The organism is Acidovorax bellezanensis, assembly GCF_025421555.1.
Taxonomy (GTDB): Bacteria; Pseudomonadota; Gammaproteobacteria; order Burkholderiales; family Burkholderiaceae_C; genus Comamonas; species Comamonas bellezanensis.
The window spans coordinates 170609-226574 of record NZ_JAODYH010000017.1 but is presented as its reverse complement, the minus strand read 5'-3'; the positions used below and the strand labels follow the sequence as shown (position 1 = coordinate 226574).

Genomic DNA, 55966 nt, shown 5'->3' with positions numbered 1-55966 from the left:
ACGACGATCCACACCGGCGCGGCAAAGTCGGGAATGGCGAAGAACAGCGTCACGATGAACACGCCCAGGCCGACCAGCAGTCCGCGCAGCACCGACGAGCCCACGTAGGCCCAGAACCAGGCCCAGTGCGACAGCGGTGTCAGCAGGATGAACACCATCGAGCCCATGATCTTGCTCTGCACGATGCTCGAGGAACTGTTGGCGAACGCGTTCTGCAGCACGCTCATCATGACCAGGCCGGGAATCAGGAACGCGGTGTAGCTGATGCGGTCATAGACCAGCACCCGGCCTTCGAGCACATGGCCGAAAATCAGCAGGTACAGCACGGCTGTGAGCACCGGCGCGGCCACGGTCTGGAAGCTGACCTTCCAGAAGCGCAGCACTTCCTTGTAAAACAGGGTTTGCCAACCTCTCATGCCACGCTCCCAGCGGGTGCCCGGGCTTCGCCCATGACGTTCAAAAACACATCTTCCAGATCGGCACGGCGGATTTCCATGTCTTCGATCACCACGCCTGCTTCACGCAGCGCGGACAGGTAGCGCTCGATGTCGCCGGCGTCCTGCGCGGGCATCTGCACAATGCGTCCCGTGACGCGCGCCGCCGTGCGCAGGTGCTCGGGCAGAAGACTGTTGGTCTTGAACTGCAGCACGTTGGCAGAAGCCGACTTGAGCAGGTCGGACATGCTCGAAAGCTTGACGACTTCGCCCTGCTTGAGCATGGCCACGCGGCTGCACAAGGCTTCGGCTTCTTCGAGGTAATGGGTGGTCAGCAGTACCGTATGGCCCTGCTTGTTGAGCTTGGCGATGAAATGCCACAGCGTCTGGCGCAGTTCCACGTCCACGCCCGCCGTCGGCTCGTCGAGCACGATGATGGGTGGCTTGTGCACCAGCGCCTGTGCCACCAGCACGCGGCGCTTCATGCCGCCGGACAGCTGGCGCATATTGGATTCGGCCTTGTCGGCCAGGCCCAGGCTGTCGAGCAGCTCGTCGATCCAGGCGTCGTTGTGCTTGACGCCAAAATAGCCCGACTGGAAGCGCAGGGCTTCGCGCACGTTGAAGAACGGGTCGAACACCAGTTCCTGCGGCACGATGCCCAGCTTGCGCCGTGCCTGGGCGTAATCCGCCTGGACATCGCTGCCCTGCACCAGCACCTTGCCGCTGTCGGCCCGGGCCAGTCCGGCCAGGATGCTGATCAGCGTCGTCTTGCCCGCCCCGTTGGGCCCCAGCAAGCCAAAGAACTCGCCTTCCGCGATATCCAGACTGACGTCATTGAGGGCCCGGAACGCGCCCTTGGGCGTGTGGTAGGTCTTGGAGATGGATTGGAATGAGACAGCGGGCATGGAGCTTGGCATTTTAAGCCCGGCCCTGCCATGCATGCAGCCTAGGGCCTTGGAGAAAGACCGAAAGCCTGGCGTGGGGTGTCAGACAGACGGTTCGAGCAGCAGCGCCTGCACACCGTACAGCGCGGCCATGGACGTCAGACCTGCGGGCAGGCCCAGCACCACCAGCGACTTGCCGGCAGCCAAAGCCGTGCGCCGGCAGGCCAGCAGCACGGCCAGGGCCGACGAATCGAATTGCGTCAAGGCCGAAGCATCGATGGCGACGCGGGCCTGGTCGCTGGCGCCGACCTGGGTTTCCAACGCCAGCCAGCAGGCCCGCGCCTGGGCGTGGGTCAGCTCGGCGGGCAGGCGCAAAGTGGCAGCTTGCATGGCGCCGCGCCTCAGCCCTTGTTGCGCGTGGCCAGCGCCTGGATCAGGCTGTCGATGCCGCGGGCATTGATTTCCTGGGCGAACTGGCTGCGGTAGGTCTCGACCAGCCACACGCCCAGCACGTTCAGGTTGTAGATCTTCCAGTCGCCATCGGCGGTTTTTTCCAGGCGGTAGTCGAGCTGGATGGGATCGCCCTTGCCCCGCACTTCGGTGCGCACCAGCACGTCCTTGTCACCCGCAGCGGCACGCATGGGCTTGACCACCACGGTCTGGTCGCTGACCTGGGACAGCGCACCCGCATAGGTACGGATCAGCAAGGCCTTGAACTCGGCCTGCAGGCGCTGCTTTTGCTCAGGCGTGGCCTGGCGCCACTGCGGGCCCACGGCGGCCGACGTCATGCGCTGGAAATTCACATGCGGCATGACGGTCTTGTCGACCAGGGTGCCAATTCTTGCCACATCGCCGGTCTTGTACGACTTGTCGTTGCGGATCGTGTCCAGCACATCGGCCGACAGGCGCTTGACCAGTGCGTCGGGCGTTTCCTCAGCGGCCATGGCCGCCATCGGCAGGCCGGCCGACAGCGCCAGCCAAGCAGCGGCAGTGGCCGCCCAGATACGTCGATTCATCATCGTGTTTTCCTTTGTGAAGCGGACAAGGCCTTGCAGGCCTTGCTGCCATCGATTGTCATTGCGCGCTCCGTGCCGTTGATGGCGCGCGCGTCAAGTCTTGCAAGCAAATGCAAGCGGCTTAATCTTCCGGCGGCAGCATGCCGGCGCCGTCATCGCCTTCGAAATCCTCGGAGCCCATGCCGTCACCCTGGGCACGCTGGCTGCGCAGCTGCAGGAACACGTCACGTGTGAGGCTGTACTTGTCCAGCGCCACGGCGTCCAGCATGTCGCCGGCCTGCAGCAGGCGCGCACGCTTGTCCACCAGGCCCAGCGCCGTCAGGCTGTTGCGCGCGGCCACGTCGGACATCTGGCCCAGTAAAACGCCTTCCCAGTCCACCGGCAGGGCCACGGTATCGCGCACCGTCGAGGGGCCGAGCAGGGGCAGCACCAGGTAAGGGCCTGTGGGCACGCCCCAGCGTCCCAGCGTCAGGCCGAAATCCTGCGGGCTGCGCGGCAGGCCCATTTCGCTGGCCACATCGAACAGGCCGCCAATCCCGAACACCGTATTGACGCTGAAGCGCACGGCGCTGTAGTAAGCGCCTTCGCCACGGGCCTGGGCCAGGTTGTTGACGAAGGACCACATGTCGCTCAGGTTGGAGAAGAAATTGCCGACGCCGTCGCGCGCCAGGGCCGGTGTGATGTCGCGGTACAGCGTGGCCACGGGCTTGAGCACCGCATCGTCGAGCGCCGTATTGAAGGCGTACATGCTGCGGTTGTAGGACTCGAACGGGTCCGGAGTGCCGGCCACCGCCGTGCCGGATACCGTACCGGGTGCCGCGCTCTCAGCCTGCGCGCTGTCGCTGCCCGTCGTGGCACAGCCGGCCAGTGCCAGCGGAAGCGCCATGGCGACGGCCCAGAAGCCGCGCTGCCAGCGCGAGGAGAGACTGCGGGACGCACCCGCCTGATTGAAAGTGGTCATTGCTTTTTCGGAGCAGGTGCGCTGGAGCCGCCATCTTCCGCCTTGTTGTAGAGGAACTGTCCGATCAGGTTTTCCAATACTACGGCTGATTGTGTCGAAATAATTCGGTCACCTGCAACCAGATGTGCTTCATCCGCACCGGCTTCAATGCCAATGTACTGATCGCCCAGCAGGCCGCTGGTCAGGATCTTCAGGGAGCTGTCCTTGGGGAAGGTGTATTGCTTTTCCAGGGCCAGATTGACGCTGGCCTGAAAGGTCTTGTCGTCAAAGGTGATGGATTCCACGCGGCCCACGACCACGCCGGCACTGCGCACGGCGGCCTTGGGCTTGAGCCCGCCAATATTGTCAAAGCGTGCGCTCACTTGATAGGTCTGCTGAAAACTCAGGCTCAGCAAATTGGCCGACTGCAAGGCCAGGAACACCAGGGCCGCTGCGCCGATCAGCACAAACAGGCCTACCCACACGTCACTTTTCGATTGCTGCATGACTTTTCCTCGCGCCCACTTCGGTGGGAGCATCAAATACTGAACATCGTGGCCGTGAGCAGGAAATCCAGCCCCAGAACGGCCAGCGAGGCCATCACCACGGTGCGCGTTGTCGCGCGGGAAACACCTTCCGGCGTCGGTTTGGCCAGGTAGCCTTGCAGCAGCGCCACAAAGGTGACGGCCACACCAAAGGCCAGGCTCTTGATCACGCCATTGCCCAGATCGGCCCACCAGTCGACGCCCTGCTGCATCTGGCCCCAGAAGGCACCACCATCGACACCAATCATGAGCACGCCGACGATCCAGCCGCCAATCACACCGACGGCGCTGAACACCGCGGCCAGCAGCGGCAGCACCAGCACGCCGGCCCAGAAGCGCGGCGCCAGAATGCGGCGCACCGGGTCCACGGCCATCATTTCCATGGCGCTGAGCTGTTCTCCGGCCTTCATCAGACCGATTTCCGCCGTCAGGGCCGTGCCCGCGCGCCCGGCAAACAGCAAGGCCGTCACCACCGGGCCCAGCTCACGCACCAGGGACAGGGCCACCAGCAGGCCCAGGGCCTCGGCCGAGCCGTAGCGCTGCAAGGTGTAATAGCCCTGCAAGCCCAGCACAAAACCCACGAACAGGCCGGACACGCCAATGATGGCCAGCGAATAATTGCCCAGAAAATGGATTTGATCGCCCATCAGGCGCGGGCGACGCAGCGTTGCACCCAGCAGACCGATGAGCTGGAACAGCAGGCGCGCGCCGCGCCCGATGGCAACGCATTGCGCGCGTACGGCGGCACCCAGGCGCGCAGGATGCAGGCGGTTCATGCGCGCTCCCTGGGACCAAAGTCCAGGGCCACATCCGGGCCCGGGTAATGAAACGGCACCGGCCCCGTGGCCCTGGCATGCACGAACTGGTCGACCAGCGGATCGGTGCTGGCCATGACTTCGGCCGGCGTACCCTGGGCCGCGACGCAGCCCGGGCCCAGAATGATCACATGGTCGGCGACGTGGAAGGTCTCCGCCACATCGTGCGAGACCAGCACCGTGGTCAGGCCCATGGCGTCATTGAGGTCGCGAATCAGCTTGGCGGCCGTGCCCAGCGCAATCGGGTCCAGGCCCGCAAAAGGCTCGTCGTACATGATGAGTTCGGGATCCAGCGCGATCGCGCGGGCCAGTGCCACGCGCCGCGCCATGCCGCCGGAAATCTCGCTGGGCATCAGCGCGCGCGCACCGCGCAGGCCCACGGCCTGCAGCTTCATCAGCACGATGTCGCGCACCAGCGCTTCAGGCAGGTCGGTGTGCTCGCGCAACGCAAACGCCACATTGTCGAACACGCTCATGTCGGTGAATAGCGCGCCGAACTGGAACAGCATGCCCATGCGCCGGCGCGCGGCATAGAGCTGCGCCTGGTTCATTGCACCGATATCCTGGCCGTCGAACAGCACCTGGCCCTGCTGGGCTTTCTGCTGGCCGCCGATCAAACGCAGCACCGTGGTCTTGCCGCCGCCGGACGCACCCATCAGAGCCGTCACCTTGCCGCGTGGCACCTGCAAGCTGAGATCGCGCAGGATCAACCGGTCACCGTAACCAAAGGTCACGTTGCGCAGTTCCACCAAAGGCGCCGGTTCTGTCATGTACGTACGGCTCCTAGAAAAAATAGCTTAAAAGGCATTGAGCAGCCATGTTAGCGGAATACATACATTCATGTATGTTTGCTTACTAAAAACCTGGCCGCCGCCCGTGCCAAGCCCCCTCGGAGCTGGCATCGAGGTCAAAGCATATTGTGCAGAAAGGCCTGCGTGCGCGCATGGCGCGGGTGCGCAAAAAATTCCGCGGAGGGCCCGATCTCTATCAGTTCGCCCCGATCCATGAACGCCACGCGGTGCGCCACTTCGCGCGCAAAACCCATTTCATGGGTCACCACCAGCATGGTCATATGCTCCAGCGCGAGTTCGCGCATGGTGCGCAGCACTTCGCCCGTGAGTTCGGGGTCGAGCGCCGAGGTGGGCTCGTCAAACAGCAGGATGTCCGGCTCCATGGCCAGGGCGCGGGCAATGGCCACGCGCTGCTTTTGCCCACCCGACAAACGGGCCGGATAGCTGTCTCGTTTTTCCAACAGACCGACCTTGGCCAGCAGGGCTTCGGCCTTGGGCACGATGTCCGCGCGGGCCATGCCTTTGACCACCATGGGTGCCTCGATCACGTTTTCCAGCACGGTGAGGTGGGGGAAAAGGTTGAACGACTGGAACACCATGCCCATCTTGCGGCCGATGCGCCGGATCTGCGCTTCGGGCACGTAGCTGCACAAGCCGGCGGCATTGGTCGTGGCCAGGGTCTCCCCTTCAATGACCACGTGGCCGCTGTCAATGGTTTCCAGGTGGTTGAGGCAGCGCAGGAAAGTGCTTTTTCCCGAGCCCGAAGGGCCGATCACCGCCACCACTTCGCCGCGCAGCAGGTCCAGCGACACATTGCGCAGCACCGGCAGGCCGTTGAAACCCTTGCAGATATCGCGGGCGGCAATCATCACGTCCCTGGCCGCAGCCGACGGGGCCGGCGCTGCGCGCGCAGTCGTCGTCTCAAGCGTCGTATTTGGCATAGCGTTTCTCCAGGTACTGGAAGCCCCAGGTCAGCACCAGGGTCATGACAAGATAAAAACACGCCGCCACGATGAAGGGCGTGGTGGTGAAGTCGCGCTGCACGATGCCGCGCGCCGCGCGCAGCAAGTCGTTGAGCGCCAGCACGTAGATCAGCGAAGTGTCCTTGACCAGGGTGATGGTCTCGTTGCTCAGCGGCGGCAGAATGCGCGGCCAGATCTGCGGCAGCACGATGCGGCGCATGGTCTGGCCATAGGTCAGGCCCAGCACCTTGGCACCTTCGTACTGTCCACGGTCGATCGACTGGATGCCGGCGCGGAAGATTTCCGCGAAGTACGCCGCGTAATTCAGCGCGAAGGCGACGACAGCGGCCGGAAAGTCGTCAAAGCGAACGCCAACCACCGGCACAAAAGGCAGGGCGAAATAGATGAACAGCATCTGCAACATCAGCGGCGTACCGCGCATCAGCCAGATGTAGCCACCGACCAGCCGCGCGAGCGTGCGAAACCGCGACACGCGCAGCAGTGCCAATGTCAGCCCCAGCGGTACCGCCAGGGCCAGGGTGATCACGAACAGCTTGATCGTGACCAGCGCCCCCTGGGACAGGGGCCCCAGGAGGGAGAAAACGTATTCCATGCAATTGCCTTGGGCCGACGACGCGCTGCGCCCTCCGCCAACCGCTTCAGTCCAGAAACGCAAAACACCGGCAGGCCTGTGACGGCGCAGCCGGTGTGGCGGTCTGGACAGTCAGCTTACTTGATGATGTCCTTGCCAAACCACTTGGTGGCAATCTCTGCGGCCTTGCCGTCCTTCTTCATGCTGTCCATGGCTGTATTCAGCTTGGCCAGCATTTCCGGGTCGTCCTTGCGCAGGCCGACACCGTATTCCTCGACGCCAAAGTTCTCCTCGAGCACGTTGTACTCGTCGGCCTTCTTGGCGACGTGGAAGCGACCCACGACTTCGTCGACCACCACCGCATCCAGGCGGCCGGCGGACAAGTCCATCAGCGCCGTGACGTTGTCACCGAAAGTCTTCAATTGCTTGAAGCTCTTGGCCACGGCTTCGTCCTTCTTGATCGCGTCCACGGCCGAGCTGCCGTCTTGCGCGCCCACGACCTTGCCCGCCAGATCGGCCTTGGTCTTGATGCCGGACTTGGTCAGCACCACGATGATCTGGTGGTTTTCCATGTAGGGCGAGGAAAAGGCGATCTTTTCCTTGCGCTGGTCGGTGATGGTCAGGCCGTTCCACAGCATGTCCACGCGCTTGCCGGACAGCTCGGCTTCCTTGGCGCTCCAGTCGATGGGCTTGAACTCCATGGTCAGGCCCATGCGCTTGCCGGCTTCGCGGGCCATGTCGATGTCGAAACCGACCAGCTCGTTTTTCTCGTCACGAAAGCCCATGGGCGGGAAGTTGTCATCCAAGCCCACAACGACCTTGGTCACAGCCGCCGGGGCAGCAGGTGCCGCGCCGCTTGCGGACGGTGCTGGCTCATTCTTGCCACAGGCAGCCAAAATGGCGCTCAAGGCCAGCATCGCGACGAGATTACGTTTGTTCATGGCATCAAAAAATGAGGAAACAATGGCAAACCGGCAGGCAGTAAAAAGGGGGCGAACACCCCCATGCGATCCTGCCAGCCAGCAGGGCAAGCGGCTATTGTCGCCCAGACCGCTTGAAAGTGCACGGTTGTGCGCCAAAGCGCCCCAGATTTACCCGCCATTGGAGCCACCATGCCACGGCCAGACCGCCCCCTTGCCGGCCCAGCGCCCAGCGCACTGACACCCACCCTGCTCCAGGCCTACCGCGAGACCGATTACACCGTCTTCGCCCAGCCGGCCTTTGTGCTGCGGGTCGACAAGTACTGCGCGCAACTGGCCGCCTACTGCACGCAACACGGCTTGAATGCGGCCTGCTGGCTCACGGCCTGGAATCCCCGCAGCGAACTGCTGGGCACAGCCGAGAACCAGGCGCGCCAGCAGGCCCTGCAAGCCCAGCTGCAGCAGGCCGGCTGGCACTGGCTGCCGGCCACGGCCGCGCACCCGCGCAACGGCTGGCCGCCCGAGCCGGGCTGCTTCATCGCCGGCATGGACACCGACACCGCCAGCGACTGGGGGCGACGGCACGGCCAGAATGCCGTCATCTGCTGCGGGCCGGATGCGGTGCCGCGCCTGGTGCTGCTGCGCTGAAAGTAAAAAAGGCGCCCCTTGCGGAGGCGCCTTTCGCCCGGAGCAGCAAACGCTCAACGTGGCAGGCTGCTCTTGCCCATCAGGAAAGCATCGACGGCACGCGCGGCCTGGCGGCCTTCGCGGATCGCCCAGACCACCAGCGACTGACCGCGGCGCATGTCGCCGGCGGCGAACAGCTTGGGCACGCTGGTGACGTAGCCGGTGGCGGCGTCGGTCGTGGCCTTGACGTTGCCGCGCTGGTCCTTCTCGACGCCAAAGGCTTCGAGGATGGACGCCACGGGGCTCACAAAGCCCATGGCCAGGAACACCAGATCGGCCTTGAGCACCTGTTCGGAGCCGGGCACTTCGACCATCTTGCCGTCCTTCCACTCCAGACGCACGGTCTTGACGCCCGTGAGCTGGCCTTTCTCGCCAAGGAACTCCTTGGTGGCGATGGCGAACTCGCGCTCACAGCCTTCTTCATGGCTGGACGAGGTGCGCAGCTTGTAGGGCCAGTAAGGCCAGACCAGAGGCTTGTTTTCCTGCTCGGGCGGCATGGGCATGAGTTCGAACTGCGTGACGCTCACCGCGCCATGGCGGTTGGAAGTGCCCACGCAGTCGCTACCCGTGTCGCCGCCACCGATGACGATGACGGTCTTGCCGTCGGCACGGATCTGGCCCTTGAGCTTGTCGCCGGCGTTGACCTTGTTCTGCTGGGGCAGGAACTCCATGGCGAAATGCACGCCATTGAGTTCGCGGCCGGGCACAGGCAGATCACGCGACTGCTCGGCACCGCCCGACAGCAGCACGGCGTCGAACTCGGCCATCAGTTGCGCGGGCGAGACGGTTTCCTTGGCCCAGTTGGTGACCTTGGAGTCCTTGCCCAGGCCTTCGGGGCCGGCGACCAGCACGCCCGTGCGGATGGTCACGCCTTCGGCTTCGAGCTGCTTGACGCGCAGGTCGATGTGCGACTTTTCCATCTTGAAGTCGGGAATGCCGTAGCGCAGCAGTCCACCCACGCGGTCGTTCTTCTCGAACAGCGTCACGGCATGGCCGGCGCGCGCCAACTGCTGGGCCGCGGCCATGCCGGCCGGGCCGGCGCCAATGACGGCCACCGTCTTGCCGGTCTTGACCTTGGCGGGCAGGGGCTTGACCCAGCCTTCGGCCCAGGCGCGGTCGATGATGGCGTGCTCGATGCTCTTGATGCCGATGGGCGCGGCATTGATGTTCACCACGCAGGCGGCTTCGCAGGGCGCGGGGCAGATGCGGCCGGTGAACTCGGGGAAGTTGTTGGTGCTGTGCAGCACCTTGATCGCGTTCTCCCAGTCACCGCGGTAAACCAGATCGTTGAAGTCCGGAATGATGTTGTTGACCGGGCAGCCGTTGTTGCAAAACGGCGTGCCGCAGTCCATGCAGCGCGCGCCCTGCACTTTCGCCTGCTCGGGCGTGAGTGCAATGACGAACTCCTTGTAGTTCTTGAGTCGCTCGTTGACGGGCTTGTAACCCTCTTCGATGCGGTCGTACTCCATGAATCCTGTGCTTTTTCCCATGATGAATCTGTCCTTGAATTGATGAGCGAATCGTGAATCAGCGGGGCTTACTTGGCCGCGACTGTTTCTGTTTCAGTAGCTAGTTCTGCTTGCGCAGCAATGGCTGCTTTCGCTTTGCGTTCATGGATTTCAGACAGGGCACGGCGGTATTCCACGGGGAAGACCTTGATGAACTTGGCGCGTGCCACGGCCCAGTTGTCGAGCAGTTCGCGCGCACGCTTGGAGCCGGTCCAGCGGCTGTGGGCTTCGACCAGTGCACGCAGCTGCTGGTCGTCGCTTTCGCCGTTGTGCCAGATGTCATGGTTGACCGTGGCGACAAACTCGTTGTGTGGCAAGACCTGGTCCAGGGCCACCGACGCGGTGTTGCAGCGCTTGGCGAACTGGCCGTCTTCGTCATAGACGTAGGCCACGCCGCCGCTCATGCCGGCCGCGAAATTGCGCCCGGTCTTGCCCAGCACCACCACGGTGCCGCCGGTCATGTATTCACAACCATGGTCACCCGTGCCTTCGACCACGGCCGTCGCACCCGACAGGCGCACGGCAAAGCGTTCGCCGGCCACGCCGCTGAAGAAGGCTTCACCCGTGGTCGCACCGAACATCACGGTGTTGCCGACGATGGTGTTGCTCACCGAAGCGCCGCGGAAGGCATGGCTGGGGCGCACGATGATGCGGCCGCCCGACAGGCCCTTGCCGGTGTAGTCGTTGGCGTCACCGGTCAGGTTCAGCGTAATGCCCTTGCACAGGAAAGCACCAAAGGACTGGCCGCCCGTGCCTTCGAAGTGGATGCGAATGGTGTCATCCGGCAGACCTTCGGCATGCTTGCGGGTCACGGCCCCGGACAGCATGGCGCCGACCGAGCGGTTCACGTTGCGCGCCACTTCCATGATGCGCACCGGCTCGCCCAGCTCGATGGCAGGCTTGCAGCGCTCGATGAGCTTGACGTCCAGCGCCTTGTCCAGCAGGTGGTCCTGGCGGTCCACATGGAAGCGCGGCACTTCGGCGGGCACCACGGGCTGGGCAAACAGGCGGCTGAAGTCCAGGCCCTGGGCCTTCCAGTGCTCCAGACCCTTGCGGGTGTCGAGCAGGTCGGAGCGGCCGATCAGCTCATCGAACTTGCGCAGACCCAGCTGGGCCATGATCTGACGCACTTCCTCGGCGACGAAGAAGAAGTAGTTCACCACATGCTCGGGCTTGCCGGTGAACTGCTTGCGCAGCACGGGGTCCTGCGTGGCCACACCCACGGGGCAGGTGTTCAGATGGCACTTGCGCATCATGATGCAGCCTTCGACCACCAGCGGTGCCGTGGCGAAACCGAACTCGTCGGCGCCCAGCAGCGCGCCGATGACCACGTCGCGGCCGGTCTTCATCTGGCCGTCGGCCTGGACACGGATGCGGCCGCGCAGGCGGTTGAGCACCAGGGTCTGCTGGGTTTCGGCCAGGCCGATTTCCCAGGGGCCGCCGGCATGCTTGATCGACGACAGCGGCGAAGCGCCCGTGCCGCCGTCATGGCCGGCGATCACCACGTGGTCGCTCTTGCACTTGGCCACGCCCGCGGCAATCGTGCCGACGCCGATTTCCGACACCAGCTTGACCGAGATGTCAGCATGCGGAGCGACGTTCTTCAGATCGTGGATCAGCTGGGCCAGATCTTCGATCGAATAGATGTCGTGGTGCGGCGGGGGAGAAATCAGGCCCACGCCAGGCACGGAATGGCGCATCTTGCCGATGTACTCGGACACCTTGCCGCCGGGCAGCTGACCGCCTTCGCCGGGCTTGGCGCCCTGGGCCATCTTGATCTGGATCTGGTCCGAGGACGACAGGTACTCGGCCGTGACGCCGAAGCGGCCCGATGCCACCTGCTTGATCTTGGAGCGCAGCGAATCACCGTCGCGCAGCTGGATGTCGGCTTCGACCTGCTCGGCGCCAATGATGGAGCCCAGGGTCTCGCCCTGCTGGATGGGGATGCCCTTGAGTTCGTTGCGATAGCGCTTGGGATCTTCGCCGCCTTCGCCGGTGTTGCTCTTGCCGCCGATGCGGTTCATGGCCACGGCCAGCGTGGCATGGGCTTCGGTGGAGATCGAGCCCAGCGACATGGCGCCGGTCGCAAAGCGCTTGACGATTTCCGCGGCGGGCTCGACTTCGTCGATGGCAATCGCCTGGGCGGGCTCGCACTTGAACTCGAACAGGCCGCGCAGCGTCATGTGGCGCTGGCTCTGGTCGTTGACCAGCTGGGCGTATTCCTTGAAGGTGCTGAAGTTGTTGGAGCGCGTGGCGTGCTGCAACTTGGCAATCACGTCAGGCGTCCACATGTGCTCTTCGCCGCGCGCACGCCAGGCGTATTCGCCACCGGCTTCGAGCATGGTCTCGAGCACCGGGTCGTCACCAAAGGCAGCCAGATGGTTGCGGATGGTTTCCTCGGCGATCTCGAACACGCCAATGCCCTCGATGCGGCTGGCCGTGCCGGTGAAGTACTTGTCCACGGTGTCGGTGCTCAGGCCGATGGCCTCGAACAGCTGCGCGCCGCAGTAGCTCATATAGGTGCTCACGCCCATCTTGGACATGATCTTGGACAGGCCCTTGCCCACGGCCTTGACGTAGTTGTAGACGGCTTTTTCGCCCGTCAGACCTTCCGGCAGCTCGTGGCCCATGGACAGCAGGGTTTCCATCGCCAGGTAGGGATGGACGGCTTCGGCACCGTAACCGGCGAGCACGGCGAAATGGTGGATTTCGCGCGCCGTGCCGGTTTCGACCACCAGGCCGGCCGTGGTGCGCAGACCTTCACGCACCAGGTGCTGGTGGATGGCCGACAGCGCCAGCAGCGCGGGAATCGCGACCTGGGTCGCCGACAGGGCGCGGTCGCTGATGATCAGGATGTTGGCACCGCCACGGATGGCATCGACCGCCTGGGCGCACAGCGAGGCCAGCTTGGCTTCCACGCCCTGCTTGCCCCAGGACAGCGGGTAGGTGATGTCGATGGTGACGCTCTTGAACTTGCCCTGGGTGTGCTGCTCGATATTGCGCAGCTTGTCCATGGCTTCGAAGTCCAGTACCGGCTGCTGCACTTCCAGGCGCATGGGCGGGTTGACCTGGTTGATGTCCAGCAGGTTGGGCTTGGGGCCGATGAACGACACCAGCGACATCACGATCGCTTCGCGGATCGGGTCGATGGGCGGGTTCGTCACCTGGGCGAACATCTGACGGAAGTAGTTGTACAGCGGCTTGTTGCGGTCCGACAGCACGGCCAGCGGGCTGTCGTTGCCCATCGAGCCCACGCCCTCTTCGCCCTTGACGGCCATGGGCAGCAGCAGGAACTTGAGGTCTTCCTGGGTGAAACCGAACGCCTGCTGGCGTTCGAGCAGGGGCAGCGCGGCCACAGGAGCCTGCACGGAGCCTGAGCCGCCGACGTTGTCCAGCTTGATGCGCAGGTTCTCGATCCACTGCTTGTAGGGCTTGGTGTTGACGATGTTGGCCTTGAGCTCGTCGTCTTCGATCAGACGGCCTTGCTCCAGGTCGATCAACAGCATCTTGCCGGGCTGCAGACGCCACTTGCGGATGATCTTGCTGTCGGGCACGGGCAGCACGCCGACTTCCGAGCCCAGGATGACCAGATCGTCATCGGTGATCACATAGCGGGAGGGGCGCAGGCCGTTGCGGTCCAGCGTGGCGCCGATCTGGCGGCCGTCGGTGAAGACGATGGAAGCCGGGCCGTCCCAGGGTTCCATCATTGCAGCGTGGTATTCATAGAAGGCGCGACGGCGCTCGTCCATGGACTCGTGCTGTTCCCAAGGCTCGGGAATCATCATCATCACGGCCTGGCTGATGGGGTAGCCGGCCATGGTCAGCAGTTCCAGGCAGTTGTCGAAGGTCGCGGTGTCGGACTGGTCGGCAAAGCTGATGGGATAGAGCTTCTTCAGGTCTTCGGCCAGCACGGGCGAAGCCATCACGCCTTCGCGGGCGCGCATCCAGTTGTAGTTGCCCTTGACGGTGTTGATTTCACCGTTGTGCGCCACATAGCGGTAAGGGTGGGCCAGCGGCCACTCGGGGAAAGTATTGGTCGAGAAACGCTGGTGCACCAGGCCGATGGCCGAGACGCAGCGCTCGTCTTCGAGGTCGCGGAAGTACACGCCCACCTGGTCGGCCAGCAGCAGGCCCTTGTAGACCACGGTGCGACTGCTCATGCTGGGAACGTAGTATTCCTTGCTGTGCTTGAGCTTGAGGCCCTGGATGGCGGCGCTGGCCGTCTTGCGGATCACATACAGCTTGCGTTCCAGCGCGTCCTGCACGATCACGTCGTTGCCGCGACCGATGAACACCTGGCGCAGCACGGGCTCCTTTTCACGCACCGTGGGCGACATGGGCATGTCGAGGTTCACGGGCACATCGCGCCAGCCCAGCAGCACCTGGCCTTCGGCCTTGATCGCGCGCTCCATCTCCTGCTCGCAGGCCAGGCGCGAAGCGTGTTCCTTGGGCAAGAAGATCATGCCCACGCCGTACTCGCCCGCGGGAGGCAGTGTCACGCCCTGCAGTGCCATCTCTTCGCGGTAGAGCTGGTCGGGAATCTGGATCAGGATGCCGGCGCCGTCGCCCATCAGCTTGTCCGCGCCCACCGCGCCGCGGTGATCGATGTTTTCGAGGATCTTGAGCGCACCCGTCACGATGTCGTGGCGTTTCACGCCCTTGATATGGGCGACGAATCCCAAGCCGCAGGCATCGTGCTCGTTGCTCTTGGAATACAGACCGTGTTCTTGCAGGTGGGCGATCTCGGCAGCCGTGGTCATGGCGGAATCCTCAGTTATTTTCGCAGGGAGCCCGAGATTACGGTAATGCATCAACCTATGCAAGAAAATATAATTAGGGTCGGATTCAATTATTTCCCGACAAAACCGTTCAAGAAATAAATAAGGGACACATTAAAGGCGGCACAAAAAAAACCTCCGCCTGGGGTGCAGGCAGAGGCGGCAGACCCCACGTTCAGGAAGCCGGGGTTGATTTGTTCTTTGGTGGACGTCCCGCGCGCTGGCGCACCACCCGGCGCTGGGTGCGGTTTTGCAAATCCGCCACAAACTCCGGCGAGCCCAGGGCCCAGCCGCGCAGCGCTGCCTGCTCTATGGTTTCCAGTTGCTCGTTCGAAATGCCATCGGCGACCGCCGCCTGGTAGCCGGCTTCGCGCGCAAACGGCGTATTGCCCAGGGCCCAGAAAGCCGCGTGCGGATGGACCAGGGTGCTGTAGCGCAGGCCGGCGTTGTGCTGGTAGCTCGACCAGGCATAGTCCGCGGGCTGGCGCGCGAGCCCGGCACGCACCGGGCTCCAGTCCAGTGCCACCATGCCGGCCAGCAGGAAATGCACGGGATCGACCACCGTGGCCCGGTAGCGCCCATCCCACAGCGTGCCGCTGCGGCCGTGGCGGTTGTTGAAATAGCGCACGTAGCTGCGCCCTACCGACTGCATGAACTGCGGCAGTGCCTCGGCCGTTTCAGGTGTCGCCAGCAGCTGGAACTGGGTGGGCAGCAGCACATAGGCATGGATGTCCACGCCAAAGCGCCGGGCCATTTCGCGCAGCAGCTCCAGCATGCGCTCGTGATCCGCCGCATCGACAAAAATCTCCGCGCCATTGTTGCCGCGCTGGATGATGTGGTGCGGCAGGGCCGCAAGGGACAGGCGGGGCAGACGTGCCATGGGCAAAGCGTGGTGAGGTGGATCAGGCCGGCCCGCGCCATGCACGGGAGGGCCCATTATCCAGGCAAGCGCCTTGCCGGTCGCGCGCGTCAGTCTTGCGTCGTGGGAGCAGCGGCCGGCAAGCGAAAGCGCGTCTCGGCCAGGCGGTCCAGGCCAAACTCCTTGAGCAGCTGCTGCAAACGCTCGGCCGCGCTGCGCTTGCGGTTGCCCGTGAAGCGCGCGACGATCAGTTCGTTCTTCATGCTGTGTTCCCAGCCCACCAGCTCGGTCACCGTGACCTGGTAGCCCGAGGCTTCAAGGTACAGGCAGCGCAGCACATTGGTGATCTGGCTGCCCATTTCACGCGTATGTATGGGATGGCGCCACAGTTCGGCCAGCGGCGTGCGCGTGAGGCTCAGCGCCTTGGTCTCGCGCAGGCAGGCGGCCACTTCGGCCTGGCAGCAGGGCACGATGACCATGGCCCGGGCTTTTTTCTCCAGGCCGAAAGCGATCGCATCGTCCGTGGCCGTATCGCAGGCATGCAAGGCGGTGACGATGTCGAAACGCTCTGGCATGGATTCGACACGCGTCGATTCGGCCACCGACATGTTGAGAAAGTGCATGCGGTCGAAGCCCAGCTGCTTGGCCAGGGCCTGCGAGGCCTCGACCAGCGGCGCGCGGGTTTCAATACCGTAGATCTGGCCCCGGCCCAGGGCCTTGAAGAACAGGTCGTACAGAATGAAGCCGAGATACGACTTGCCCGCGCCATGGTCGGCCAGGGTCACAGCGGGGCCGCCATCGGCATGCTCGTCTGCCGACAGTTCCTTGAGCAGCGGCTCGATGAACTGATAGAGGTGATAGACCTGCTTGAGCTTGCGGCGCGAGTCCTGGTTGATCTTGCCGTCGCGCGTGAGGATGTGCAGCGCCTTGAGCAGCTCGATCGACTGACCGGGGCGCAGGTCCAGCTGCTGGGTCGGGTCCTGCGGCAGCTTTTTTGCGCCCGCCTTGTCCGCCTTGGCCATTTACGCGCCTTCCTTGGGAGCCGGCGCCGCCTGGCCCGTCACGGGGCAACGCGCGCCCACGCCCAGGTCCAGCCAGCCCACGATGCCCAGCTTTTCCAGCGTCTGCATGTTGTTCTCGAAAATCGCTTCGGCTTCGGGGAAGGCTTCCACGGCCTTGTCGATGCTCTCTTCACGCAGCAGGTGCAAGATGGGATAAGGCGCGCGGTTGGTGCAGTTGGTCACGTCGTCCACGTCCGTGCCTTCGAACTGGAACTGCGGGTGAAACGATGCCACCTGCAGAATGCCGCCCAGGTCCATGGCTTCGATCAAATCGTCGGCCAGCTCCAGGAAGTCGTTGAAGTCCAGGAAATCCTGCAGCGCATGCGGCACGATCAACAAGGTCGTGTCGCGCTTTTCGGGCGAAATTTCGGCCAGCGCTTCCAGCTCTTCCTGCAGCTGCTCGGCCACGCCGCGCGCGTCCGTGGCTTCGCTGACCACGTAGTGGATCTGGTTCTTCACATGCACCGCCTTGGCGAACGGGCACAGGTTCAGTCCGATGACCGCCTTTTCGAGCCAGCGCTGGGTGTCTGCGATCACCAGGTCGGCGGGGAAAGCCTGCAGATCAGGCGCGGAAGAAGAATCGGTCATGGGAAAGCCTTGTCGTGCAGGCGCCCGCCAGAACGCGCGCTGATGGGCGGCGCGGCCATGCGGGAGCGGGGTGGGGGTCCTGGATTCTAGCCAGCCGGGCCTGTCGGCGCTGGGCAACGGGCAATCGGGGGCCGGATTCAGGCCAGCAACTGCCGGCCGGTGAGGCGCGCATGCTCGCGTGCCGCATAGCGGTCGGTCATGCCCGCGACGAAATCGCAGACCACCCGCGCCAGCGCCGCGGCGTCGATCGCCGTCTGCGCGCGCTCGGCGAAGCGCGGCTTCATTTCCTGCGGGCGCGCCAGATAGACGGCGAACAATTCGCGCACCACGGTCTGGGCCAGGTCGGTGGTCTGCATCACCTGCGGATGGCGGTAAAGGTTCTGGAACAGAAAGCGCTTGAGAACAATGGACTCGGCGCGCATGGCGGGGCTGAAGCCCACCAGCGGCGGCGCCGCGCGCACGGCGCGCAGATCGGCGGGCTGCACTTCGGCCAACCGCGCCTGCGTGGCCGCGACCACGTCATAGACCTGGTCGCTGAGCATGCGGCGAATGGTTTCGTAGAGCAGCCGGCGCTCGCCATGGGGCTGGGACGCGAGTGCGGGGTATTGGGCCAGGGTCAAGCCGTGGTAGCGCGCGAACAACGGCACGGCCAGCAACTGCTCCATGCTGATCAGGCCCGAGCGCACGCCGTCATCGACATCATGGGCGTTGTAGGCGATCTCGTCGGCCAGGTTGCACAGCTGGGCTTCCAGCGAAGGCTGCTCGCCGCGCAGAAAGCGCTGGGCGATGCCACCGGGCTCGCGCTGCTCTATGCGCTCGGCATTGGCGCGCGAGCAGTGCTTGAGAATGCCTTCGCGTGTCTCGAACGTCAGGTTCAAGCCGTCAAAGCCGGGATAGCGCTCTTCGAGTCGGTCGACGACGCGCAGGCTTTGCAGGTTGTGCTCGAAGCCGCCCCACTCCTGCATGCATTCATTGAGCGCGTCCTGGCCCGCATGGCCGAACGGCGTGTGGCCCAGGTCGTGCGCCAGACAAATGGCTTCGACCAGATCCTCGTTCAGACGCAGCGAGCGCGCGATGGAGCGGCCCAGCTGCGCCACCTCCAGCGAATGCGTGAGCCGCGTGCGAAACAGATCGCCTTCGTGGTTCAGAAACACCTGGGTCTTGTAGACCAGCCGGCGAAACGCCGACGAGTGCACGATGCGATCGCGGTCGCGCTGGTGGTCGGAGCGCGTAGGTGCGGGGGCCTCGGCATGCAGGCGTCCACGCGTCTCGGCGGGCACGCAGGCCCAGGGAGCGAGCGCCTGGCCTGACGCCTCTTGCAGCATCGCGCTCAGCCGCCGGGTGCCTGCAGGCAGCAGGCGTCGATCACTTCGCGCACCAGCGTATCCGGCGCGGACCGCACCATGGCCTTGCCCGGCCCGTCGATCAGCACAAAGCGGATCTCGCCGCCTTCGGCCTTCTTGTCGACCCGCATGTGCTGCAGGTAATGCCCGGCATTGTCCCGGCTGGCGATCACCGCGCCACGCGTGGGCAGGCCGGCACGGGCAATCAGGCGCACCAGGCGCTGCACGAATTCCTCATCGACCAGCCCCAGGCGGCGCGACAGGCGCGCGGCCATGACCATGCCCGCGGCCACGCCTTCGCCGTGCAGCCAGACGCCGTAGCCCATGCCGGCCTCCATCGCATGGCCGAAGGTATGGCCAAAATTCAATACCGCGCGCAACCCGCCTTCACGCTCGTCCTGGCTGACCACCCAGGCCTTGATTTCCACGCTGCGCTTGACCGCGTGGGCCAGCGCCGCCTGGTCGCCGGCCAGCAAGGCGTCGAGGTTGTCTTCGAGCCAGGTCATAAACTCCATGTCGGCAATCGGGCCGTACTTGATCACTTCGGCCAGGCCGGCAGCGAGTTCGCGCGGCGGCAAGGTCGCCAGCGTGTCGAGATCGCAGACCACCAGCTGCGGCTGGTAGAACGCGCCAATCATGTTCTTGCCCAGCGGGTGGTTGATGGCGGTCTTGCCGCCCACCGAGGAGTCCACCTGCGACAGCAGCGTGGTCGGCACCTGCACAAACGGCACGCCGCGCATGTAGCAGGCGGCGGCAAAACCCGTCATGTCGCCCACCACGCCGCCGCCCAGCGCGAACAGCACCGTCTTGCGGTCGCAGCCCTGGCCCAGCAAGGTGTCGAAAATCAGATTCAGCGTCTGCCAGTTCTTGTGCGCTTCGCCATCGGGCAGGGTCACGACATGGACCTGCGGGTAATGGGGTGCCAGCGCGGCCTGGAGCTGGGCGGCATACAGGGGCGCGACCGTCTCATTGGTCACAATCAGTGCGGTGCGCGCGCGCGGCAGGCCGGCGTAGACCGCGGGGTCGGACAGCAGGCCGCTGCCGATGACAATCGGGTAGGAGCGCTCGCCCAAATCTATATCCACCTGGTGCTGGCAAGCTGCCATTGCGCGCAGATCCATTGTGTTCCGTCCGTTCTTTCAGGGAAAAGGCACCGCTTGCGCGGGTGCTGCGGTCAAAGCCGGGATTTTCGGTGCCGGGCCTCGCCAAGTGCTCCATCGTAGCCGCAACGCGCCATGGCGCACAGCCCTTTGTCTATAGAGAGCCCGCATTCCCATCGGGCAGGCTGTACTCGCCGAGTTCGGCCTGCATGGCCAGCTTGCGCACCACCTGGGTGACGGACAGGCGCGCCGTCTTGATCGTGTAATGGGCCGTGGCCTGGTAGAGCGCATGGCGCTGGTGGTGCAGCTCGCGCAGCCGCAGGCCCGGGTCCTGGCCTTGGAGCAGCGGCCGGGTCGTGTCGTTGCGCAGGCGCCGCGCGATGTCCTCGGGCGCCGCCTGCAGGTAAAACACCGTGGAGCGGGAGTGCAAATGGCGGCGATTGGCCTCGCGCAGCACCACGCCCCCGCCCGTGGACAGCAGCAGCGCCTGGCCCGACGCCGTGATCTCATCAATGACCTGCTGCTCCAGATCCCGGAACGCCGCCTCGCCGTGGCTGGCGAAATAGGCTGCAATGCTGCAGCCCAGGCGCTGCTCTATCACCTGGTCACTATCGACAAAGGCCAGACCCCAGAGTTGGGCGAGCTGCTTGCCGATGGTGGTTTTTCCGCTGCCGGGAAGGCCGATCAATGTATACATGGGATGAAAAAATCCGCCCGTAGGCGGATTTGGAGGGAGTCCGTGGAAGTCGCCGCCGCCGAGCTTAGCGCAAGTGGAGGGTGACAACTTCCAGACAGGGTCATCCGGGCTCAGGGAGCCGGCGTGCAGGCCGGGTAGGCAAGCTTGGCCGCGAATTTCCGGATGAAATCGCCGGCTTTCACGGTGAACTGCAGGTTCGCCTCGCCTAGTGCCGTGGCTTTGTTCAACGTGAACGTCAGGTTCACATCAGTAGCGCGACCGCTGTTGTGACTGTCGGGCACTGGCGAACCACTGCTCACGGACGCACTGACCTGGCTGTTGAAAGACTCCACTGTCAACAAAGTACCCGCTGGCGCGGCCAAACCATTGGCCGTGCCCAGAACCCCTGACCAAACCGCCTTGCAGCTCGTATCAAACTTCAAACCAGAAAATACGGTGACCGGCGTGGTACCGTTTACAGCGTACAGGCTGACCCAATCCACGCTGGTGGCATAGAGATGGATAGTGTCGGAGATGGTCTCGCCAGTCCCCGTCTCACCGCTCACCAGGACATCAATGATGCCATTGGGACTGCGTGGATTTTGCACGTTGTAAACAAAGGAGCATTCACCATTGACGAGCGTGCAGGCGCTCCCCGAAGAGTCCCCGACACCACCGTAATTGGCCCTCGCGACCAAGGCAAAGCCATCGGGGACGCGGCCCCCATTGGAATCCAGCAAACGAACGCTGATCGTGCTGGCATCACCGGAGATATCGTTGTTCAGCACATATTTCGACGCGGACAGGTCAAGAGACCTCGACACGGGTGCGCCATTGGCGACGGTCAGAACACTAGAGGGGGTGGGCAGTATCCCCTGGGCACCGGGTATGCTGGCAGTGATCACCACCGTTGCCGTCCGGCTCTTGGACGACACAGTGGCCGAGACCAAGCCGTTGGCATCCGTAGTGCCGGTCACACTGCTGAGTGTCACCACATCGGGTGCCGAGGGTGCGAACTCCACGCGAACGCCTGGAATCCCCGTACTCTGGGCATTCAGCACCTGGAATTGCAAAATCGCCGTTTCGGTGCGACCGATGCCGCCAGTACCGGCGGGCACGATGGATCTGCTGGCAGGCACAACCGAGAGAAAATTCACACTTCTCACCAGCGTCTGCGGATCGACGCCTTCGATCACGGCACTGGTCACTGCCAGGTTCCGTGACACGCTATAGGCCGTTCCGGCCACAGTGGCCGAAGCCGTCACCGTAGTCGCGCCCAGGGAGACAAGATCCTTGGCCTTGGCTTCCACCACGGCCTGGCCGCTGGCATTGGTCAGCGCCGTAGCCGAGGCTGGCGTGAACTGCAGCAGGCCGCTGCCGGATTCGGCAAAGCTCACCACTTCGTTGGCCGCCGGTGCTCCGGCCGCCGTCTTGAGCGTGGCCAGCAGCTTCACAGTGTCCGATGCGGCGAATGAGTTGCTGGTGATATCCGCACCCGCGGCATTCTGCAGCTGCAACGTCATCTGGTAGACCGGTTGGGTCGTGCCGCCACCGGTGCCTCCTGTGCCGCCCGTGCCTCCGGTGCCGCCTCCCGACGTTCCTGCACTCCCACCGCCGCCGCCGCAGGCCACCAGGCCCAGGGCCAGCACGGCCGTCAACCAATACTTATGAATACTCATGCTTGTCTCGCTATGAAAAAAATCAGCGTGCTTCTTTGTTCTGCATCAGCACCTTGGGCGTGATGAAGACCAGCATTTCCCGCTTGGTCGTGGCACGCGTGCGATTCTTGAACAGGTTGCCCATGATCGGCACATCACCCAGGAACGGGATCTTGTTTTCCTGGTTGGTTTCTTCCATCTCGAAGATGCCACCAATGACCACCGTGCCGCCGTTCTCGACCAGCACCTGCGTCTTGATGTGCTTGGTGTCGATGGCCACGCCCTGGCTGGTGGTTTCACCACGGCTGTCCTTGTTGACGTCCAGGTCCAGAATGATGTTGCCTTCGGGCGTGATCTGCGGCGTCACTTCCAGCTTGAGCACGGCCTTCTTGAAAGCGATGGTGGTGGCGCCGTTCGGAGCCGTGACGGAATACGGATACTCCGTGCCCTGCTCGATCAGCGCCTTGGTCTGGTCGGCCGTGATCAGGCGGGGGCTGGAAACGATCTTGCCGTTGCCATCCGCCTCCATCGCCGACAGCTCCAGCGTCAGGAAACGATTGGCGGCCGAGTTGAAGATAGACAAGGCAAAAGAGCCTACGGAGTTGACGCCCGCCACCGATGCCGGCAGGTTCACAAACGTGCCCGAGGTATCGACCGTGCCGCCATTGCCGCCCGTGGCCGTGGCATTGCCGTAATTGGTACCAAAGCCTACGCGGTTACCGCCACCGATCGAGTAGCCGCCCTGGCCGCCGTTTTGCGCCCGCAGATCGCCGCCGCCGAGCTTCACGCCCAGGGAGCGTCCGAAGTTATCCCGGGCTTCGACGATGCGCGCTTCGATCTGCACCTGGCGCACCGGAATGTCCAGCTTGGCCAGCAGGTTCTTGACCTCTTCCAGCTTGGTCGCCGTATCGGTCACGAACAGCTGGTTGGTGCGTGGTTCGGCAATCGCCGAGCCCCGATCCGTCAGAAAGCGCGTAGTCGAGGCGCCAGCGCCACCCGACCTGCTGGCGATCTGCAAGATCATGTCGGACGCCTTGGCGTAGTTGAGCTGGAAGCCCTGGGTTCTCAGCGGTTCGAGTTGCTCTATGGCCCGCGCCGCTTCGAAGTCCTTCTTGGTGCGCGCATCGATTTCATCCTTGGGCGCAATCCACAGCACCGAGCCGGACTTGCGCATGCCCAGTCCCTTGGCATCCATGATGATTTGCAGCGCCTGGTCCCAGGGCACGTCTTTCAGGCGCAGCGTCAGCGAGCCTGTGACCGTGTCGGAAGTGACGATATTGAAGTTGGTGAAATCCGCGATGACCTGCAGCAACGAACGCACTTCAATGCTCTGGAAGTTCAGGGACAGCTTTTCACCGCTATAGCCCGGGCCCTGACTCAGCTTGTTGACGTCGATCTTTTTCGGGCGCACGTCGATCACGAACTGGTTGTCGCTTTGGTAGGCGCTGTGCTCCCATTCGCCGGTGGCCTCGATGCGCATGCGCACGCGCTCGCCGGTTGTGGAGGTGGTGATCTGCTGCACGGGCGTGCCAAAGTCGGTCACGTCCAGCTTGCGGCGCAGGCCTTCAGGCAGCGAGGAGCGCAGGAAATCCACCACCAGCGCCTTGCCTTCGTGGCGCAGATCGACGGCCACCTGGTTGTTGGCCAGACCGACCACGATACGACCGGAATTGTCCGGTCCGCGGCGAAAGTCCACATCCTGTATCGGCTGCAAATCGCTGGACGCTGCCGTGCGACCAGCCAACGCGCGCGGTTCGGGCGCGATCTTCGCCGTCGCCGTCGATGCCACGGGCGCCAGAATGATGAACAGGCTGTTGCCCTGGATGTCCGTCTTGTAGGAAGTGGCGGCCTTGAGATTGAGCACCACGCGTGAGCGCCCTCCGGCTTCCACCACGTTCACCGATTTGAGGTTGCCCTGATTGAGCTCGACCAGCGTGTGGCCGGTCGCGTTTTGCGTGTTCGGAAAATCCAGCGCGATGCGCGCCGGAGACTGGATGGCAAAACCCGTCGGCGGATTCGCCAGGGGCTGTGACAACTCGATGCGCAACACCTCGCTGCCATCTTGCAACGAGCCCGCCACCGACTGGATCGCACCTTGGGCAAATGCCGTGGACGACAGCAGCAGCACCGTCGAAACCACCGCCAGCCGGCACTGCGCCAGAAAGCCCTGTGCCAGAATTCCCTGATTGTTTTGCATCATTTTTGTGTCTCCTGCAGCACCAGCTCGGTGTCGCGCTCAATCCACTCTCCCGTCACGTCCTGGATGATTTCACGCAGTTGGATAGAGTTTTCGGTGATCCGGACGATTTTTCCGTAGTTCTGGCCCAGGTAATTGCCCACCCGCACCTGGTACAGCAAGCGGTCCGCCTTGATCAAGGCAGTGGGCTCGCCTTTCTTGTTCAGGCTGCCGACCATCGTCATCGCATCCAGCGGCATCGATTCCAGAGCTTCCTTGCGGCGGTTGAGTTCTGACTGGATCAGGCCTGTTTTTGCACCCTGCTGTGCAGCATCACGCCGCAAGGCCTGGGTGAGCTTGGCCTGATCGAAAGGATCGACGCCGCTCTCCCCCACATAGGTCTCGGGCTGGAATTTCTTGGGCTCTTCAATCGGGGTGATGCGCGGCTTGGCCTGCGCTTTTTGCTGCGCCATCCACTGGCGCAATTCATCCTGGTCGGAGTCGGCACAGGCGCTGAGCAAGGCCACGCACAGGCCCAGCACCAGGATCAGCGGTCGTTGTTGCATTATTTTTTCTTCCCCGCAGCCGCCTGCTTTTGCGCCTGGATCTCATCCGCATCCAGATAGCGGAAGGTGCGCGCCGTGGCATCCATGGTCAAGGTGCCGCTGCCGTCCTTGGCCACGGGCACGATGGCGATGTTGTTGAGCGTCACGATGCGCGACAAATGGGCGATGTCGGAAGCGAAAGCGCCGATGTCGTGGTAGCGGCCCGTCACCTTGACGGCGATCGGCAGTTCAGCGTAGTAATCCTTGACCACCATCTGGCCCGGACGGAACAGCTCGAACTGCAGGCTGCGCCCCAGGCCCGCCTGGTTGATATCGGACAGCAGCGCCGCCATCTCGGCCTTGCTGGGAAGCTGCTTTTCCAGTTGGGTCACATATTGCTGGACCTGTTCGCGCTGCTGCTTGAGCGCATCCAGGCTTACGGCCTTGGTGAGCTTGGTCTGATAGTCCTGGCGCAGGCTCACTTCCCGGTCCTGCTCCGCCTGCCACTCATCCCTGTAGTCGCTGAGTATGGCGAACCACAGCACGACGGCCACGCCCACGGCAATGGCAACGCACAGCAGCGCCCGGGGAGCGATGGGCCATTGGGAAGGATCGTTGGGGTGCAGGTTGCTGAACTGCTTTTTCAGCTCGGCCTGCAGCTGGGTGAAATCAGGACCCGCGCGTTTTTTCTTGAGCATGTGTTATCTCCCGCCAGCCGTGGCTGCGGCAGGACTGGCTTCCATCGCCTTTTGGGCTTCGCTGGTGCGCATCAGGCGAAAGCGCAGATTGAACGAAGCGACACGGCGCTGGTCCTTGGGCGTCAGAGACAGCGTGGTCGCCACGATTTCCGTCAGCTCGGGCTTGGAGAACCAGGGCGTGTTGTCGGTCAGATTGCGCAGCATCTCCGAGACCCGCTCATTGGACTGGGCCATGCCCTGCATGCTGATCACCTGGCCATCCTGCTTGAGGCTGGTGATGAAGACGCCTTCCGGAAGCTGGGCCGCGAGTTCGTGCAGCAGGTGCACCGGCAGGTTGCGGTCCGATTGCAAATCCTCCACGGCCTTCTGGCGCGCGCGCAAGGCCGCAATTTCGCCTTCCAGACCGGCAATTTCCTTGATCTGCTTTTCCAGCACCTGGATTTCCGACTGCAGGATGCCGTTGATCTCCTGCTGGGCCGTGATGCGGCTTTGCAGCAGCCAGTAGATCAGGCCCGCAATGAGCAAACCTGCCAGGAACGCCACCAGCATCGTGATCTGGAATGCCTGCTTGCGGCGCTTGCGGGCCGCCTCGCGATGGGGGAGTAGATTGATCAGGATCACTGGAGAAACCTTCTCAGGGCCAAACCGCAGGCGGTCAGATACGACGGCGCTTCGCGCGCCATTTTCTTCAAGCGCACGTCGCTGCCGATTTGCATGCCGTCGAAAGGATTCGCCAGGGCGCAGGCAAAGCCTGTGTGCTGGGCAATGGCCTCGACCAGACCGGGCAGCGGCGCCGAGCCGCCCGCCAGCAAAATATGGTCAACGCGGTGGTAGGGCGTGCTGGTGAAGAAGAATTGCAGTGCGCGGGCCACTTCCTGCGTCATGCTGTCCATGAACGGCTTGAGCACCACCGTCGGGTAGTCTTCGGGCAGTTCGGCATTGCGCTTCTTGGCCTCGGCTTCTTCCTGGGAGAAGCCGTACTGCCGGGCAATCAGCTGGGTCAGCTGGGCACCGCCAAACGCCTGGTCACGTTCGTACAGCACCTCTTCATTGCGCATGACCTGCAGACTGGTCGTCAAGGCGCCGACTTCAAACAGTGCCACCAGGCTGTCCTTGCCTTTGTGCGGCAGGTTTTCGATCAGGCGCCGCGCTGCCAGGCGTGCCGAATGGGATTCGATATCGATGATCACGGGAATCAGGCCGGCCGCTTCCGCCAGGCCTTGACGGTCCTGGACTTTCTCGCGGCGCGAAGCCGCGATCAGCACGTCGACATCGCCCGGTGCGTTGGCCGTCGGGCCGATCACGCAGAAGTCCAGGCTGACTTCATCGAGAGAGAACGGGATGTACTGGTTGGCCTCGGACTCCACCTGGACTTCGAGCTCCTGCTCGCTCATGCCGCCAGGCAGGGAAATTTTCTTGGTGATGACGGCCGACGGCGGCAAGGCCATGGCCACATTCTTGCTGCGCGTTCCGCTTTTCTTGACCAGACGGCGCAGGGCTTCCGCCACTTCATCGAATTTTTCGATGTTGCCATCGGCGATCCAGCCTCGCTCCAGGGGCTCTATGGAGCACCGCTCCAGCACCAAGGCACCCGTGCTGTCCCGGCCAAGCTCCACCAGCTTGATGCTGGAAGAACTGATGTCTATGCCCAACAGTGACGCAGGCTGACGACTGAAAAGAGAACCTACAGTGATCAACGTGCCCTCCTGAGCGTGTAAAAAATGCAACAAAACTTCACATTTCGTCCAGATGCTATCAGCAAGCTCCCTTGCCAGCCAATTTACTTTTAGCTACGGTGTTCCGATTGCGTGGCCTAAATAATACGTTTGCATTTGCGCCTGTCATCACTGCGTTGACACTGGGCAGCAGCCAACCCCGGCCTGGACATTCCCCTCATATGGCATTTTGACGCTCCTCAGCGCCATTGCCGAAGGGATTTTTATAATGTCTGTCCTCCTTCTCCTCCAGCTCCATGCCGTCTTCTGAAAATAACGAACCGTCTTCATCGTCCCGCCCCCCGTCTTCCCGCCCCCGTACGCACTGGTTTGCCAAAGCCCTGCTCTGGCTGGCCGGGCTTGCGGTCGCCGGCGTTGCGGGCGTCATGCTGACGGTGGCAGTGGCGCTGGCCATGGCCTATCCCAATCTGCCGGACGTCTCGGAGCTGGCGGACTACCGCCCCAAGCTGCCGCTGCGCATTTATTCGGCAGAAGGCGCGTTGCTGGGCGAATTTGGCGAAGAGCGCCGCACGCTGACGCCCATCCAGGACATCCCCAAGGTCATGACGGATGCGGTGCTGGCCATTGAAGACACGCGTTTCTTCGAGCACGGCGGCGTGGACTACAAAGGCATTGCGCGCGCGGCGCTGGCCAACCTGGGCAGCGGCGGCAAAAGCCAGGGTGCGTCCACCATCACCATGCAAGTGGCACGCAACGTCTATCTTTCATCCGAAAAGACGTTCACGCGCAAGATCTATGAAGTCCTGCTGACGTTCAAACTCGAGCGCCTGCTGAGCAAGAACCAGATCCTCGAGATCTACATGAACCAGATCTATCTGGGCAACCGTGCCTACGGTTTTGCAGCCGCGTCCGAAGCCTATTTCGGCAAGCCGCTGAAGTCCATCTCGATCGCCGAAGCCGCCATGCTGGCCGGCCTGCCCAAGGCCCCGTCGGCTTACAACCCGATCAGCAACCCCAAGCGGGCCCGCATTCGCCAGCTCTACATCATCGAGCGCATGCAGGAAAACGGCTTCATCACGGCCGCCGAGGCCGCGCAGGCCAAGCAGGAAGAGCTCAAGATCAGCTCGGGCAGCAACAACACCCGGGTGCATGCGGAATACGTGGCGGAAATGGCGCGTCAGCTGATTTACGCCCAGTACGGCAACGAAGCCTACACGCGCGGCATCAATGTCTACACCACGCTCAATGCCGGCGAGCAGGACGCGGCCTATACGGCCTTGCGCCAGGGCATCATGGACTATGAGCGCCGCCAGCATTACCGCGGCCCGGAAAAATTCATCGCCCTGCCCAAGGAAGCCGAAGCCCAGGAAGACGCGATCGACGACACCCTGGCCAACCACCCGGACAATGGCAATGTGCTGTCCGCCGTGGTGCTCGAAGCCTCGGCGCGCAAGATCGTGGCCACCCGGGCCGACGGCGACAAGTTCGAGATCACCGGCGACGGCCTCAAGCCTGCCCTGTCCGGCCTGAGCGACAAGGCACCGCCCAATATCAAGCTGCGTCCCGGCGCCGTGATCCGCGTGGTCAAGACGCCCAAGAACACCTGGGAAATCACCCAGCTGCCGGAAGTCGAAGGCGCCTTCGTTGCCTTGAACCCCAAGACGGGTGCGATCCGCGCCCTGGTCGGCGGCTTTGACTTCGGCAAGAACAAGTTCAACCACGTCACGCAAGCCTGGCGCCAGCCGGGTTCGACCTTCAAGCCGTTCATCTACTCGGCCGCGCTGGAAAAAGGCTTCTCGCCGTCGACCATGATCAACGATGCGCCGATCTTCTTCAGCGCCGGAGCCACCGGCGGCCAGCCTTGGGAGCCCAAGAACTACGACAGCCGCTACGACGGTCCCATGAGCATGCGCACGGGCCTGAACAAGTCCAAGAACATGATTTCGATTCGCCTGCTGCAGGCCATCGGGCCCAAGTTTGGACAGGATTGGATCACGCACTTCGGCTTCGATGCAGAGAAGCACCCACCCTACCTGACCATGGCGCTGGGCGCCGGTTCGGTCACGCCCATGCAGATGGCGGCAGGCTACTCGGTGTTTGCCAATGGCGGTCACCGCGTCAATCCCTGGCTGATTGCCCGGGTCACCGACCACAAGGGTCGCGTGCTGTCCGAGTTCCAGCCCCAGCCGCTCGAGCAGACGCCCGAGGCCATCCCGCCACGCAATGCCTTCATCATGAACAGCCTGCTGCAGGATGTGGCCCGCGTCGGCACCGCCGCGCGCGCCCAGGCCACGCTCAAGCGCCCCGACATCTACGGCAAGACCGGCACCACCAATGATTCGGTCGATGCCTGGTTCGGCGGCTTCCAGCCCACGCTGGCCGCCGTGACCTGGATTGGTTACGACACGCCGCGCAACCTGGGCTCACGGGAAACCGGTGGCGGCCTGAGCCTGCCGGTCTGGATCAGCTTCATGCAGCACGCCCTCAAAGGCGTTCCCGTGGCCGAGTTGCCCGTACCGCCTGGCGTGGTCAACGTCGGCGGCGAATGGTTTTACGAAGAAAATGCGCGCAACCCCGGCGTCAGCAGTCTGGGCATGGAAGACGGGGCTGCACCGGGCAACGGCAGCGCGCCGCCCGCACCAGAAGAACGCAACCGCATTCTTGATCTTTTCCGGAACTGAGGAATGCCGCCCCGGGCTGGGGCGCATTCTTTTGCATCGTCAGTGATGGCCAGACCGCGGTGTATGCCGGCACTGCACCGATAAGACAGCCGCCAGCGCGCCCCGTATCCAGTCCATATACGCGGGCCCCCCTCCCGGCCATCCATCTACGCTCTCAGGCGATGGCTGCACCGGAAATCTGCAGCCGCGCGCCTGCCTGCTATTTTTGCAAAACCGCCTTTGCGTGGAACTCGCGATTTGCGCGCGTTACTAAATCTCCCAAGTGCTCAATGCATTGAAGCGTTCCACTGCACAAGGAGATAGTGATGAAGCAGTCCACAGCGGCTCAAGTTGCGCAAGCACTGGAGCAGGCGATCGTCAAAGCCAACCGTGCGCTCGAAAAAGCCAAGGAATTTCGCGCACAGAATGGATTGGCGGACGGCGATGCCATCGCACTTCTGGAAGAGCGAATGTCCGCCGAGGACGTGGCCCAGGTCCGAGAACAAATTCAGCGCGAAACGGAGTGCATTCAGCAAGACGCAAAAATGCAAACTGCCGCATTGAAAACGACGGCACTCAAGAATTCGCACCGCCTTCATCAAATGCTTTGAATCAACTCATTTCCCAATGAAAAAGGCATAGCTATGAACATTGGTTCAATCGGAACGGCGAATACGGCCACGACTTTCGAAGTCTCCAGCAAAACTTCCTCAATGGATGCGACGCAAGACAAGGCCATGCTGCGTAGTCTTGTGCTCGAGGACGCACTCTCCGCCCAGGTGAAGTCCTTGACGGATCTGACCAAGCTGTCGAGCTCGACGGGTGCCGGCAGCAGTCAGCCACTCAATGTCGGCGAAAGACTCCGAACGATCATGGATGAGCCTTACATCGATGATTGCATGATGCGTTACGGCAACCATGAGAAATTGCACAGGCTGGAGATGGAATCAGGCGTTCTGGAAGACCGCTGCAGTGAACTCAAGCAGGAGATCAGCAAGAAGATGCCTGCAGGTGCGGAACGTGACTTGGCGCTGGCGAAAGTGGACGATTTTCTCAAGGCAAGTCTGGCTTCTTCGAAAAAGCAAATTGACGCAACCGAGAAAAAAATCCGGGATGGCAATGAGCAAAATCTACCAAATCTCGATCGCACGCATCGTACTCAGATCACCCGGCCTGTCAGAGAGCTGCGTCCAGAAGACAATGACACGGACCAAAACGATATTCCAGCGGAAAAAATGCGTGCTTCCTTGTTGGGAAAAATGAGTGCTGCGCAGCTCAATGAGATTTCCGAAAAAATTCAAATCACCAATGCGCTTTCTGATTACTGGTAGAAATGGGCGCTGACAGGCGCCCCTGCCCGCTCATCAGAACGCCGTCTGATGCGCGCCAGCAAATGATGCAGGCAGCCTGGGGCCTTGGCATGCGCGGCCCCAGGCAAGCCTGCTGTCCGCTCAAGCCGTGAAAGTCAGCGCCAGACCCGATTGCTCGGAGGCGTAGCGGCTCAGGCCGGCAAAAAACTCGCCCGCACCCTTGGTGTCCATCCAGCAGGCCTTATCGGCATCGAAGCGAAAGTGAAAGCCACCGGCTTTGGCGGCCAGCCACACTTCGTGCAGAGGCTTTTGCAGATTGATCACAATCTGGCTGCGATTGGGGAAAGTCAGCGTGACCATGCCCCCCGTGCGCTGGGCATCGATATCCGCATCGGATTCGTCATTGATGCGGTCACAGCCCTGCTCCACGGCCAGCAGAAGTTTTTCAGCGCAATCCAGGAATTCAAGGTCGTTCATTACAATTTGCACATGTTGATAGCTTCCCAAATTTTAGTCAGGACTTTTGCCCTTGCGCTCTGTGCGGCGTCATTGGCAGCCTGCGGCCAACGCGGCCCCCTGTTTCTGCCCACGGCACCCGAGGCTGCGCAGCGCGCCACCCTGCCAGAAACACTGCGGCCCCAGCTGGGCGACGAGGCGCCTGGCGTGAGCACGCCCGCCCCCGCCCAACCTGACGCGGCTGCGCCACAGCAGCCCTCCAGCGGCCGCTGAGCCCGCCAGCCACCCCAGGCCTGGCGCTTGATCCAGATCAAGCCTGCAGGCCGCTGCGGCGCCTACAGTCGGCTTTTCCGCTGGATTGCCCCGCCATGCCGATTGAGCTGTACCGTGACAGACACCATGCCTGCCTGATGTTCTGCGACCTGATCGAGGAAGATGGCCAGGCCGTGCAGGCCAACCAGTTCCTCATCGTCGACGGCGACACCGGCGCCATCATCGACCCCGGCGGCAATCTGGCGTTCAACGAATTGTTCATGGGCATGACGCGCCACTTCGCGCCGTCCCGGCTGTCGTATGTGATCGCCTCCCACGCCGACCCCGACATCATCGCCTCGCTCGATCGCTGGATGACCAGCACCAAGGCCTCGCTGGTGATCTCACGCGTCTGGGAGCGGTTCGTGCCGCATTTCACCAAGGTCGGCAAGACGGATGAGCGCATCATCGGCGTGCCCGACGCAGGCGGACGCCTGCCGCTGGGCCGGCACGAGCTGGTGCTGCTGCCCGCGCACTTTCTGCATTCCGAAGGCAATTTCCATTTCTACGATCCGGTCAGCCGGATCCTGTTCACCGGCGACCTGGGCGTGTCCATGGTCTCCGGCGCCCAGGCTGCCGTGCCCATCACCGACCTGGGCCCGCACATCGCGCGCATGGAAGGTTTTCACCGGCGCTACATGGTGTCCAACAAGATCCTGCGGCTATGGGTGCACATGGCCCGCCAGCTCGACATCGCCATGCTCGTGCCCCAGCATGGCGCGCCCATCCAGGGACGGCCGGCGATCGAAGCCTTCTTCGACTGGCTGGAACAACTGGCCTGCGGTATCGACCTGTTCGACCAGCGCGCCTACCAGTTGCCCATGGCCGTGATCGACCCGGTCACGCGCCAGACCCACGCGCCCTTGCGAGCGGTCAACGGCTGACCTCTGGCCGGACCGTGGCCCAGCGCTTGCGCAGCCAGCGCTGCAAACGCCAGCCCAGCAGCAGCGCCAGGATGGCGCCATAGACCGCCACCTCGGTGAAGTTGTTCTTGCCGGCACGCATCCAGAAGAAATGCAGTATGGCCAGACCGGCCACCGCGTACACGCAGCGGTGCAGGCGCTGCCAGCGGCGCGCCCCCATCCACCGGGTCATGCGGTGGGGTGAAGTGAGCGCCAGGGCCGTGAGCAGGCCGAAAGCCAGCATGCCCACCAGGATGAAGGGGCGCTTGAGGATGTCGCGCCAGATTTCGCCAAAGTCCAGCCCCTGGTCGAACACCGAGTAGCACAGCAGGTGCAGCACCGCATAGAAGTACACGAACAGGCCCAGCATGCGCCGAAAGCGCGCCAGCGCGGGCAGGCCCAGCTGAACGCGCAGCGGAGTGACCGCCAGCACCACGCACAGAAAGCGCAGCGTCCAGTCGCCCATGGCGCGGATCAAGGCTTCGGCCGGGTTGGGCCCCAGCGTGTCGAACACCGCGCCTGCAAACAGGTTGGCAAAAGGCAGCAGGCACAGCACGAACAGCAGCGGCTTGGCCGCCGGGTGCATGAGCCAGGCTTTCCAGCGCGAGAGTACTGCGGGCATCAGTGGGAGATGCTCAGAACTGCTGCTTCAAGTCCATGCCCGCGTACATCTGCGCGACCTGCTCGGCGTAACCGTTGAACAGCAGCGTCTTGCGCTTCTTGGCGAACAGTCCGCCTTCGCCAATGCGCCGTTCGGTCGCCTGGCTCCAGCGCGGATGCGGCACGTCGGGATTGACGTTGGAGTAAAAGCCGTACTCGTTGCGCGCGGCCTTGTTCCAGGCCGTGCCCGGCTGCTTGTCGGTGAGGCGGATGGCGACCAGGCTCTTGGCGCTTTTGAAGCCGTACTTCCAGGGCACGACCAGGCGCACCGGCGCGCCGTTTTGCGCCGGCAGGACTTCGCCATACATGCCGAACGCCAGCAGCGTCAGCGGGTGCATGGCCTCGTCCAGCCGCAGGCCTTCGGTATAAGGCCAGTCCAGCACCCCGCTGCGCAGGCCCGGCATGGTCTTGGGGTCGGCCAGCGTGACGAACTCCACGTATTTGGCGCTGCCCAGCGGCTGCACGCGGCGCAGCAACTGCGCCAGCGAGTAACCCACCCAGGGAATGACCATGGACCAGCCTTCCACGCAGCGCAGGCGGTAGACCCGCTCTTCCTGGGGGCTGAGTTGCAGCAGCTCCTCGAGACTGAAGGTCCCGGGCTTGGCCACCAGGCCTTCGACCTTGACGGTCCAGGGCGTGGTTTTCAGCGTGTGGGCATTGCGCGCGGGATCGGCCTTGTCGAGACCGAACTCGTAGTAATTGTTGTACTGCGTGGCGTCGGCATAGGCCGTGAGCGCTTCCATGGTGTTCGCACCAGCGACCTGGCTCGCTTGCCCCGCGAGCGCGGCGAGCTTGCCCGGGCGCTGCACCGCCGCCAGCGCGTCGCGCCCGGCCCAGGCCGCGAGCGTGCCTCCGGCCGCGCCAGCGGCCATGGTGCGCAGCCATTGGCGCCGCTCTTCGTAGACCGGCTGCGGCGTGATTTCACTGCTCAGGGGATGATTAAAGCCGTCGCTATCGGTTCGTATGAGCATGGCGGTTCCTTGGGCCGATGGCCTTGTCTGATGCATTGTGACTGTGGTTGGTTCAACCTGCTTGCCGAAAAAATGGGCCCCCACGCCTGCCTCACGGCCCGCCCGAGGGGGCGTTGGCCCGGCCACAAAAAAAGCGCCCATCGCTGGACGCTCTTTTCATTCAGGCCCGCAAGGCTTACAGCTCGCCGTAGCTGTGCAAGCCGCTGAGGAACATGTTGACGCCCAGGAAAGCGAAAGTCGTCACGCCCAGGCCGGTCAGCGCCCACCAGGCGGACACCGTGCCGCGCAGGCCCTTGACCAGGCGCATGTGCAACCAGGCCGCGTAGTTGAGCCAGACGATCAGCGCCCAGGTTTCCTTCGGGTCCCAGCTCCAGTAGCCGCCCCAGGCCTCGGCGGCCCACAGCGCGCCCAGCACGGTGGCAATGGTGAAGAAGGCAAAGCCCACGGCGATGGACTTGTACATCACGTCATCGAGAATTTCGAACGACGGCAGGCGCGCGGCGATGTGGTTGCGGGCCAGCAGAATGCCCGCCACGATCATCGCCGAAATGCCGAAATACACCATCCAGTAACTGCTGGTGTTGTCCGTCGCTCCGCCCTGGCGGAAGACGATGGGTTCGAAGCACAGCACGATGCCCAGCAGCCACAGGGGCGCGAGCTTGTACCAGCGGGTTTCGCCGGCCTGCTGCTTGATCAGGTAGGCAAACGCCACCATCGCCGCCAGCGCGAACGTGCCATAGCCAATGAAGTTGGCGGGCACATGCAGCTTCATCCACCAGCTCTTGAGTGCCGGCACCAGCGGCTGGATTTCATGTGCTTCACGCACCAGCGTGTACCAGAGCAGGAAGCCCACGGCCGCGCTCACCACCAGCATCACGAAAGCACCCAGTGCGCGCGTGTCGTAGCTTTCTTCGTAGTACAGGTAAAAGGCCGTGGTCATCCAGCAGAACATCACGAACACTTCGTAGAGATTGCTCACCGGGATGTGGCCGATGTCCACGCCCACCAGATAGCTTTCGTACCAGCGCACCATGGTGCCGATCAGCGCCATGGCGACGGCCACCCAGGCGATGCGCGAGCCCAGCAGCGACATGGTCTTGCCTTCGTTGCGCGAGAACATGCCTATCCAGTAGAAGATGGTGCTCATGAAGAACAGCATGCTCATCCAGAGGATGGCCGACTGGCTCGACAGGAAGTACTTGAGGCCGAACACGGTGTCGGCCCGGGCCAGATCGCCCGCCCCATCCGCCTGGTACAGGCCCAGCGCCAGCAGCGAGCACCCGGCGACGGCCAGCATCAGCACCCGCAGCGGGCGCCAGAACCAGCCCAGCCAGATGGCGCAGGGAATCGTGCCCAGCAAAATCGCTTTTTCGTAGCCGTCCATGTAGGCGGCATAGCGCTGCAAGGCAAACAGCCCGCCTGCCGTGACGATCACGGCAAACAGCCAGTCAAACCAGTTGCGGCGCGAAAAGAACCCCTCGTGCAGGGTGATGGTGGTAGTTGCGGTCGTCATTCAGAAGCTCCCGGGTGGCGCGCGGTAGGCTGGGCCCCAATGAGTTTTTCAGCCAGCATGGCAAATTCCTTGTCACCATCCATTGTCTTACGGTTGGTGGATAGCGCCATTGTGGCGTGGCTGCGGTCCTTGCCGGCGGGGGCAAGCCAGATCCACAGGCGCCGATCGCGCACGTAGAGCATGGCAAAAATACCCAGGATCAGGAACAGGCAGCCCAGGTAGACCACGTTCTTGCCCGGACCGCGGCTCACCTGGAACACGCTGGCCTGGACATGCGTGAAGTCATCGAGCATGAAAGTCATGGGCGCCGGGTAGAACTGGGCGTCGCTGAGCGAAAACACCGACTGCGTCATGAACGCCAGCGTCTGCTCGTCGCTGTCCAGGGGCGGCAGGCCGGCGTTTTCACGCTGCAGCTGGGCCATCTCGAACAGCGCGCCATTGAGAATGCGCACCAGCACTTCGCTGGCGCGGCTGCGTTCGGCTTCGGGCACGTTCTGTTCCATGAAGTGCGAAACCGCCTGCAGGCCGCCGATTTTCTCGCCGGTCGCGGTCGTCGTCCCGGCGTACATTTCCAGCGCCCGCAAGGTCGATTGCATCAAGGGCTCGCGCAGATCGGTGCGTGCGGCGTCGACGGCCTTGGCCACATAGCGGCGCGCCGCCTGCTCGCGCATGGCGGGCTGGGCCAGGGCCGTGCGCAGGCGCAGGAAGGTGTCCATCGTGCCTTCCTTGTCGGCCGGCACGCGCAGATAGCGGAAAGCATCGACCGGGTTGTCGCGCACGCCCAGCAGGAACACCGGATTGCCGTCGCCCGTGTCCACGGGCAGCATGTAGTTCTGGTATTCACGCGCCTGGCCCGCCGCGTCGCGCAGCTTGTAGCCAATGCTAGGGCCGATGTTGCGCAGCACTTTTTCGGTGGTGGTCTTGTGACCCGCGCCCAGGCGTGCGTCGATCGAGGCCTTGAGGTCGACCTTGCGCACGTCGGTGCCCGTGTTGTTGGCCGTGCCGCCAAAGTTTTCCACGTTGATGGTGCGCAGCGCCGTGTATTCCAGCGTCAGCGCGTCCTTGCCATCGCCCTTGCCGACGCCGGCGCGCGTGAATTCGCTGGTGCCGCCGATGATGCCTTCGACCGTGAAAGGCTTGCCCGTGCCGTCCATGGGCACGGCGCGCATCTTCACCGACGAGCCGCCGTCATCGAAGCTCGACTGGAAAATCTCCACGCCCTTGTAATGCGCGGGATGGTTGACTTCGATGCGCTGGGCGGTCTGCTCGCCCGTGAGCTTGTCGTGAATGATCACTTCGCTGGCAAACAGCTTGGGCATGCCGGTGGAGTAGTACTCCACGATGAATTTCTTGAGTTCCACCGCAAATGGCAGATCCTGCAGCAGCACCCCGTCCGACTGGTTCAGGATGGCCGTGCTCGACTGCGTGCCTTCGGCAACCATCAGATTGCCGCGGAACGTGGGATTGCGCTCGGACAGGCGGTGCTCGGGAGCCACGTCCGACACCCGGCCGCCGCCGGTATACGGCGTCTTGCCGCCGAACAGCATCTGGGCGCGCACGACCAGGTCGCCATCGAACAGTCCGCCCAGGCAGATCAGCACGATGGCGCTGTGCGTGGCGATATAGCCCAGCTTGTGGGCCGCACCCGACTTGGCGGCCACCATCCAGCCCGTCCCTTCGCCGGCCGCGCTGTTGCGCTGCTGCAGCTTGACCTTCCAGCCCCCCGTGGCCAGGACCTTGCCCAGGCGCTGCGCGGCTTCCTGCGGACTGTCCGCCACGTCGGCCTGGGCGCGATGGCGAAAGGCCTTGAGGCTGTGCTCGCGGATGTTTTCCTTGTAGGTGCGCAGATCGGCCAGGTACTTGGGCGCGTGGTTGGCCACGCACAGGCTGGTGCTGACCACCAGAAAGGCCAGGATCAGCATGAACCACCAGGCGCTGTAGACCGCGTTGAGCTTCAAGGCCAAGAACAGCTGCGACCAGAACGGTCCGAACTGGTTCACGTAATTGACCGCGGGCTCATGCTGCTTGAGAACGGTGCCGATCACGGAGGCAATGCAGATCACCGTCAGCAATGCAATCGCAAAGCGCATCGAGGACAGCAACTCGACGGCCCGGCGCCAAGCCTGTGATCGAAAGGAAGAAGTCGAGCGGGTAGGAATGTCTGGCATGGAAAAAAGAACGCAAAGCCCGAAAGCAAAAAGGCGGGGCCATCACTGCAAAGGATGGACCCGCCCGTATTGGGGTTTGTTGTTGGCGTTTGGTTCCCTGTCCCGAGCAGGACAAAAAACAATAAAACGATTCAGTCCATCAACGCAGGCCGGCGATGTAGTCCGACACGGCCTTGATTTCACGGTCGTTGAGCTTGGCAGCCACCTGGGTCATGGGCAGGCTGTTGCCGCGCTTGCCGTCCCGGAACTCTACCAGTTGTTTAGTAGTGTAGTCCGCGTGCTGGCCGGCCAGACGTGGGTACTGTGCGGGCAGGCCCGCACCGTTGGGGCTGTGGCAGCCGGCGCAGGCCGCGACGTTGCGGTCCTGGATGCCGCCGCGGAAAATGCGCTCGCCCAGGGCGACCAGTTCCTTGTCCTTGGCAAAGCCGCCCTTGGCCTTCTGGGACGCCAGCCAGCCCGAGACATTCTTCATGTCCTCGTCCGACAGCGTGGCGGCAAAGCCCTGCATCACGGGGTCCTTGCGCACGCCGCTCTTGAACTCCTGCAGCTGCTTGAGCAGGTATTGCGGGTGCTGCTGCGCCAGTACAGGATTGGCCACAATGGTGGAATTGCCATCCGCACCGTGGCATGCTGCGCAGACTGCAGCAAAGCTTGCCCCTCCTTTTGCCAAGTCCAGCTTGGCGTTTGTCTGCGGTGCAGCGGGCGTTTCTCCGGCCGAAAAGGCGGGAAAAGCGGAGGCAGCCAAAACGGCGGCCGTCAGCAAAGAGGCAAGCAACTTCATATCGAGGGTCTGTTGTTGAGGTGCACGAACCTTGTAATTCTACAATGAGGCTCCAAAGCATTGATACCACCCATGACGAACTCCTCCCCCGCACCGGTTGCGGGCACGCTTCCTCCCGCCATTGATGGCAAGCTCGCCATGGGCTGGATGCACACCGCGCGCTTCCTGACCACGGCTGCGCAACTGCACCATCTGCCCACGATTGACGTTCCAGAGATCGCTTTTGTCGGCCGCTCGAACGCCGGCAAGTCCACCTGCATCAACACCCTGACGCAGCAAAAGCAGCTGGCCTTTGCCTCCAAGAAGCCTGGCCGCACGCAACACATCAACCTGTTCTCGCTGGGCCGCCAAGGCATCACCGACGCGGTGCTCGCCGACCTTCCGGGCTACGGCTACGCCGCCGTTTCGCGCTCCGACAAGATCCGCTGGCAACAGGTGATGGTGAACTATCTCATCACCCGCAGCAGCCTCACCGGCATCGTGCTGCTGTGCGATCCGCGCCTGGGCCTGACCGAACTCGACGAAGCCCTGCTCGAAGCCGTGCGTCCGCGCGTGGAAGACGGCTTGAAGTTCCTGATCCTGCTGACCAAGGCCGACAAGCTGACCCGCGCCGAACAGGCCAAGGCCTTGTCGATTGCGCGACTGCAAGCCGGCGGCGGAGAAGCGAAGATCTTCTCAGCCCTCAAGAAACAAGGCGTGGACGAAGTGGCTCAGCTACTATGGCAATGGTCGCACCCGGTAGTTCCTGCCGATGCGGCTACGCCCGCCGAGCCATCCGTTGCCACGGACAGCGCTGAGGATTCCCTGGCCCCATAGCGTTCAGAGCAGGCGCCGCCCAAGCGCTGGACGCTACCGATTGAGTAGCTTCATGATCCAGACTTGCGACCATGTCCTGCCCCACGGCATCACCCTGCGCTGCCGCACCGCCGGCACGCCAGGGCGGCCCGTGCTCATGTTCCTCCACGGTTTCCCCGAAGGCGCGTTCATCTGGGATGAAATGCTCGCGCATTTTTCCGCGCCTGAAAACGGCGGCTTTCGCTGCGTGGCGCCGAACCTGCGCGGCTTCGGCGGCTCCAGCAGCCCGAGCGAAGTCACGGCCTACCATGCCAAACACCTGGTGCAGGACATCCGGGCCTTGATCGCGCTGGAGAGCCCGCAGGCGCCCCTGGCCTGCCTCGTCGCCCACGACTGGGGCGGCGCCCTGGCCTGGAGCGTGGCCAGCCAGCACCCCGACTGCATGCAGCGACTGATGATTCTCAACGCCCCCCACGCGGGGGCGTTGTTGCGTGAGCTGCGTGACAATCCCGCGCAGCAGCAGGCAAGTGCCTATATGCGTTTCTTGCGCCGCGCCGATGCGCCGACGCTGCTGGCCGAGGACGATTTCCGCCGCACTTTCCACTTTTTTGCGCAGCCCGACGGCCACCTGCCCGCCTGGCTCACGCCGGCGCTGCAAGCGCAATACCGCCAGCACTGGGCACTGGGCCTGCAAGGCGCCTGCCACTACTACGGCATCAGCCCCCTGTACCCGCCCGCGCCCGGCGCACCCGACCATCTGCAGAGCTTGCAGCTGCCCGAAGCCATGCTGCGCGTGGATGTGCCGACACTGGTGCTCTGGGGCATGAGCGACCCTGCCTTGCAGCCAGGCCTGCTCGACGGCCTGCAGGACTGGGTGCCCCAGTTGCAGGTCCAGCACCTGCGCAACACTTCACACTGGGTGGTGCACGAGCGCCCGGCCCGCGTGATCGACGAGCTGGAGCATTTTGTGCAGCAGCAGTTCAGCCCGGACTACATCGCTGGCTGAGAACTCAGACTTCTCAGCCATCCATAGCGCAAGGCCTGTGAAACTGGCGCGCCCCAGCAAAGGGGCAGCGAGGAAGGGCCGCCCCGCACCGAGGCTGCCGTCCCCCTCCACCGAAGGATGAGAGGGGGAAGACGCGAAGCGGCTCAGGGGGTGTTTCAATACACCGAGGGCTCGCCTTCGGGCCGGGTCTTGAAGCGCTTGTGGACCCAGAAATACTGGGCGGGCATGGTGTCTATCCACTTTTGCAGCTCGCGGTTCATGCGCGCCGTGTCGGCCACCGCATCCGCCGTGGGAAAGTCCTCCCAGGCCGGCGTGATGTCGGCCACATAGCCTTCGGGCGTGAGCCGCGTGTACATGCCTATGACCTTGGCCCGCCCCAGTCGGGCAAAGCGCGACAGCGAAGGAATGGTGGCCGCCTGCACGCCGTAGAACGGCACGAACACCGAGTCGTTCTTGCCAAAATCCATGTCGGGCAGCAGATACAGCAGGCCGCCCTGGCGCAGGCTGGAAATGATGGGCTTGACGCCGTCGGCACGGTTGAGCATGCGCACATCGCCAAAGCGCTGGCGCCCGCCCATGAACCAGGCATCGATGGCCGGATTGGGATGGGTGGAGAAAATGGACGTGAAGGCCCGCGTGGTGTTGAGCGGCAACGTCAGTCCGCCCGCGTCCATGCCGTAGAAATGCGGCGCGAACACAATCGTCGGCGTATCGCCTTCGAGCTCATGCAACGCGCCCTGGAGCTTGACGCGCTGGCGCACCACGGCCTCGGGGGCCGACCACAGCCAGCTGCGGTCCAGCCAGGTCTGGCAGAACACCACGAAGCTCTCCTGGGCCAGGGCCTTGCGCTGCGCGGCCTCCATCTGCGGAAAACACAGCTCCAGATTGCGCAGTGCAATCTTGCGCCGTGGCACGGCCAGCACAAACAGCACACGGCCCAGCAACCAGCCCAGCGCGCGCAGCCAGCGCAGCGGCAAATGCCCCAGCAGGTTCATCAACCAGACGCCAAAACGCGCGCTCATGCCGCCACCTGCGTGTCTGCGGGCTGCTCGGCACGCGGGTTTTTGTAGCGCGCATAGCCCCACAGGTACTGCGCAGGACTTTGGCGAATGGTCCGCTCCATGGCCTGGTTCAGTTCCAGCACAGCGGTTTCCAACGAATCTGACAAAGGCACGGGCAACTCCTCGAAATACAGCACATAACCTTGCCCCCAGGGCTTGCGCTCGCAGCGGGCAACGATCACCGTGGCACCGGTTTGCTGCACCAGCCGTGCGGCCAGGGTCATGGTGTAGGCCTCACGGCCGAAAAAAGGCGACCACAGGCCCTGCCCTTCGGGCGGCACCTGGTCGGGCAGCAGGCCCACGGCCTCGCCGCGGCGCAAGGCCTTGATCATCTGGCGCACACCCGACAGCGCCGTGGGCACGGCCTTCACGCCGGGGCGGTTGCGCGCCGTCGCCATCACTTCGGCCAACCAGGCCTGGCGCGCCGGCCGGTACAGGATGGTGATGGGGCCATGTTCAGCGCTCCAGCGGCCGGCGGCCGCCTGCACCGACAGTTCGAAGCAGCCCAGGTGCGGCGTCAGAAACACCACGCCACGGCCGCGCGCCCAGGCCTGCTCGACCACTTCGGTGTTGACCAGCGCGCAAGGCGGCGGCTCGTCCTGCAGCCACATGCGCGGCAGCTCGGCGACCAACCGACCCGCATGGCCCACGGCGGAGCTGATCTGGGAGAACCGATAGCCGGCCTGGCGGGCATTGTGCAAAAACCGCCGACGGTAAGTTCCTGAACAGGCAAAAACCACCCATCCCAGGGCGGCGCCCACACCGTGTAATAGCCACAAAGGAAGCAACGAGAAGAAACGAAACAGGCTTGGCATTAAAATAAGAGGGTCGCTGAGTTAAATGAGCAACTTGCAGGGCGACGTAAAAAAATTCTGCTAAAGCGTTCGCCGGAGCTCCGTCAGCTTGGCCAACGCCCTAAAAGCTGGAACACAGGAGTTTATTCAATGGCGAACGATTTTCTTTTCACTTCGGAATCTGTCTCTGAAGGACACCCCGACAAGGTGGCAGACCAGATCTCCGACGCGATCCTGGATGCCATTTTCACCCAAGACCCCTATTCCCGTGTGGCAGCCGAGACGCTGACCAACACCGGTCTGGTGGTTCTCGCCGGCGAAATCACCACCGGCGCGAATGTGGACTACATCCAGGTCGCTCGTGACACCATCAAGCGCATAGGCTACGACAACACCGAATACGGCATCGACTACAAGGGTTGCGCCGTGCTCGTGGCCTATGACAAGCAAAGCCAGGACATCGCCCAGGGCGTGGACAAGGCCAGCGACGACGAGCTCAACACCGGCGCCGGCGACCAAGGCCTGATGTTCGGCTACGCCTGCGACGAAACGCCCGAGCTGATGCCCGCGCCGATCTACTATGCGCACCGTCTGGTCGAGCGCCAGGCCCAACTGCGCAAGGACGGCCGCCTGCCGTTCCTGCGTCCCGACGCCAAGAGCCAGGTGACCATGCGCTATGTGGACGGCAAGCCCCACAGCATCGACACCGTGGTCCTCTCGACCCAGCACAGCCCCGACCAGTCGGAGACGGCCACCAAGATGAAGCCCAGCTTCATCGAAGCCATCATCGAGGAAATCATCAAGCCCGTGCTGCCCAACGAGTGGCTCAAGGAAACCAAGTACCTGATCAACCCCACGGGCCGCTTCGTTGTCGGCGGACCCCAGGGCGATTGCGGCCTGACCGGTCGCAAGATCATTGTCGACACCTACGGCGGCGCCTGCCCCCACGGCGGTGGCGCGTTCTCGGGCAAGGACCCAACCAAGGTCGACCGCTCGGCCGCCTACGCCGCGCGCTACGTGGCCAAGAACATCGTGGCCGCCGGCCTGGCGCGCCAGTGCCAGATCCAGGTGGCCTACGCCATCGGCGTGGCCCGCCCGATGAACATCACGGTCTACACCGAAGGCACGGGCGTGATTCCCGACGACCAGATCGCCAAGCTGGTGGCGGAGCACTTCGACCTGCGTCCCAAGGGCATCATCCAGATGCTGGACCTGCTGCGCCCCATCTACAGCAAGACCGCGGCCTACGGCCACTTCGGCCGCGAAGAGCCCGAGTTCACCTGGGAAAAGACCGACAAGGCTGCGCTGCTGCGCGCCGCCGCCGGGCTCAAGTAAGCCCTGCTGACAGCCGGCAAGCCTTTGCGCCTGCCGGACCGCATGAAAAAGGCCTGCCACTGCGCAGGCCTTTTTCGTCGCCGGCGCTGGGCCGCCCCTAACTGCTGACGGCCGTGGTTTTCGGGCTGCTGACCGTTCAGGGCTTCAGGCGCCAGCGCAAGACAATCCCGTAGACCAACCCCACAGCCGCGGACGGCGGTCTACACTGGGATCGTTTGCCGCTTTGTAACGACCCCTGCCATGACCCGTTCCGTTCAGCTGCTGGCCGTCGACCCGCAAAATGATTTTTGTGACCTGCCCACGCCCTGCTGGCCGGTACACGCCAACGGACGCCGCACGCAACCCAGCCTGCCGGTGGCGGGCGCGCACCAGCACATGCAGCGCCTGGCCCGCTGGCTGCGCCAGCAAGGCCAGCACATAGACCAGATCACGGTCACGCTGGACTCGCACCAGCGCTTCGATATCGCCCACCCCGGTTTCTGGCAGCAGGCCGATGGCGCCGACGTGCCCGCATTCACGGCTATCACCGCCGCCCAGGTGCGCGCCGGCCAGTGGCTGCCACGCCTGCCGGCCCACCTGCCGCGCGCCCTCGCCTACCTCGATGCGCTCGAACGCCAGGGACGCTACACGCTGATGGTCTGGCCCGTGCATTGCGAAGTCGGCAGTTGGGGCCATGGCCTGCATGCCGATCTGCTAGATGTTTTCGGCGCCTGGCAGCTCCAGCACCAGCGCGCCGTCTCCCAGGTCTTCAAGGGCCTGAACCCCTGGACCGAGCATTACAGCGCCCTGATGGCCGAAGTCGTGGACCCGGCCGATCCGGCCACCCAGCTCAACCGGCCCTTGCTCGACCGCCTGGCCCAGGCCGACCTGCTGGTCATCGCCGGGGAAGCCAGCAGCCATTGCGTGCGCGCGACGGTCGAGCACCTGGTGACCTACCTGCCCCCAGGACATGCGCGGCGACTGGTGCTGCTGACCGACTGCATGGGGCCGGTGGCCGGTTTCGAAGCCGCCGAGCAGGATTTTTTCGCTGCCATGCATGCCCAGGGTGTGCAATCGACCACCAGCGACGCCCTGGTGCTTCAGGACTGAACGACTTTCCCCATCCGCCATGCCGCCCATCATCACCAGCCTGCTCGACACCGACCTGTACAAGTTCACCATGTGGCAGGCCATGCTGCACCGCCATCCGCAAACCCAGGCCCGCTACGAATTTGTCTGCCGCAGCACGCCCGACTTCCCGCTGGCCCAACTCCTGCCCGAAGTCGAACGCGAGCTCGATGCGCTGTGCGCGCTGTCGTTTGCCCGGGACGAGCTCGACTACCTCGGCTCGCTGCGCTTCATCAAGAGCGACTTCATCGACTTCCTGCGCATCTTCCGTTTCCAGCGCGCGTTCATCGAAGCGCGCGCCGACGGCGACACCCTGCAGATCGTCGCCCATGGCCCCCAGGTGCATGTGATGGGCTTCGAGATCTATGTGCTGGCCATCGTCAACGAGCTGTATTTCCGCCGTTTCGACGCCCAGGCCGCGCTGCGCGAAGGACGCGCGCGCCTGGACCACAAGGTCACGCAGCTCAACGCGCTGGCCGGCGCCGTCCAGCGTCGCCACCCTTTCGAGATGTTCGACTTCGGCGTGCGCCGGCGCTTTTCCGGCGCCTGGCAGCGCGAAGTGGTGCAGCGTTTCGCGACCGAAGCGCCGCAGTGGTTCAAAGGCACGTCCAACGTGCTGCTGGCGCGCGACCTGCAGATCGTGCCCATAGGCACCATGGCCCATGAGTACCTGCAAAGCTACCAGTCGCTGGGCGTGCGCCTGCGTGACTTCCAGAATGCCGCGCTCGAAGACTGGGTGCAGGAGTACCGCGGCGACCTGGGCGTCGCCCTGACCGACACCGTGGGCATGGACGCTTTCCTGCAGGATTTCGACCTGTACTTCGCCAAGCTGTTCGACGGCCTGCGCCACGACTCGGGCGACCCCGTGGTCTGGGGCGAGAAAGCGCTGGCCCATTACCAGCGCCTGCGCATTGACACCCACAGCAAGCGCCTGGTGTTCTCCGACGGCCTGAACCTCGACAGCGCGCTGCAGCTCTACCACCACTTTGCCGACCGCATCCAGCTGGGCTTTGGCATAGGCACACGCCTGACCAATGACATGGGCCTGACGCCGCTGAACATCGTCATGAAGCTGACCCACGCCAACGGCCAGCCCGTGGCCAAGATTTCGGACAGCCCGGGCAAGACCCTGTGCACCGACGAAACCTACCTGGCCTATCTGCGCCAGGTGTTCGGCATTCCCGACCCTGAGCCCGCCGCCGCCGGCTGACAAGGAGACTTCCATGCTGCGCATCACCCTGGCCCAACTCAACTTCACCGTGGGCGACATCACCGGGAACGTGGCGCGCATGCTGACGGCTGCGCGCCAGGCGAGCGAAGAGCAGTCCGACATGGTGGTCTTTTCCGAGCTGGCGCTTTGCGGCTACTACCCCAGCGACCTGCTCGACGAAGCCGCTTTCCTGCAGCGGGTGCGGGCCGGCCTGGAAACGCTGCGCCACGCTTCGGCCGAGCTGCCCCATCTGCACTGGGTGGTGGGCGCACCCACGCCCGCCGGCGGTCCGGGCAAGCCGCTGCACAACAGCCTGCTGGTGCTGCAGGGCGGCAAAGTGCGTCTGCAATACGACAAGCAGCTGCTGCCCACCTACAACATCTTCGACGAGCGCCGGCATTTCGAGCCCGGTCCCGATGTGGCCAAGGTGCTGCGCATAGGCCAGACCCAGGTCGGCTTTCTGATCTGCGAGGACGGCTGGAACGACAGCGGCGCCGACTACGCCACCAACCCGCTGCGGCGCATGGCCGATGCCGCGCCCGATCTGCTGGTCAGCATCAATGCCAGCCCCAGCCACCTGGGCAAGCGCGAACAGCGCCACCAGATCTTCAGCGCCGCAGCCCGCCGCCACGCCCTGCCCATGCTCTATGTCAACCAGATCGGCGGCCAGGACCAGATCGTGTTCGACGGCGCCTCGTTCGCCGTCGAAACCGATAAGGGCGTGGTGTTCGAAGCCCTGCGCTTCCAGGAGATGGTCACCACCCTGGCCTTCGAGGACGGCCGCTTCGCCAGCAGCGCGGGCGCGGCGCTGCCGGCCGTGCCCGCCGCCGGCCTGCCCACCATGGAGTTCTACCGCCAGCAAATCGTGCTGGGCCTGCGCGACTATGCGCGCCGCTGCGGCTTCAGCCAGGCCGTGATCGGCAGCTCGGGCGGCATCGACAGCGCGCTGACCCTGGCCCTGGCCGCCGAAGCCCTGGGCGCGGACAACGTGGTCGGCGTGACCATGCCTTCGGGCTTTTCCTCGGCCGGCTCGGTCGACGATTCGGTCCAGTTGTGCCACAACCTCGGCATCACTCTGCACCGGCACCCCATCGCCGACCTCGTCGATGGCTACGCCCTGGAATTCACGCGCAGCTTCGGCCGCCCCCTGCAGGGCCTGCCGCTGGAAAACCTGCAGGCGCGCATACGCGGCACGGTGTTGATGGAGTTCTCCAATGCCTTCGGCCACCTGTTGCTCACCACGGGCAACAAGTCCGAAGTCTCGGTGGGCTACTGCACGCTGTACGGCGATACCAACGGCGGCCTGGGCCTGCTGGGCGACCTGTACAAGACCGAAGTGTTTGCACTGTCGCGTCACATCAACGCCACGGCCGGCCGCGAGCTCATTCCCCAGGCCATCATTGACAAACCGCCTTCGGCCGAGCTCGCACCGGGGCAAAAGGACGAGGACAGCCTGCCGCCCTACCCGGTACTGGATGAAATCCTCAAGCTGCTGATCGAAGGCAGTCACCTGTCCTGCCAGGAATACACCAGCGCGCGCCAGTTCGTCGACCAGTTGCGGCTGCAGCCCGGCGGCCAGGCCCTGGTGGAGCGGGTGCAGCGCATGATTTTTCGCAGCGAGTACAAGCGCCGCCAGGCTCCGCCCATGCTGCGCCTGCGTGCCCGCGCGTTCGGCACCGGCCGGCAAATGCCGATTGCCGCGCACTACGAATAGCCAGGACTGTCTGCACAGCCTGATTTTTTATCCGAAAATAAGACATTCCGGCAAACACCGATTTGCCTGCCTGGCCCCAGCCCGTGCTCCACCGCGCGCAGCGGTGGCCGGCGCGCTCCTGGAGACAAGCCCATGGCCATCACTGCCAATCCCTCTGCCCCGCCCGCCATTCCACCGCCGCACACGGCCGTCCTGATCGGGCGTTTCCAGCCCTGGCACAACGGCCACATGGCCTTGCTCCAGGCCGCCTTGCAGCAGGCCCGGCAGGTCGTGGTCGTGCTGGGCAGCGCCCACCAGGCGCGCAGCCCGAAAAACCCGTTCACCTGGCAGGAACGCGAAGCCATGGTGCGCGGCACGCTGTCCCCGGAAGAAAGCGCACGCGTGCACTGCCTGCCCGTGCGCGACTACTACAACGAAGCCCGCTGGGTCGAAGCCGTGCGCCAGGGCGTGCAAGCCCTGGTGCCACATGGCGCGGGCATTGCGCTGTTCGGCCACTTCAAGGACAGCAGCAGCAGCTACCTGCAGAGTTTTCCCGGCTGGCCGCTGACCAGCCTGCCCCGGCTGGGTGCGTTCGATGCCACGCCTTTGCGTGACATCTACTGGAATGCGGCCGGTGCGCCCGTCGCCGACGTGCTGGCCGCGCTGGCCCCGCAGGTGCCGGCCTCGGTGCTGGATTTTCTGCACGCCTGGATGGACAGGCCCGACTACGCCGCCATGCAGGACGAAGCCGCCATGCTGCGCGACTACCGCCAGGCCTGGGCCTGCGCGCCCTACCCGCCGGTGTTCGTGACCGTGGACGCCCTGCTGGTGTGCAACGCCCACCTGCTGCTGATCCAGCGCGGCCATGCCCCGGGCAAAGGCCTGTGGGCCCTGCCCGGCGGCTTTGTCGAGCCGCGCGACAGCCTGTGGCAGTCCTGCCTGCGCGAGCTGCAGGAAGAAACCGGCTGCGCCGTCGAAGTGGCGGCGCTGCAAGCCGCCTTCCAGGGCGTACAGGTCTTCGACCACCCCGACCGTAGCCTGCGCGGGCGCACCATCACCCACGTGCATGTGTTTGATCTTGGCGACCGCGCGCAACTGCCGGCAGTCCAGGGCGCGGACGATGCGGCGCTCGCGCGCTGGGTACCGCTGGCGCAGCTGCCGACGCTGGAGACGCAGTTCTTCGAAGACCACTTCCATGCGATCCAAAGCTGCCTCGAAGGCTTTTGCACCCTGCCGGCCTGAATTCCACCTATTTTTCTTGAGCTGCCCCATGTCCGATTTGCACATCCGCCCCGCCACCATCGAAGACACCGACCAGATCCTGCGCTTCATCCGTGACCTGGCGATCTATGAAAAGGCCGAGCACGAAGTGCTGTCCACGCCCGCGCATGTGCACCGCACGCTGTTTTGCGAACAGCCGTCCGTGCACGGCCTGATGTGCATGAATGGCGATCAGCCCCTGGGCTTCGCGGTCTACTTCTTCAACTATTCCACCTGGCAGGGCCGGCACGGCCTGTACCTTGAAGACCTGTATGTCTCGCCCGACAGCCGCGGCCAGGGCGCGGGCAAGGCCTTGCTGCAGCACCTGGCGCGCATCGCCGTGGAAAAGGACTGCGGACGCTTCGAGTGGAGCGTGCTGGACTGGAACGCGCCCTCCATCGCTTTCTACGAAAGCCTGGGCGCCCAGCCGCAGAACGAATGGGTGCGCTACCGCCTCACAGGCCAGGCCCTGGCTGACCTGGCCGCGCAGGACCAGGCCTGAACGCTGCATTTCGCTGCATCACCAGCCCTGTCGCAACACGCGTTTCAAACACTCACCAAATGAAACCCGGGGTCGGTCCAGTCCTACGCCCCAGGGTTTTCCAGAAGTCCACCATGGAACTGCGCTGACTGATTCCCAGCCAGCCGCTTCACTCTTTGGAGATACGACAATGGTTCAACAACACAGTCAAGACCCCAATCAAAAGAGCCCCAACCAGGCCAATCCTGCCGACAAGCAAAAGCAGCAGGAGCAGCAAAGCGGTCAAAACCAGCAACCCGGCAGCAAGACACCTGGCGCAGGACAGCAGCAGCAATCCAACAACCCGTCTTCCAATAAACAGCAGCAACAACGCTAAGCGTTGGGTATGACAACAACAAAGGGCCTCTCGAGGCCCTTTTTGATTGCTGCGGATCCGTCGCGTGGACGGCTTATTTCGCGTCCCGCAAAGCGAAGGCCCGCTGGGCCGCGGCACGTGCAAAACAGCGCTGATGCCATGCCAGCGCGTGTGGTGCCTGGCCGTCGGCAATGGCCGGCAGGCGTTGCAGAACCGCCGATACATTCAGGTCAGCGACGGTAAAGGCATCTCCCACCAGATAGGCCTGCTTGGCCAGGACCCGGTCCAGCAGCATGACTTTGTCCTGGGCCTGGCGCAGGCCGGCCTGGGCCAATGCCGGGTCGCGTTGCGCCTGCGGCAGAAACTGGGTGTGCTGGAACCACTGCCGGGCCGGAGGCTCCGCCTCGCACGCCGCCCAGAGCGTCCATTGCAACACCTGGGCCTGCGGGCCCTCGCCTTCGGGCCACAAGCTGCCTTGTCCGTGCTTCCTGGCCAGATGCAGCGTCATGGCCAGGGACTCGAACATGGCCACGCCATCGTCTTCCATGGCCGGCACCGTGCCATTGGGGTTCAAGTCCAGGTAAGGCCGCTGCTTGGTCTCGGGGGCGTTGTAGTGCAACTTGATATGTTCGTAGGGCAGGCCCAGTTCTTCGGCCGCCCACAAAGGCCGGATCGCGCGCGATGCGGCAATTCCATAAATCTTCAAGCTCATGGTTCACTCATTGATCGGGGTTGATGAAACGGCAACGGCCAGCGCCATGCCGTCCTTGCGCTTGTCGGAAGCGCCCTGCAAGCTGCCATCGGGCATGCGCATGATCCACTGGGCTCCGCCAAAATCGCTGCGCCCCCCGAGTTCGCCTTCGGTGCTGGGCGCGCGGTAGCCGGCAGCGCGCAGCGCCTGCACCACCGCCTCGGACATGCCGCGCTCGGTGGCCAGAATGCGCTGGCCTTCCAGGCGCCAGCGCGGCTGATCCAAGGCGGCCTGGGGCTGTTCGGCGTCCGCCAGAATCCGGTACAGCAGTTGCACCTGCCCTTGGGGCTGCATGGCGCCGCCCACCACGCCGAAGACCGCCAGGAACTTGCCGTCACGCATGGCCAGGCCCGGAACCACCGTGTGATAGGGGCGCTTGCCTGGCGCCGGGCCATTGATGTGGCCGGGTTCGGAAAAGCCATGGCCCCGGTTCTGCAGCACAAAACCGCCCTCGGCCACCGCGAATCCGGAACCGAAACGCTTGAACACACTGCTCATCAGCGTAATCGCCATGCCCTGGGCATCGACCACGGTGGTGCACACCGTGTTGCCCGCAGGATCGGCCACGGTGCGCTGGGCGTAAGCCATCGCCTGCTCCATGGCCTGGACCATGGCCAGCGTGGTCTGCGCCGTGTCCAGCGCCAGCGTTTGCGTCTCCAGGGCCTGCAGCGCATGCAGTACGGCCACGCCATGGGTATTGGGCGGGCATTCATACACATCGACGCCCTTGAAGCGCGCGGTCACCGGAGTGCAGAAATTCCCCTGGTGCAGCGCAAAATCGCGTGCCGCCAGCACCCCGCCGTGGCGTTGCATGGCCTGCTCGGCAGCCGCAGGAATGCGCCCCTGGTAGAAAGCGCCGGGCCCGTCCTGGGCAATTTCCTGCAGCAAGTCGGCCAAGGCCGGGTTGCGGAAAATGTCTCCAGCCTGGGGCACGGCATCGGCGCGGTACAAGCGCGCGGCGGCCGGGTCCTTGGCCAGCACCGGCTGGAAAAGCGCCCATTCCTTGGCGCACACCGCGGCGACTTCGAAGCCGTCCCGGGCCAGATGGATGGCGTCGGCAAACAGCGTGGCCCAAGGGCGCTTGCCGTAGCGCTGGTGCAGGTCATGCCAGCCTTGCACCACGCCTGGAGTGGTCACGGACAAGGGATGGCGCTCGGCAATCCTGTGCCCCGGCAGGGCCTGGATATGCGCGGCGCTGAGCCCCAGAGGGGCCCGCCCCGTCCCGTTGTAGCTGACCGGCTCCTCGCCGGGAAGCACCAGCATGGCGAGCAGATCTCCGCCAATGCCCGTGGCCATGGGCTCGACCACGCCCAGCACCGCATCCGCGGCAATCGCGGCATCGACGGCCGAGCCGCCGGCCAGCAACTGCGCGCGCGCAGCCGCTGCGGCCAGCGGGTGGCCCGTCGCCACCATGGCGGCATGGCCTGTCGCCGATTTTTGCAACGTCGGGACCATGTCAGTTCTCCTCAGACGCTACGCGCCACGCACCGCTTATGAAACTGGCACGCCCCAGCCCAGGGGCACAAGCCAAGCGCCGCCGCGCAGCGAGGGTGCCGTCCCTTGGCCGGGCGCCCCCTCCACCGAAGGTTGAGAGGGGGAAGCGCCGAAGGCGCTCAGGGGGTGTTTCATTTCAGCGACCCCAGAGGAATACCGCGGCGACGGTGGCCACCGTCAAACCGGTCAGCACCGGGAACAGCAGCACCCGGGCCAACTCCAGCACATTCACACGCGCAAAACCGGCCACGGCAATCAAGGACGACCAGGCGATCAGCGTGCCGCCGCCCGTCCATACCGCACCCATCTGGCCCACCGCGGCCAGGGCCGCGACTTCCATGCCCGATGCAGGGCCCAGGGCGCCGGCCAAAGTGCCAGTCAAGGGCAGGCCCGAAAAGCCCGAGCCGTCGATCCCGGTGATCATGCCCATGATGAGCACCCCGAAAGAGACCAGCAGCTGGCTGTCGGGAATCATGTGCTGGCTGGCCTGCACCATTTCAAACAGCAAGCTCGGAGCGGGTGTGCCCGCCGGCACGCCCAGGATGGCTCCCGCCGTCTCACCGCCGCCGATGAAGAAGAAACCGGCAATCGGCAGCACCGAGCCCATGGCCTTGAACGCGAACACAAAACCGTCGGTCAGATGGTCCGCGGCGCCGTCGAGCATCTTGCGAAAACCCATGGCGGAGGTGGTTGCCCAGATCATCAGAAAGGCGGCCACGCCACCGATCAGCATGGCAGCATCCCCGCCCTTGAGGTCGGGTGCGCCATCTATCAGTTTGGGTGCCGCCATGGCAATGATCACCCCCAGAAAGGCCAGCGGCGTCACCACGGCAAACAGCTTGGACGCGGACTGCAGATTGGCCGTCTTCTTGAGCTCAGCTTCCAATTCCGCATTGGTGCCCAGATCCGTGTCATGGGCCGTGCCACGGGCAATCTCGGCCTTGTCATAGGTGCCGGGACCGTCCATCGACGAATCGATGCCGACGGGCTTCATTTCCCAGCGCTCCAGCAAGGCATTGCTGCCCGGCACAATCATCTTGCAGACCTTGACGTAGGACAACGTCAAGGCGATCACCCCCACGATCCAGGACAGGATCAGGGCGCGATCGCCCACCAGCGCCGCGCTGATGCCGCCCGCGGCCTTGGCGCTGATGCCAGGCGCCACGCCGATGACGTAATCGGAAGACAGCGCCATCCCCTGCCCGGCAATGGCAATCGCCATGGCCCCGGCAATCGGCGGCAGGCCCGCGGCGATGGCCGCCGGCAGCAACACCGCAGCCACCAGCGGCACGGCCGGGGTGGGCCAGAAGAACAGCGATATCAGATAGGTCACCAGGGCCAGGATGAAATATGAGATATGGCCGTTGCGCATCACCGCGCGGAAGGGCTTGACCATGCGGATGTCCGAGCCCAGCGCCTTGAGGGAATTGAGCAAGGCGGTCATCAAGGCAATGATCAGGAAGATGTTGAACAACTCCTTGGCGGCGACCATGCTGGCACTGAACACGCTGCCTATCCCCGTCACCCAGCTTCCACTCCAGGCGAAAGCCACTACGGCCGTCGCGATGATGGAAGGAACAACCACATTGGCTCTGAAGGCCATCGTGACGATGATGACCAGCACGCCCACCAAATAGGCCCAATGCGCGGGTCCTACAGTAACTGACAGCTCCATAACGGCTACTCCTGAGAGGTGGCTAAAACTTATGATTTTGTATACTACATACAATCCAACGAAAACCAACTGGAAATACCCTAGTTTTCGGCAATATTTGCTTCGCAACAACTGTGCCAACCACAATCTGTATACAGATCACCCTTTTGGTGCCGAAACACGCCATCGGCATGGGATTGATCCAGCGCAAGCACCAAGCCGGGGATGAATCGCTAAAATCATGGTTAACACCTAGTAAAAAAGGACCAAGCCATGACTCAGCACAGCCTTCACTTCTCGAATCCCCAGACTGCCAGCCCTGGCACCGGCTGGATCGCGCGTATCGAACAGGCCTTTGTGCAGTGGCAGGCCAAGCGGCTGCAGGAAATCCCGGCTGGCAAGCTCTGGGCCCAAGCCATGCAGGACACCCGCTCCCTCGCTGAGATCCGCCGCAGCCAAGGCTGATGTCTTTTGTAGACAAGATGTAAACTTGTCTCGCCAACGAACGCGGCTCCGGCCGCGTTTGTTGTTTGGGCGCCTACCAACGCCGCTTCCATTCCTTACTCCACTATCTCTCTATGCAGAACGCTTCCCCAGGGACGACAAAGGGCAGACTGAACCATTCGCTGCTGACGCAGCAACTGGTCGATGCCTTGCGGGAAAAAATACTGTCCGGGGAACTGCCCCCCGGCGAGCGATTGGTCGAGGAGCGACTGTCCGAAGAGTTTGCCGTATCCCGCATGCCGGTTCGTGAAGCGCTGCGGCAGCTCGCGGCCAGCGGCCTGGTCATCATCGAGCCCCGCAAGGGCGCTTCGGTCGCCCAGTTTCATCTCGACCAATTGCGTGAGCTGGTCGAAGTGCGGGCCACCCTGGAAGCGCTCAATGCGCGACTGGCCGCCAAGCGCCACGACCCCCAGCAGATCGCGGCCCTGCAGGCCTTGCTGGACGAGGGCGTGCAACGCGCCAGCACCGCCGATGCCGATGTGCTGGGCGTACTCAACACCAAGTTCCACGTGGCCCTGGGCCAGGTGGCGGCCAATTCCGTGCTGCAGGAAGTGATGTCCTCGCTGCGCGATAGAACGGCGATTTTCTTCACCCCGCTCAATCGCGATCGCGCTCCGCAGAACTGGGAAGAGCACGCAGCCATCCTGCGCGCCGTGATCAAGGGAGACTCGGAACTGGCGGGCCTGCTCGCAGCCCGGCACATTTACAACGCCGCGGGCATAGAGCCCTAAGCGATGTTCCCGGCCTGGAGGTGCCGGCGATAGGCCAGCCCCGCCAGGGCAATGTCTTCCAGGCCCACGCCCACCGCCTTGTAGAGGGAAATCCGGTCGCCCGCGGGGCGTTGCACCGGACTGCCGTTGAGCAGCGCGCCCAGTTCCAGCAGCTTGCCCGCCACATTCAATGCAGGCGCGGCCAGCACCAGATCACCGGCCTCCACGGCGGCCTGCCTGGCCCATTCCACGACGATCACATCGGCCCGAGCCAGGGCCGCATCATCGAGCTCCCGCGTATGCGGCAGGCTGGAGCCTATGGCCGCCACAAATGCGCCGTCGGCAATGCGCTCGCCGGAAAACAGGGGCTGGGCGGAGCGCGAGGCGGTCACCACCACCTCCGCATCCGCAACCGCATGGGTGTCCGTCACACGGATGACAGGCACTCCGCATGCGGCCTGCAGGCGCTCGAACACCGCGTCCGGCGCATAGGGATCGAACACATGGATGCGCTTGAAGCCGCAATGCCGGGTCAGCTGCTGCGCGTGTGCCACGCCTTGCACGCCGGCACCGCACAGGAACAGCTGCTGCGCCTGCCGGGGCGCCAGATACTCCGCCGCCAGCACGGTCGTCGCAGCGGTGCGCAAGCGCGTGATCGCATTCGCCTCCATGGTCGCCAGCGGCGCGCCGGTTTCCGTGGAGAACAGCAAGATGACAAAGTTGAATTGCCCCTGAATCGTGGTGTAGACCTTGGCCCCGGTCACCCCGTGG

54 protein-coding genes (2 of these 54 cut by a window edge) are annotated in these 55966 nt (G+C 63.9%); 17 read left to right on the top strand and 37 right to left on the bottom strand.

What is annotated here, in order from left to right; genetic code table 11:
* The 11 genes from N0K08_RS22045 to N0K08_RS21995 all read right to left on the bottom strand — a co-directional run.
* Positions 1 to 416, bottom strand: the 5' portion of a protein-coding gene (locus tag N0K08_RS22045; protein ID WP_261502576.1) for an ABC transporter permease. It extends 340 nt beyond the left edge of the window; 416 of the gene's 756 nt are visible here — the first part of the coding sequence; its start codon is at positions 414 to 416; its stop codon lies beyond the left edge, outside the window.
* A complete protein-coding gene (locus N0K08_RS22040; RefSeq protein WP_261502575.1) occupies positions 413 to 1339 on the bottom strand; it encodes an ABC transporter ATP-binding protein in 927 nt (308 codons plus the stop codon). Before N0K08_RS22040 ends, N0K08_RS22045 begins: the two co-directional genes overlap by 4 nt.
* A gap of 81 nt (positions 1340 to 1420) precedes the next feature.
* A complete protein-coding gene (locus tag N0K08_RS22035; RefSeq protein ID WP_261502574.1) occupies positions 1421 to 1708 on the bottom strand; it encodes an STAS domain-containing protein in 288 nt (95 codons plus the stop codon).
* A gap of 11 nt (positions 1709 to 1719) precedes the next feature.
* Complete coding sequence (locus N0K08_RS22030) at positions 1720 to 2337, bottom strand: MlaC/ttg2D family ABC transporter substrate-binding protein (RefSeq protein ID WP_261502573.1); 618 nt, start codon at positions 2335 to 2337, stop codon at positions 1720 to 1722.
* Positions 2338 to 2455: 118 nt separating this feature from the next.
* Positions 2456 to 3295, bottom strand: coding sequence for an MlaA family lipoprotein (locus N0K08_RS22025; protein WP_408642996.1), 840 nt, complete (start codon positions 3293 to 3295; stop codon positions 2456 to 2458).
* Positions 3292 to 3780 carry an outer membrane lipid asymmetry maintenance protein MlaD gene (gene mlaD, locus N0K08_RS22020; protein WP_261502572.1) on the bottom strand — a complete coding sequence of 163 codons (489 nt, stop codon included), beginning with the start codon at positions 3778 to 3780 and terminating at the stop codon, positions 3292 to 3294. Before mlaD ends, N0K08_RS22025 begins: the two co-directional genes overlap by 4 nt.
* Before the next feature lie 32 nt (positions 3781 to 3812).
* Positions 3813 to 4595: a lipid asymmetry maintenance ABC transporter permease subunit MlaE gene (mlaE, locus tag N0K08_RS22015; protein ID WP_261502571.1), complete on the bottom strand. Its 783-nt coding sequence runs from the start codon at positions 4593 to 4595 to the stop codon at positions 3813 to 3815.
* Positions 4592 to 5404, bottom strand: a complete 813-nt coding sequence (locus N0K08_RS22010; RefSeq protein WP_261502570.1) for an ABC transporter ATP-binding protein — start codon at positions 5402 to 5404, stop codon at positions 4592 to 4594. The genes mlaE and N0K08_RS22010 overlap by 4 nt, the downstream gene beginning before the upstream one ends.
* A 137-nt stretch (positions 5405 to 5541) precedes the next feature.
* Entirely contained in the window at positions 5542 to 6294 is a 753-nt protein-coding gene (locus N0K08_RS22005) for an amino acid ABC transporter ATP-binding protein (protein ID WP_261502716.1), read from the bottom strand.
* A 52-nt stretch (positions 6295 to 6346) separates the two neighbouring features.
* Positions 6347 to 7000, bottom strand: a complete 654-nt coding sequence (locus N0K08_RS22000; RefSeq protein ID WP_261502569.1) for an amino acid ABC transporter permease — start codon at positions 6998 to 7000, stop codon at positions 6347 to 6349.
* A 116-nt stretch (positions 7001 to 7116) separates the two neighbouring features.
* Complete coding sequence (locus N0K08_RS21995; RefSeq protein WP_261502568.1) at positions 7117 to 7920, bottom strand: amino acid ABC transporter substrate-binding protein; 804 nt, start codon at positions 7918 to 7920, stop codon at positions 7117 to 7119.
* A gap of 171 nt (positions 7921 to 8091) precedes the next feature.
* Here N0K08_RS21995 and N0K08_RS21990 point away from each other — a divergent pair, with 171 nt between their 5' ends.
* Positions 8092 to 8547 (top strand): DUF3293 domain-containing protein, encoded by a 456-nt coding sequence (locus N0K08_RS21990; RefSeq protein ID WP_261502567.1) that lies wholly within the window; start codon positions 8092 to 8094, stop codon positions 8545 to 8547.
* A 53-nt stretch (positions 8548 to 8600) separates the two neighbouring features.
* On the opposite strand, the gene N0K08_RS21985 is transcribed toward N0K08_RS21990, so the two are convergent.
* From N0K08_RS21985 to N0K08_RS21920, 14 genes are all read right to left on the bottom strand, one after another.
* On the bottom strand, positions 8601 to 10076 hold the full coding sequence (locus N0K08_RS21985; protein WP_261502566.1) for a glutamate synthase subunit beta: 1476 nt from the start codon (positions 10074 to 10076) through the stop codon (positions 8601 to 8603).
* 47 nt (positions 10077 to 10123) lie between these two features.
* Positions 10124 to 14854, bottom strand: coding sequence for a glutamate synthase large subunit (gltB, locus tag N0K08_RS21980; RefSeq protein WP_261502564.1), 4731 nt, complete (start codon positions 14852 to 14854; stop codon positions 10124 to 10126).
* Positions 14855 to 15047: 193 nt separating this feature from the next.
* Positions 15048 to 15752: a transposase gene (locus N0K08_RS21975; RefSeq protein ID WP_261502563.1), complete on the bottom strand. Its 705-nt coding sequence runs from the start codon at positions 15750 to 15752 to the stop codon at positions 15048 to 15050.
* An 89-nt stretch (positions 15753 to 15841) separates the two neighbouring features.
* Positions 15842 to 16753 (bottom strand): class I SAM-dependent methyltransferase, encoded by a 912-nt coding sequence (locus N0K08_RS21970; protein ID WP_261502562.1) that lies wholly within the window; start codon positions 16751 to 16753, stop codon positions 15842 to 15844.
* Positions 16754 to 17380, bottom strand: a complete 627-nt coding sequence (locus tag N0K08_RS21965; RefSeq protein WP_261502561.1) for a DUF1415 domain-containing protein — start codon at positions 17378 to 17380, stop codon at positions 16754 to 16756. It abuts the gene before it with no gap.
* 137 nt (positions 17381 to 17517) lie between these two features.
* Entirely contained in the window at positions 17518 to 18705 is a 1188-nt protein-coding gene (locus tag N0K08_RS21960; RefSeq protein ID WP_261502560.1) for a deoxyguanosinetriphosphate triphosphohydrolase, read from the bottom strand.
* A gap of 5 nt (positions 18706 to 18710) precedes the next feature.
* Complete coding sequence (aroB, locus tag N0K08_RS21955; RefSeq protein ID WP_261502559.1) at positions 18711 to 19844, bottom strand: 3-dehydroquinate synthase; 1134 nt, start codon at positions 19842 to 19844, stop codon at positions 18711 to 18713.
* Between the two features lie 133 nt (positions 19845 to 19977).
* A complete protein-coding gene (locus N0K08_RS21950; RefSeq protein WP_261502558.1) occupies positions 19978 to 20520 on the bottom strand; it encodes a shikimate kinase in 543 nt (180 codons plus the stop codon).
* A 110-nt stretch (positions 20521 to 20630) separates the two neighbouring features.
* The gene (locus N0K08_RS21945) at positions 20631 to 22178 is read right to left on the bottom strand and encodes an Ig-like domain-containing protein (protein ID WP_261502557.1); all 1548 of its coding nucleotides are present in this window, start codon (positions 22176 to 22178) and stop codon (positions 20631 to 20633) included.
* 22 nt (positions 22179 to 22200) lie between these two features.
* Positions 22201 to 24357: a type IV pilus secretin PilQ gene (gene pilQ / locus N0K08_RS21940; RefSeq protein ID WP_261502556.1), complete on the bottom strand. Its 2157-nt coding sequence runs from the start codon at positions 24355 to 24357 to the stop codon at positions 22201 to 22203.
* Positions 24354 to 24899, bottom strand: a complete 546-nt coding sequence (locus N0K08_RS21935; RefSeq protein WP_261502555.1) for a pilus assembly protein PilP — start codon at positions 24897 to 24899, stop codon at positions 24354 to 24356. Before N0K08_RS21935 ends, pilQ begins: the two co-directional genes overlap by 4 nt.
* Entirely contained in the window at positions 24899 to 25576 is a 678-nt protein-coding gene (locus N0K08_RS21930; RefSeq protein WP_261502554.1) for a type IV pilus inner membrane component PilO, read from the bottom strand. The genes N0K08_RS21935 and N0K08_RS21930 overlap by 1 nt, the downstream gene beginning before the upstream one ends.
* A gap of 3 nt (positions 25577 to 25579) precedes the next feature.
* On the bottom strand, positions 25580 to 26197 hold the full coding sequence (locus N0K08_RS21925; RefSeq protein ID WP_261502553.1) for a PilN domain-containing protein: 618 nt from the start codon (positions 26195 to 26197) through the stop codon (positions 25580 to 25582).
* Positions 26194 to 27273, bottom strand: coding sequence for a pilus assembly protein PilM (locus N0K08_RS21920; protein ID WP_261502552.1), 1080 nt, complete (start codon positions 27271 to 27273; stop codon positions 26194 to 26196). Before N0K08_RS21920 ends, N0K08_RS21925 begins: the two co-directional genes overlap by 4 nt.
* Before the next feature lie 275 nt (positions 27274 to 27548).
* Between N0K08_RS21920 and N0K08_RS21910 the strand changes: the two genes are divergently transcribed.
* The 3 genes from N0K08_RS21910 (at position 27549) to N0K08_RS21900 (ending at position 31243) form a co-directional block, all read left to right on the top strand.
* Positions 27549 to 29933, top strand: a complete 2385-nt coding sequence (locus N0K08_RS21910) for a penicillin-binding protein 1A (protein WP_315968024.1) — start codon at positions 27549 to 27551, stop codon at positions 29931 to 29933.
* 305 nt (positions 29934 to 30238) lie between these two features.
* Positions 30239 to 30523, top strand: coding sequence for a hypothetical protein (locus N0K08_RS21905; RefSeq protein ID WP_261502548.1), 285 nt, complete (start codon positions 30239 to 30241; stop codon positions 30521 to 30523).
* Between the two features lie 33 nt (positions 30524 to 30556).
* Positions 30557 to 31243 carry a hypothetical protein gene (locus N0K08_RS21900; RefSeq protein WP_261502547.1) on the top strand — a complete coding sequence of 229 codons (687 nt, stop codon included), beginning with the start codon at positions 30557 to 30559 and terminating at the stop codon, positions 31241 to 31243.
* A gap of 120 nt (positions 31244 to 31363) precedes the next feature.
* Here N0K08_RS21900 and cyaY read toward each other — a convergent pair whose 3' ends face one another.
* The gene (cyaY, locus tag N0K08_RS21895; protein WP_261502546.1) at positions 31364 to 31699 is read right to left on the bottom strand and encodes an iron donor protein CyaY; all 336 of its coding nucleotides are present in this window, start codon (positions 31697 to 31699) and stop codon (positions 31364 to 31366) included.
* A 12-nt stretch (positions 31700 to 31711) separates the two neighbouring features.
* On the opposite strand from cyaY, the gene lptM reads away from it, so the two are divergent.
* Entirely contained in the window at positions 31712 to 31951 is a 240-nt protein-coding gene (lptM, locus tag N0K08_RS21890) for an LPS translocon maturation chaperone LptM (RefSeq protein WP_261502545.1), read from the top strand.
* 95 nt (positions 31952 to 32046) lie between these two features.
* Positions 32047 to 32874 (top strand): oxygen-binding di-iron domain-containing protein, encoded by an 828-nt coding sequence (locus N0K08_RS21885; RefSeq protein ID WP_261502544.1) that lies wholly within the window; start codon positions 32047 to 32049, stop codon positions 32872 to 32874.
* On the opposite strand, the gene N0K08_RS21880 is transcribed toward N0K08_RS21885, so the two are convergent.
* The 5 genes from N0K08_RS21880 to N0K08_RS21860 all read right to left on the bottom strand — a co-directional run bounded on the left by N0K08_RS21880 (position 32864) and on the right by N0K08_RS21860 (position 38985).
* Entirely contained in the window at positions 32864 to 33514 is a 651-nt protein-coding gene (locus N0K08_RS21880) for a protein-methionine-sulfoxide reductase heme-binding subunit MsrQ (RefSeq protein ID WP_261502543.1), read from the bottom strand. The genes N0K08_RS21885 and N0K08_RS21880 overlap by 11 nt on opposite strands.
* 13 nt (positions 33515 to 33527) lie before the next feature.
* On the bottom strand, positions 33528 to 34523 hold the full coding sequence (msrP, locus tag N0K08_RS21875; protein WP_261502542.1) for a protein-methionine-sulfoxide reductase catalytic subunit MsrP: 996 nt from the start codon (positions 34521 to 34523) through the stop codon (positions 33528 to 33530).
* 175 nt (positions 34524 to 34698) lie between these two features.
* On the bottom strand, positions 34699 to 36036 hold the full coding sequence (ccsB, locus tag N0K08_RS21870; RefSeq protein ID WP_261502541.1) for a c-type cytochrome biogenesis protein CcsB: 1338 nt from the start codon (positions 36034 to 36036) through the stop codon (positions 34699 to 34701).
* The gene (locus N0K08_RS21865; protein WP_261502540.1) at positions 36033 to 38204 is read right to left on the bottom strand and encodes a cytochrome c biogenesis protein ResB; all 2172 of its coding nucleotides are present in this window, start codon (positions 38202 to 38204) and stop codon (positions 36033 to 36035) included. The genes ccsB and N0K08_RS21865 overlap by 4 nt, the downstream gene beginning before the upstream one ends.
* A 139-nt stretch (positions 38205 to 38343) precedes the next feature.
* Complete coding sequence (locus tag N0K08_RS21860; RefSeq protein ID WP_261502539.1) at positions 38344 to 38985, bottom strand: c-type cytochrome; 642 nt, start codon at positions 38983 to 38985, stop codon at positions 38344 to 38346.
* A gap of 72 nt (positions 38986 to 39057) precedes the next feature.
* Between N0K08_RS21860 and yihA the strand changes: the two genes are divergently transcribed.
* Together yihA and N0K08_RS21850 are read left to right on the top strand one after the other, a co-directional pair.
* A complete protein-coding gene (yihA, locus tag N0K08_RS21855; RefSeq protein WP_261502538.1) occupies positions 39058 to 39801 on the top strand; it encodes a ribosome biogenesis GTP-binding protein YihA/YsxC in 744 nt (247 codons plus the stop codon).
* A gap of 52 nt (positions 39802 to 39853) precedes the next feature.
* Positions 39854 to 40786, top strand: a complete 933-nt coding sequence (locus N0K08_RS21850; RefSeq protein WP_261502537.1) for an alpha/beta fold hydrolase — start codon at positions 39854 to 39856, stop codon at positions 40784 to 40786.
* Positions 40787 to 40941: 155 nt separating this feature from the next.
* Here N0K08_RS21850 and N0K08_RS21845 read toward each other — a convergent pair whose 3' ends face one another.
* Together N0K08_RS21845 and N0K08_RS21840 are read right to left on the bottom strand one after the other, a co-directional pair.
* Positions 40942 to 41808, bottom strand: a complete 867-nt coding sequence (locus N0K08_RS21845; RefSeq protein WP_261502536.1) for a lysophospholipid acyltransferase family protein — start codon at positions 41806 to 41808, stop codon at positions 40942 to 40944.
* On the bottom strand, positions 41805 to 42662 hold the full coding sequence (locus N0K08_RS21840; protein WP_261502535.1) for a lysophospholipid acyltransferase family protein: 858 nt from the start codon (positions 42660 to 42662) through the stop codon (positions 41805 to 41807). The genes N0K08_RS21845 and N0K08_RS21840 overlap by 4 nt, the downstream gene beginning before the upstream one ends.
* 129 nt (positions 42663 to 42791) lie before the next feature.
* Between N0K08_RS21840 and metK the strand changes: the two genes are divergently transcribed.
* From metK to N0K08_RS21805, 7 genes are all read left to right on the top strand, one after another.
* The gene (gene metK, locus N0K08_RS21835; protein WP_261502534.1) at positions 42792 to 43976 is read left to right on the top strand and encodes a methionine adenosyltransferase; all 1185 of its coding nucleotides are present in this window, start codon (positions 42792 to 42794) and stop codon (positions 43974 to 43976) included.
* A gap of 240 nt (positions 43977 to 44216) precedes the next feature.
* A complete protein-coding gene (locus N0K08_RS21830; protein WP_261502532.1) occupies positions 44217 to 45065 on the top strand; it encodes a cysteine hydrolase family protein in 849 nt (282 codons plus the stop codon).
* 19 nt (positions 45066 to 45084) lie between these two features.
* A complete protein-coding gene (pncB, locus tag N0K08_RS21825; protein ID WP_261502531.1) occupies positions 45085 to 46293 on the top strand; it encodes a nicotinate phosphoribosyltransferase in 1209 nt (402 codons plus the stop codon).
* A gap of 13 nt (positions 46294 to 46306) precedes the next feature.
* The gene (locus N0K08_RS21820; RefSeq protein WP_261502530.1) at positions 46307 to 48007 is read left to right on the top strand and encodes an NAD+ synthase; all 1701 of its coding nucleotides are present in this window, start codon (positions 46307 to 46309) and stop codon (positions 48005 to 48007) included.
* 132 nt (positions 48008 to 48139) lie between these two features.
* Positions 48140 to 49228 carry a bifunctional nicotinamide-nucleotide adenylyltransferase/Nudix hydroxylase gene (locus tag N0K08_RS21815; protein ID WP_261502529.1) on the top strand — a complete coding sequence of 363 codons (1089 nt, stop codon included), beginning with the start codon at positions 48140 to 48142 and terminating at the stop codon, positions 49226 to 49228.
* 28 nt (positions 49229 to 49256) lie between these two features.
* On the top strand, positions 49257 to 49748 hold the full coding sequence (locus tag N0K08_RS21810; RefSeq protein ID WP_261502528.1) for a GNAT family N-acetyltransferase: 492 nt from the start codon (positions 49257 to 49259) through the stop codon (positions 49746 to 49748).
* Between the two features lie 169 nt (positions 49749 to 49917).
* A complete protein-coding gene (locus N0K08_RS21805) occupies positions 49918 to 50103 on the top strand; it encodes a hypothetical protein (RefSeq protein WP_261502527.1) in 186 nt (61 codons plus the stop codon).
* A gap of 73 nt (positions 50104 to 50176) precedes the next feature.
* Here N0K08_RS21805 and N0K08_RS21800 read toward each other — a convergent pair whose 3' ends face one another.
* From N0K08_RS21800 to N0K08_RS21790, 3 genes are all read right to left on the bottom strand, one after another.
* A complete protein-coding gene (locus N0K08_RS21800; RefSeq protein ID WP_261502526.1) occupies positions 50177 to 50794 on the bottom strand; it encodes a glutathione S-transferase family protein in 618 nt (205 codons plus the stop codon).
* Positions 50795 to 50797: 3 nt separating this feature from the next.
* Positions 50798 to 52288 carry a gamma-glutamyltransferase family protein gene (locus tag N0K08_RS21795; protein ID WP_261502525.1) on the bottom strand — a complete coding sequence of 497 codons (1491 nt, stop codon included), beginning with the start codon at positions 52286 to 52288 and terminating at the stop codon, positions 50798 to 50800.
* Positions 52289 to 52463: 175 nt separating this feature from the next.
* Positions 52464 to 54002, bottom strand: a complete 1539-nt coding sequence (locus tag N0K08_RS21790) for a hypothetical protein (RefSeq protein WP_261502524.1) — start codon at positions 54000 to 54002, stop codon at positions 52464 to 52466.
* 252 nt (positions 54003 to 54254) lie between these two features.
* Between N0K08_RS21790 and N0K08_RS21785 the strand changes: the two genes are divergently transcribed.
* The gene (locus N0K08_RS21785; RefSeq protein WP_261502523.1) at positions 54255 to 54446 is read left to right on the top strand and encodes a hypothetical protein; all 192 of its coding nucleotides are present in this window, start codon (positions 54255 to 54257) and stop codon (positions 54444 to 54446) included.
* Positions 54447 to 54559: 113 nt separating this feature from the next.
* The gene (locus N0K08_RS21780; RefSeq protein WP_261502522.1) at positions 54560 to 55216 is read left to right on the top strand and encodes a GntR family transcriptional regulator; all 657 of its coding nucleotides are present in this window, start codon (positions 54560 to 54562) and stop codon (positions 55214 to 55216) included.
* On the opposite strand, the gene N0K08_RS21775 is transcribed toward N0K08_RS21780, so the two are convergent.
* On the bottom strand, positions 55213 to 55966 hold the 3' portion of the coding sequence (locus tag N0K08_RS21775; RefSeq protein WP_261502521.1) for an ornithine cyclodeaminase family protein. It continues 173 nt past the right edge of the window; only the last 754 of its 927 coding nucleotides appear in the window; the start codon falls outside the window, past its right edge; its stop codon occupies positions 55213 to 55215. The genes N0K08_RS21780 and N0K08_RS21775 overlap by 4 nt on opposite strands.

Excerpts from the sequence above, each read along its gene's own strand:
- N0K08_RS22040 (WP_261502575.1), bottom strand. The coding sequence starts at position 1,339 with ATGCCCGCTGTCTCATTCCAATCCATCTCCAAGACCTACCACACGCCC.
- N0K08_RS22035 (WP_261502574.1), bottom strand. The coding sequence starts at position 1,708 with ATGCAAGCTGCCACTTTGCGCCTGCCCGCCGAGCTGACCCACGCCCAG.
- N0K08_RS22030 (WP_261502573.1), bottom strand. The coding sequence starts at position 2,337 with ATGATGAATCGACGTATCTGGGCGGCCACTGCCGCTGCTTGGCTGGCG.
- N0K08_RS22025 (WP_408642996.1), bottom strand. The coding sequence starts at position 3,295 with ATGACCACTTTCAATCAGGCGGGTGCGTCCCGCAGTCTCTCCTCGCGC.
- mlaD (WP_261502572.1), bottom strand. The coding sequence starts at position 3,780 with ATGCAGCAATCGAAAAGTGACGTGTGGGTAGGCCTGTTTGTGCTGATC.
- mlaE (WP_261502571.1), bottom strand. The coding sequence starts at position 4,595 with ATGAACCGCCTGCATCCTGCGCGCCTGGGTGCCGCCGTACGCGCGCAA.
- N0K08_RS22010 (WP_261502570.1), bottom strand. The coding sequence starts at position 5,404 with ATGACAGAACCGGCGCCTTTGGTGGAACTGCGCAACGTGACCTTTGGT.
- N0K08_RS22005 (WP_261502716.1), bottom strand. The coding sequence starts at position 6,294 with ATGATTGCCGCCCGCGATATCTGCAAGGGTTTCAACGGCCTGCCGGTG.
- N0K08_RS22000 (WP_261502569.1), bottom strand. The coding sequence starts at position 7,000 with ATGGAATACGTTTTCTCCCTCCTGGGGCCCCTGTCCCAGGGGGCGCTG.
- N0K08_RS21995 (WP_261502568.1), bottom strand. The coding sequence starts at position 7,920 with ATGAACAAACGTAATCTCGTCGCGATGCTGGCCTTGAGCGCCATTTTG.
- N0K08_RS21990 (WP_261502567.1), top strand. The coding sequence starts at position 8,092 with ATGCCACGGCCAGACCGCCCCCTTGCCGGCCCAGCGCCCAGCGCACTG.
- N0K08_RS21985 (WP_261502566.1), bottom strand. The coding sequence starts at position 10,076 with ATGGGAAAAAGCACAGGATTCATGGAGTACGACCGCATCGAAGAGGGT.
- gltB (WP_261502564.1), bottom strand. The coding sequence starts at position 14,854 with ATGACCACGGCTGCCGAGATCGCCCACCTGCAAGAACACGGTCTGTAT.
- N0K08_RS21975 (WP_261502563.1), bottom strand. The coding sequence starts at position 15,752 with ATGGCACGTCTGCCCCGCCTGTCCCTTGCGGCCCTGCCGCACCACATC.
- N0K08_RS21970 (WP_261502562.1), bottom strand. The coding sequence starts at position 16,753 with ATGGCCAAGGCGGACAAGGCGGGCGCAAAAAAGCTGCCGCAGGACCCG.
- N0K08_RS21965 (WP_261502561.1), bottom strand. The coding sequence starts at position 17,380 with ATGACCGATTCTTCTTCCGCGCCTGATCTGCAGGCTTTCCCCGCCGAC.
- N0K08_RS21960 (WP_261502560.1), bottom strand. The coding sequence starts at position 18,705 with ATGCTGCAAGAGGCGTCAGGCCAGGCGCTCGCTCCCTGGGCCTGCGTG.
- aroB (WP_261502559.1), bottom strand. The coding sequence starts at position 19,844 with ATGGATCTGCGCGCAATGGCAGCTTGCCAGCACCAGGTGGATATAGAT.
- N0K08_RS21950 (WP_261502558.1), bottom strand. The coding sequence starts at position 20,520 with ATGTATACATTGATCGGCCTTCCCGGCAGCGGAAAAACCACCATCGGC.
- N0K08_RS21945 (WP_261502557.1), bottom strand. The coding sequence starts at position 22,178 with ATGAGTATTCATAAGTATTGGTTGACGGCCGTGCTGGCCCTGGGCCTG.
- pilQ (WP_261502556.1), bottom strand. The coding sequence starts at position 24,357 with ATGATGCAAAACAATCAGGGAATTCTGGCACAGGGCTTTCTGGCGCAG.
- N0K08_RS21935 (WP_261502555.1), bottom strand. The coding sequence starts at position 24,899 with ATGCAACAACGACCGCTGATCCTGGTGCTGGGCCTGTGCGTGGCCTTG.
- N0K08_RS21930 (WP_261502554.1), bottom strand. The coding sequence starts at position 25,576 with ATGCTCAAGAAAAAACGCGCGGGTCCTGATTTCACCCAGCTGCAGGCC.
- N0K08_RS21910 (WP_315968024.1), top strand. The coding sequence starts at position 27,549 with ATGCCGTCTTCTGAAAATAACGAACCGTCTTCATCGTCCCGCCCCCCG.
- N0K08_RS21905 (WP_261502548.1), top strand. The coding sequence starts at position 30,239 with ATGAAGCAGTCCACAGCGGCTCAAGTTGCGCAAGCACTGGAGCAGGCG.
- N0K08_RS21900 (WP_261502547.1), top strand. The coding sequence starts at position 30,557 with ATGAACATTGGTTCAATCGGAACGGCGAATACGGCCACGACTTTCGAA.
- cyaY (WP_261502546.1), bottom strand. The coding sequence starts at position 31,699 with ATGAACGACCTTGAATTCCTGGATTGCGCTGAAAAACTTCTGCTGGCC.
- lptM (WP_261502545.1), top strand. The coding sequence starts at position 31,712 with ATGTTGATAGCTTCCCAAATTTTAGTCAGGACTTTTGCCCTTGCGCTC.
- N0K08_RS21885 (WP_261502544.1), top strand. The coding sequence starts at position 32,047 with ATGCCGATTGAGCTGTACCGTGACAGACACCATGCCTGCCTGATGTTC.
- N0K08_RS21880 (WP_261502543.1), bottom strand. The coding sequence starts at position 33,514 with ATGCCCGCAGTACTCTCGCGCTGGAAAGCCTGGCTCATGCACCCGGCG.
- msrP (WP_261502542.1), bottom strand. The coding sequence starts at position 34,523 with ATGCTCATACGAACCGATAGCGACGGCTTTAATCATCCCCTGAGCAGT.
- ccsB (WP_261502541.1), bottom strand. The coding sequence starts at position 36,036 with ATGACGACCGCAACTACCACCATCACCCTGCACGAGGGGTTCTTTTCG.
- N0K08_RS21865 (WP_261502540.1), bottom strand. The coding sequence starts at position 38,204 with ATGCCAGACATTCCTACCCGCTCGACTTCTTCCTTTCGATCACAGGCT.
- N0K08_RS21860 (WP_261502539.1), bottom strand. The coding sequence starts at position 38,985 with ATGAAGTTGCTTGCCTCTTTGCTGACGGCCGCCGTTTTGGCTGCCTCC.
- yihA (WP_261502538.1), top strand. The coding sequence starts at position 39,058 with ATGACGAACTCCTCCCCCGCACCGGTTGCGGGCACGCTTCCTCCCGCC.
- N0K08_RS21850 (WP_261502537.1), top strand. The coding sequence starts at position 39,854 with ATGATCCAGACTTGCGACCATGTCCTGCCCCACGGCATCACCCTGCGC.
- N0K08_RS21845 (WP_261502536.1), bottom strand. The coding sequence starts at position 41,808 with ATGAGCGCGCGTTTTGGCGTCTGGTTGATGAACCTGCTGGGGCATTTG.
- N0K08_RS21840 (WP_261502535.1), bottom strand. The coding sequence starts at position 42,662 with ATGCCAAGCCTGTTTCGTTTCTTCTCGTTGCTTCCTTTGTGGCTATTA.
- metK (WP_261502534.1), top strand. The coding sequence starts at position 42,792 with ATGGCGAACGATTTTCTTTTCACTTCGGAATCTGTCTCTGAAGGACAC.
- N0K08_RS21830 (WP_261502532.1), top strand. The coding sequence starts at position 44,217 with ATGACCCGTTCCGTTCAGCTGCTGGCCGTCGACCCGCAAAATGATTTT.
- pncB (WP_261502531.1), top strand. The coding sequence starts at position 45,085 with ATGCCGCCCATCATCACCAGCCTGCTCGACACCGACCTGTACAAGTTC.
- N0K08_RS21820 (WP_261502530.1), top strand. The coding sequence starts at position 46,307 with ATGCTGCGCATCACCCTGGCCCAACTCAACTTCACCGTGGGCGACATC.
- N0K08_RS21815 (WP_261502529.1), top strand. The coding sequence starts at position 48,140 with ATGGCCATCACTGCCAATCCCTCTGCCCCGCCCGCCATTCCACCGCCG.
- N0K08_RS21810 (WP_261502528.1), top strand. The coding sequence starts at position 49,257 with ATGTCCGATTTGCACATCCGCCCCGCCACCATCGAAGACACCGACCAG.
- N0K08_RS21805 (WP_261502527.1), top strand. The coding sequence starts at position 49,918 with ATGGTTCAACAACACAGTCAAGACCCCAATCAAAAGAGCCCCAACCAG.
- N0K08_RS21800 (WP_261502526.1), bottom strand. The coding sequence starts at position 50,794 with ATGAGCTTGAAGATTTATGGAATTGCCGCATCGCGCGCGATCCGGCCT.
- N0K08_RS21795 (WP_261502525.1), bottom strand. The coding sequence starts at position 52,288 with ATGGTCCCGACGTTGCAAAAATCGGCGACAGGCCATGCCGCCATGGTG.
- N0K08_RS21790 (WP_261502524.1), bottom strand. The coding sequence starts at position 54,002 with ATGGAGCTGTCAGTTACTGTAGGACCCGCGCATTGGGCCTATTTGGTG.
- N0K08_RS21785 (WP_261502523.1), top strand. The coding sequence starts at position 54,255 with ATGACTCAGCACAGCCTTCACTTCTCGAATCCCCAGACTGCCAGCCCT.
- N0K08_RS21780 (WP_261502522.1), top strand. The coding sequence starts at position 54,560 with ATGCAGAACGCTTCCCCAGGGACGACAAAGGGCAGACTGAACCATTCG.